Here is a 56,510-nt window from a genome sequence, read left to right on the forward strand (position 1 = left end):
TCCAACATCGCAGTGCGTAGTCGCTCGTTCGGCATCGTCTTCCCGTCAGGACGTCCCGGCAGCCTGACCAACATAGGCGAGACGTCTCCGACACGTCCAGCCATGACCTGATCACGTCCCGTCCTCAAACCCCACTCTCGATGGCGTCGATGCGGCTTGCATCGCCAAACCCGAGAGGAGCACACGATGGACCCCCAGCACTTCACCCACGAGAAGCCGACCTGCATCTGCGGAGCGCAGCTCGGGCCGAGCCACTCGACCCTGTGTCGCAAGTGCGTCGCCCGGATCCGCTGGAACCGCCGGCACCTGGCGCGCGGCGGTCACGGCGGCGCTGACAAGGGCATCCGTACCCGCCGGGCGCGACGCGCTCACCGCCGCGACGGCGGTGACGCATGACGCTCTCGATCTCCGCCGTCGTCCTGCTCGGCGTCTTCGTCTTCTTGCTGTGGCGATATGCCCGGCTGCCGCTGTGGCAGGCAGCCATCTGCGCGGCCTTCGGGTATTACCTCGCCTCGGCGTCGATCGGCCCGGAGATTGGCAACGGGCTGCACGCCTTGGCGCGGTTCGTTGCCGGATTGGACCTCTGACGTGAGCGACCCAGTGACCGCCGGCAGGCGGGACTGGTGGGTGGTCGTCGGCATGACCGTTGCTGCGATCTCCGCCGCGGTGGCCAGCTTCGCCGGCCTACGAGGGCTGGCGCTGGTCGCTGGCTGGCCCGATCGGCTCGCCTGGCTGCTACCGATCACCATCGATGCGTACGCGATGACGTCGGCCCGCGTGTGGCTCGCCGGAACGATCGGCAGCAGCCGGGCGCGTCGCTTCGCCCGCGCCAACGCAGTCGGTGCGATCGCCACGAGCATCGTCGGCAACGCCGGCTATCACCTCATCGCCACCGGACTCGTCGCGATCTCCTGGCCGATCGTCGTCCTCGTCGGTGCCGTACCGGCCGCTGTCCTGGGACTTACCGCGCACCTGCACGCGCTCACTACCGTCGCGACACCCGACCACGAGCCGGCGCCTGCCGCTGCAGACCGTCCCGAGCCTCGGACTGAGGTCCGGACCCGGACCGATGTCGACCTCCTCAACGCGGCCCGCGAGGTCGACGCCCGGCATCGAGCCAAGCACGGCGGACGCCCCATCAGCCGAGACGGTCTGCGCGCGGCACTGCGGATCGCCGGACCCAAGGCAACCGAACTGCGGCGACGCCTCGCCGCCGAGAGCACCAAAGCCAACGACAGCACCGACCGAAAGGAGGCATCGCCCCGCTCATGACCAACAAACCGCACATCCCTCGCCCGACCGTCGACCAGGAGGCCGTCCTCGCTCACCTGCACGCCGCCCGACTCAAGCACACGCCGGTCGCCATTTGGACCGCCGTGGACGACATCCCCGTACTGCTTGCCGAGATCGAGCGCCTCGCCCGACTGCTCAGCCGTACCCGATGGGACTTCGCCGACCTGCTCGCCGCAGCCCGCGCCACCGTCGCTGCCGACCACGACGGGGAACCGGAGCCGTTGACATACCTTGGCGACGCGGTAGCCGAGCACCGCTCATGGATTCCGCCCGACGATGGCGAGCTCGCCTAATGAGGGCCTATGGACGCCGGCACCGCCGATGGAGCCGCCGCCACCCGCAACCGCTCCTGCTTGTGCCTGATGAACCGCTCTTCGCCATCGTGGTAGCCGCGATCGGACGCGCGCTGTTTCGGTTCCGGTCGGAACTCGCCCCGATCACCGTTGGCGTGGCATTGGACGTCGCCGCATCCGTGCTGCACCGCACGCATCCCGGCACCTGGCCGTTAGTTGGCGTCGTCACGACTGCCGCTGCTCTGGCAGCCGGGCTGCGCGGAGTGCCGTGGGGCGCCGTCCGCGCCGAGGAGCGCGCGTATGCCGCGGTCGCCACAATAGTTGCTGGAAGCTGGCTTGCCGCCGCCACGGCAATGGGACCTGGCCACGCACCACTCCACGCCATTCTCATCGTGGCGATGGTCGCGCTGGGGGTGCCCTGGTGGACACACCGACGCCGCAGAGCCCACGTCCGCGTGGACCGCGTCATCCACGCCTGGCCTGACCTCGCCGACAGGATCGGGCTCGACGGCTCGCGGATCATGTCGGCCGTCGTGGACACCTGGGGTTGGCGAGCGCGCATGAAGCTGAGCCCGGGGCAGAGTGTCACCGACGTCGTGGCACGGGTACCCGCCATCGAGTCGGCCCTGGGCACGCGGCCCGGCGCGGTCCGCGTTGAGCAGGACCCCGCACACGCCGGCCGCTTCACGATGCGTGTCCTGGCCGTCGACCCGCACGCCGGCGCGATTCCCTGGCCCGGGCCGACGGTCCGATCGCTGGCCGACCCGATCGATCTGGGCGTCTTCGAAGACGCGACCACCGTCCGGGTGCCGCTGCTGCGGCGACACGCGCTCATCGGCGGCACCACCGACTCAGGCAAGAGCGGCGTGCTGAACGTCGTCCTCGGCAACCTCGCCGCCTGCACCGACGTCGTCCTGTGGGGCATCGACCTCAAGGGCGGCATGGAACTACGGCCGTGGGCACCGTGTCTCGCCCGGCTGGCGACGACCCCGGAGGAGGCGACCCGACTGCTCGCCGACGCCGTTGCCGTGCTCGACGCCCGAGCGCAGGCGTCCGGCCGCGACAACACCCGCGTCTGGGAGCCCACGCCGGACGCGCCAGCGCTGGTCATCGTCATCGACGAGTACGCCGAACTCGCGGACACAGCACCGGCCGCCGTCCCGTACGCCGAATCGGTCGCCCGACGCGGCCGGGCCCTCGCGGTCGACCTGCTCGCCGCGACGCAACGCCCGACGCAGAAGGCCATGGGCGGGGGAGCGCTGCGCTCTCAGATGAGCGTCCGGGTCTGCCTGCGCGTCCGGGAGCGTCGCGACGTCGACCTCATCCTGGACAAGGGCATGCTCGCCGCCGGCTGGCACGCCCACACCCTCGACGCACCGGGCAAGTTCTACGTCCTCGCCGATGGCCACAACCAGCCGCGCAGAGCCCGCGCCTACCTCGTCACCGACGAGAACGTGCGAGAGACGGCCGCCCGATACACCGACCACCGACCGGACCTCGACCCGCTGTCCCGGGCCGCGATCGACCATCAGCCGCGCGCCATCGCATCGCCACCGCCGATGGCAATCGACCCGGAACTGGAGCTCTTGACCGCCCTCGATGAGGCACCCGACGAGGGCCTCACGATCCCGCAACTCATCGAAGCGACCGGCATGCGGCGGACGTGGGTGTACGACCGGCTGCAAGCGCTCGCCGCCGCCGGCCGCGCCCGACAGGTCTCTCGCGGACGCTGGCGCGCCTGAACCGATGTCCGCGCGGACGTCCGTCCGCTCGCGCGGGTCTGCGCATATCAGCGCGCGGACGGACGACGGACGGACGACCGGCGGATCCATGTCACCAACCAGAAAGGAGGCCCAACGATCACCACACAAGACCCCACCGATGAGAGGAGAAATCGCAGCATACGAACGTGCAAGACGTCCGAAATTGAGAACGGGCAGCTCAAGACGTCCCTAGAAGTCCCGATCTCCGATGCCGCCGCCGATGCGCTGTGGCGCATCATCGACCGTGCCCGGAAGACTCGACAGACATGAGGTTCGCCTTTTACGGACGCGTGTCGACCGAGGACCAGCAAGACCCGCAGGCATCGAAAGCCTGGCAGCTCTCCCGCGCTCGCAGTTTGATCGAGCCGGCCGGTGGTGAGATCGTCGCCGAGTTCTTCGACATCGGGCAGTCTCGCTCGCTGCCGTGGAAGCGGCGCCCCGAAGCCCTGCGCCTACTGGACACGATTAAGAGCGCCGGCCGCGACTTCGACGCCGTCGTGATCGGCGAGCCGCAGCGTGCGTTCTACGGCAGCCAGTTCGGCATGACGTTCCCCGTCTTCGTGCACTACGGCGTCGGCCTGTGGGTGCCCGAGATTGGCGGGGCGATCGATCCTGGCTCGGACGCCCACGATCTCGTGATGGCGCTCTACGGCGGCATGAGCAAGGGGGAGCGCAACCGCATCAAGGTCCGCGTCCGGTCGGCGATGAAGGCGCAAACCGAGTTGGAGGGCCGGTTCCTCGGCGGCCGGCCGCCATACGGCTACCGGCTCGCCGACGCTGGCCCGCACCCGAACCCCGGCAAGGCGGCCGAAGGCAGGCGACTCCACCGGCTCGAACCCGACCCCGTCACGGCACCGGTGGTGGAGCGGATCTTCAGCGAGTACGTCGCGGGTAGGGGCATGACGTCGATCGCCCGCGGACTCACCCAGGACGGCATTGCGTGCCCGTCGGCCTACGACCGGGCGCGCAACCCGCACCGACGCACGCAGGTCTGGGAGACGACGGCGGTCCGCGCGATCTTGCAGAACCCGCGCTACACCGGTCGGCAGGTCTGGAACCGGGCGCGCACCGATGAAGTCCTGATCGATGTCGATGACGTCGCGCTCGGCCACGAGAACCGGCACCGCTGGAACGACCCGAGCCAGTGGGTCTGGTCGCGCGCCGAGTCACATACGCCGCTGATCAGTACCGACCTCTACGAGCGCGCCCAGCAGACGGTCAAGAAGCGCGGCACCAACAGCGACGCGGGCAAGGCGCCCCGTCACACCAGCCGGCCGTACCTGTTCCGTGGCCTGATCACCTGCGGCCTGTGCGACCGCAAGATGGTCGGCAACCCCAACCACGGACGCCTCTACTACCGCTGCACCGCAAGCCGCGACTTCGTCCGCCAGCGTCAGATCAGCCATCCGCCCGTGCTCTACCTGCGCGAGGACGCGATCATCCGCCCGGTCGACGAGTTCCTGCGAGACGAACTGACGGGGCCGAATCTGGCCGACAACCTTCGCCGCGTGGCGGAAGCGCAACACCGTGCCGCACTCGCTGCCTACGGCGACGCCGGCGAGGTCGAAAAGCTGCGCCAGACCATTACTGACGCCGACCGGAAGATCAACGGATACCGGGCGACCCTCGACGCAGGCGGCGACCCGGCACTCATCGCTGGGTGGATCGCCGAGACCACCGCGATCAAGAAGGCCGCTCAGGCCCGGCTCGGCCTCACCGAGGCGCCACCGCAGCGGATGACCGCCGACCAGCTCGACGCCATCGCCGAGGCGTTCAGCGACCTTCTCGGCCTACTCCGCGGTGCCGACCCGCGCGACCGGGCTGAGCTGTACAGCCGGCTCAGGCTGAAGATGATCTACCAACCTGGCCCAGAAACACTGATCGCCGAGGTTGTCACCCCGGCGGATCTTCGTGTCTTTGATATGTGTCCGGAGGGGGACTTGAACCCCCACGCCCGATAAAGGGCACTAGCACCTCAAGCTAGCGCGTCTGCCATTCCGCCACCCGGACCTGCACCGTTCAGCCTACCGACGCCGACCCGGCGTTTCCCACCCGGTATCGGCAGCCCGGCGGGCCGCACAGGAGAGAACTGTACACGGCTCCCCGGCGGGCCTGCAGGGAGGGTGGGTGCATGGACAATCCCGACATATAACCGCCTATGCCTGGCGCAAGGAGAGGGTTCCGGGGCAGCATGGCGGGCGTGTCGCAGCCATCCCCTCTCACTCCGGCCCGGCAGCGGGCTCAGGTGCTCGCTGACTCCGGTGATCTGACCGGTGCCATCGCTCTGCTGGAGCGGGCCGTTGAGCTGGGGAGAATCAACCTGGCTGAGGACGATCCGGACGTTCTGCGGACTTCCTACCTGCTCGGGCAGATGCTCCAGAAGGATGATGACCCGAGCGGGGCGCGGCGGGTGCTCGAGGACGCCTACGCGGCGGGGCTGTGGCGGCTGGGTGACTCCGATGCGCTGATGCTGGAGATCTCGCACGACATCGGGGTCGTCGCGGAGGAGCTGGGCAATCGCCACGAGGCGCGTAGGGCGTTCGGGCGGGTCGCTGAGCTGGGGCCCGCGACGTTGGGTGCGGGGCATTGGGCCGTTGCGCGGGCTCGGGCTTATCTCGGGCAAGAACCAGATGCTTTCGTACGGGCGTCAGACCCGCCCCAGCCGCAGCCGGAGCCGTCCCCGGCTGTCCCCGTGAGCGAGCCCCCGACCGCCCCGGTGCCGATCGCGCCCCCGGTCCAGGCGCAGCCATCCCCGGTGACGTTCCCGGCAAGCGCGCCTCCGGCAAGCGCGCCTCCGGCAAGCGCGACTCCGGCAAGCGCGCCTCCGGCAAGCGCGCCTCCGGCAAGCGCGCCTCCGACAAGCGCGACTCCCACCAGCGCACCCCCGGCAAGCGCGCCCCCGATCCGGCCAACAAGCGTGCCGCCGGCCCACGAGCACCCAGAGGAGCCGACCACCCCGATCCCACCGCACCCCACCCCCTACGAGGAGCCGACCACCACCCTGCCCACCATCGGCACCCAGCTTCAGCCGTTCACCCCGGCCGGCCCACCCCACCGGCCGGCCCCGAATCCACCGCAAACCTGGCACGAACAATGGGGCGGAAACCCGCAAACCCCCGCGCCGCAATGGGTGGTGTCTGCCCCGGCGTACGCGCAAGAACCGCCCGCCAAACGCTCGCTGGGCATATTCGCGGCGATCGCCGCGGTGCTCGCGGCCGTGATCGCGGTCTCGGCGCTGGTCTTCGTGCTCGCCAATCGGGCAGGTGACGAATCCGACTCGGATGTGCCAACTCTGGGCGGCAAGCCGCCGACCGGGGTGGCGCTGACCGACCAGGGTTCCCGCATCCGGCTGGCCTGGACCGACCCGGCCGGCGGCAGTGTCTCCTTCCTGGTCGCGATGGCTCACCCGGGGGAGCAGCTGAAACCGGTAAGTACGCTCGGACCAGGCACGACGTCGTTCGAGATCAGTGCGCTGAACCCGAATCTGAACTACTGCTTCGCGGTGGTCGCCGTCTATCGGAACAACAAGTTCGCGACCTCGGAGCAGGCCTGCACCAACCGGCCGGGGTCGGGCAAGTAATGGATCACGCTCGGCGACCGGCGTTGTCCACACCCGTGACTTACGGGTATCGACGCCTCCCTCGATCCCCCTATGATGGCCTCCGTCCTTGCGGAGGGGGTCCGTCAAAGGGAGAGGGTTTGCGGTTGTGACCAGCGCAGACAGCGAAGCGTCACGTCCGAGGTGGCGCAGTCGCGGCTACCTCGTCACGATGGGGACCGTCCTCGCGCTCGCGGGTGGGCTGGGGCTCACCGCGTTCGGGCTCGGCTCGGCCGATCAGGCGGTGGCCAGCTTCGACTCGGCGTCGTGGGTGTTCAGCCGGTCCAAGAGCGAGGTCGCCCGGATCAACGGGGTGACCGCCAAGGTCGACACCCGGGTGAACGTGCCGGACGCGCGCGGGCACCAGCTCGAGATCAGCCAAACCGACCGGTTCGTGATCCTGCGGGACGTGACCACCGGGCGGATCGGGTCGATGGACCTCACCACGCTCAAGCAGTTCTGGAGCGACTCCAGCGCGAGCCCGGGCCTCGGCGTGCGGGTGGCCCTGGAGGACGACTCCGCCTTCGTGGTCGACACCGTGCAGGGCAAGGTGCAGCAGCTCGACCCGCGCACGCTCGGCCCGATCGGGCCGGAGCTGCGGTTCCCGCCGGGCATCACCGGCGGCGTCTTCGACGGCAAGGGGCGGCTGTGGGTTGCCGCGCCGAGCGAGGGCACGGTCACCGCGATCACTCCCGCGCCGCTGTTGTCGGCGGGCTCCTCCGACCAGGCCGGGCCGCGGGTCGTGCACACCGAAGCCGTCGCCGCCGCCAGCCACGACCTCGCGCTCACCACGCTGAACGACGGCGTCGCCGTGCTCGACCGGACGACGAACGCGCTGTCGACGATCCACGGCGACACCAAGGCGACCAGCGTGACGCTGCCACTGGCCGGTCCGGGCACGATGCCGGCGCACACCGACGGGCGCTCGGTGCCGGTCACGGTGACCGACTCGCGGCACGTCTACGTGGTCGGCGACCAGGGCATGCGTACCGACTTCGCGGTCCCCGGCAGCGGCACCGACCTGCAGGCGGCCGTCGCCTGGCAGGGCTTCTTCTACGTCGCCGACTCGGCGAACCAGGCGATCCACGTCTTCGACTCGGCCGGCAAGGCGCAGAAGGACATCCCGTTCGCCAAGCCGGGCGGGCCGCTGGAGCTCGACGTCCGCGAGGGCTACCTGTTCATCAACGCGCCCGGCTCGTCGACGGCCCGGGTGGTCGACGACGCGCATCAGGTGCGCACCGTCGACAAGTACGCCGACGACGTGCTCGGCGGCACCCCGCCGAAGACACCGCCGGAGCAGACGCCGCCCCCGCCGAAGCCGAAGAAGCCGGCGGTGGGCAAGCCGGGCGCGCCGCGCAACGTGCGGGCCGCGGCCGGCAATGCCGAGGCCCGGGTGACCTGGCAGGCGGCGGCCGCCAACGGTGCGGCCATCACGCGCTACGTGGTGCAGGGCGCGGGCAAGACCTTCCAGGTCGGCGCCGACCAGCGATCGGTCACCGTGCCCGGCCTGACAAACGGCGAGACCTACCAGTTCACCGTGTACGCCGTGAACTCCAAGGGCGACGGCCCGGCCCGCACCAGCAACAGTGTGCGGCCGACCGCCGAGGTGCCGGACCCGCCGACCGCGGTCACCGCCGAGGCGAAACCGGACGGCACGGTCGCGGTGACCTGGCCCGCGGCGAACGGGCAGGGGCTGGCGATCCAGCGGTACACGGTGACGGCGATCTCCGAGGGCGGCAGCGCCCCGATCGGCGACGCCACCGGCACCTCGCTGACCATTCCGGCCGGGCAGCTCGAGTACGGTAAGCAGTACGCGTTCACGGTCGTCGCGGTCAACGAGCGGGGCGCCGGGTCGAAGGCGTCGCCGGTCAGCCCGAGCGTCGTGCCGTACACGACGCCGGGCAAGCCGGAGAACGTCGAGGCGGCCACCGTCGGCGACCAGGCCGGCGCGATCAGGGTCGGCTGGCAGGCGCCGGCCGACAACGGGCGGGCGATCACCAAGTACGTGGTGACGGCCGGCGGCAAGTCCACCGACGTCACCGACGGCACCGGGGTGACGCTGACCGGCTTCGACGACGGCGCGACCCTCGCGGTCGAGGTGCGCGCGGTCAACGACGCCGGTCCGGGCAACCCGGGCACCGCCACGGCCAAGACCCTCTCGGCGCCCCGGGTGACGATCACCGGGGTGAACCCGGCCACCACCTCGGCGACCGTGTCGTTCACCGTGGACGCGGGCGGCGGCACGGCCACCTGCTCGGTGGCCGCCTCCGGCGCCGGGTCGAAATCGGGCAACTGCGGCTCGCTGACCGTCGACAAGCTGACCGCGAGTACGGCGTACACCTTCACCGTGACGGCCAAGAACGCGGCCGGCACCGCCACCGCCACGAGCAAGAGCACGACCGATGAACTGTGGGGGACGGCGACCTGCCACGACGGGCAGAACGGTGACACCGCCACCTACTGCGACGCCGACGTCGACGGGCGGAACGGCAACGAGATCTTCAGCATCACCCAGCAGGTGGACAGCAAGCAGGTCGGCTGGGCCAAGCCGGGGACCAAGCTGGCGGCGATCTGCAAGGAGTCCGGCAAAGAGGTGTACGCGTACATCTACAACAGCGACAAGCGGAGCACCTGGTGGGTCCGGGTCAAGTACAAGGGTGAGAACTACATCCCATGGGCGTGGCTGAACCTCGACGACGGTGACAACATCAACGACCTTCCGACCTGCTGAGGACCACGCCCGTGCGCACCGAACCACTACCGCCCCGGCACATCGAGGGCTTCGCCCAGGTCGCGGAGCAGCTCGCCGACCGGATCGGCTCGGTCGTGCTGGGCAAGCCGGAGGTGGTGCGCCTCGCGCTCACCGCGCTGTTCGCGCAGGGGCACGTCCTGCTCGAGGACGTGCCCGGCGTGGGCAAGACGACCCTCGCCCGCGCGCTTGCCGCGTCCATCCAGGGCCAGTGGCGGCGCATCCAGTTCACCCCCGACCTGCTGCCCTCGGACGTGTCCGGGGTGACCATCTTCAACCAGGCGAGCCGCGGCTTCGAGTTCCACCCCGGCCCGGTCTTCGCCAACATCGTGATCGCCGACGAGATCAACCGCGCCTCGCCGAAGACCCAGTCGGCGCTGCTGGAGGTGATGGAGGAGCGGCGGGTCACCGTCGACGGCGTGCCGCACCCGGTGCCGCAGCCGTTCCTGGTGGTGGCCACCCAGAACCCGGTCGAGATGGACGGCACGTACCGGCTGCCCGAGGCGCAGCTCGACCGGTTCCTGGTGAAGCTGTCGGTCGGCTACCCGAGCGAGGAGGTGGAGATCGAGGTGCTGCGCGGGGCCGCGATGCGCTCGCCGGACACGCTCGAGCCGATCACCGACACCGCGACGGTGGGCGAGATGGTGCGGATGGCCATGCACGTGCACATCGCCGACCCCCTCTACGGGTACGCGGTGCGCCTGGCCGCCGCCACCCGCAACCATCCACAGGTACGCGTCGGGGTCAGCCCCCGCGGGGTGATCGCGCTGACCCGGGCGGCCTGCGCGTTCGCCCTGATCCACGGCCGCGGGTACGTTCTGCCGGAAGACCTGAAAGCACTGATCGAGCCGGTCTTCGCGCACCGGGTGCTGCTGTCGGCCGACGCGCAGCTGCGTGGGGTCACGGCGGCCGAGGTGCTCGACGACGCGATCCGGTCGGTCCCGGTGCCGCTGCCGGACGGCCAGCGCGTCCCGGCCGGGGCGTGACCTCGTTCGACGGCGCGCCCGACCGGGCCGCCGCACCACCACCCGGCGCGCGCGACCGGGCTGGCGCACCACCAGCCGGCGCGCGCGACCGAGCCGCCGCGCCACCCGGCACGCCCGCCGACGCTGCCGGACCCGCCGGTTCACCGCCCGGCGACAACGGCGGGCGCGCACGTTCGTCACCCGAGGTGCCCTCGGCTGCGTCGCCGGGTGCACCTGCCGAGCCGCCGCTGCCGGACGGCAGCGCTCCGCCGCCCGGCAGCGGCCCGGCTCCCGTTCGCGCGACTCGACCGGGCGGGGCAGGCCCGCGGATCGACGCCGCGCGGCCGGGGCGTGGCGCGGTCGGGCGTGGCTCAGTCGGGCGTGGCCTGGTCGGGCGTGGACTCGGCGGGATCACCGCCCGTGGGCTGGGGTTGCTGGTCGGCTCGGTGGTGCTGCTCGGTGCCGGGTTCCGGTTCGGGTATCCGGATCTGGCGCTGCTCGGGGCGGTGGCGGCGGTCGCGTTCGGGTGCGGGGTGGTCTTCGCCCTGTGGCGGCCCCGGCTCGGCGTCGATCGGGTGGCCGATCCCGATCGCGTCGCGCGCGGCGAGCCGGCCCGGATGACGCTCACCGTGCACAACACCAGCAGGCTGCGGGCGGCCAACCTGATCGCGACCGACCGCTGCGGCGGGGCGGGCGTCCCGGTTCCGCTGCTGCGCCTGCGGCCGGGGCGGGACACCACCGTGGACTATCCGGTGCCGACCAGCCGCCGCGGCGTCGTGCCGATCGGGCCGTTGCGGGTCACCCGCGGCGATCCGCTTGCGCTGATCACGCTTTCCCGCACGTACGGTGGGACCGCCTCGGTCTGGGTGCACCCGCGCATCCATCTGCTGCGCGCGGTGCCGGCCGGGATCTCCCGCAGTCTCGACGGGCGCATCGACAAGGTGCCGCACGGGACGATCACGTTCGACTCGTTGCGCGAGTACGTGGTCGGCGACGAGCTGCGACGGGTCCATTGGCGCAGCTCGGCCAAGGTGGGCGAGCTGATGGTGCGGGAACAGCTGGACACGTCCGAGCCGACGATCGTGGTGCTGCTCGACGACCGGGCGGTCGCCCACCCGCAGCTGCGAGACGGGGTGGCCGAGTCGTTCGAGGCGGCGTGCGAGGCGGCGGCGTCGATCGTGGCGGCGGCGGTGCGCGAGGACCTGCCGGTCGGCCTGCACCTGGTGACGACGGTGGCGACCGGGCCCTATCTGGACGTGTTGACCGAGGCGACCCTGCGCGAGGGCGACCTCGCGGCGACGCTGCGGCGGTTGCGGGCGCAGCGGCTCGGCGACACGCTCGTCTTTCTCACCGGGCCGGGCGGGCGCGCCGAGCTCGGGGCGGTCAGCGGGTTGCGGGGGCCGTACTCGGTGGTGCTGGCCGGCCTGTTCGGGGACCGCGACGCGGCGCCGATCTCGGCCGGCGACGGCCTCATCGTGATCGAGGCAGAGACCGGCACGGAGTTCGCGGCGGCCTGGGACGGGGTGCGCGGATGGTGACACGGGCGCGCGTGGGGTCCGCGACGGGTAACACGGACGCGATCCGCGGGCGGGTGCGCGGATGGTGACGCAGATGCGCATGGGCTCCGCCGCGGGTAATGCGGACGCGATCCGCGGGCGGGTGCGCGGATGGTGACGGCGGCACCCGAGGTCTCCGGGCCGGCGGCGGCGCCGGACCGGACGGTCACGGCGAAGGGCAGGCCGGCGGCGGGTGCGCGGCGGGCCGGATGGGTGCGGGCGCTCGTCGTCGGCGCCGCGCTGGCCGGGATGATTTCGCTGGCCGGGGTTGTGCTCGGGAGCATCTATGCGGGCTCGCTGCTCGTCCGGCTGGTGATCGGGGCCGCGGCCGGGTCGGTGGGGCTGGGCGTGGCGGCGAGACGGCTGCCCAACTGGATGGTCGCTCCGCTGTCGGCGGTGCTGCTCGCTGCGTACACCATCTTCTGTTTGTGGGTGACGGCCGGGCGTGCGGACGTGGCTGGGCCCTTCCCGCAGATCGCCCGGGATTCGCTGGTGAATGGGATTCCGCGGCTGCTCACGGCGATGATCCCGGTGGAGCCGGGTCCGGACACGGTGGTGGTGCCGGTGATCGCGGCCTGGGTCGCGGGGCTCGCCGGGGCCGAGGTCGCGGTGCGGGCCCGGCGGGTGCTGCTCGGGCTGTCGCCGGTGGTGGCCCTCTACGCGGGCGCGCTGTACGTGGTGGGTCCGAACGCCTCGACCGCGGGGTGGGCGACGCTCGCCTTCGCAGGGCTGGCGATCGCGGCGCTGGCGACCAGCGCGCGCCCGGCCGACACCGCAACCGCGGGGCTGTCACGGCGGATACGTGGCCGGTCGATCGCCGGAGCGGGAGCCGGGCTGGCGGCGGTCCTCGCGTTCGGGGCGGCGCTCGGGCCCTGGGTGGGTGGCCAGGTCAGCACCACGCCGGTCGACCCGCGCCGATACGTGCAGCCGCCGCGGGTGGACAGCCTCGACGAGAGCCCGCTCAACCGGATCTCGGGGTGGGCGCTGAGCCCCCAGCAACGGCTTCTCGAGGTCACGCCGGCGACCGGTCTGGGAACGAGCGGCACGCCGGCGACCGGTCCGGGAACGAGCGGTACGCCGGCGACCGGTCTGGGAACGAGCGGTACGCCGGCGACCGGTCCGGGATCGAGCGGCAGGCCGGCGCCCGGTCCGGGATCGAGCGCAAAGACCGTGCGGCTGCGGCTGGCGGTGCTGCCCGACTACGACGGGATCACCTGGCGGGTGGGTGCGACCTACCGCAACGCCGGGCGGGTGCTTCCGGAGCAGCCGAAACTGGCGGACGCGACGACCACCGAGGTGCGTCAGCAGATCACCGTCGACGGGCTGACCGGCCGGCTGTTGCCGGTCCTACCGACGCCCACCCGGGTCACCGGGGCGCGGGTGGCCTTCGACGCGGCGACCGGAACGCTGATCCGGCCCGAGCAGCTGTCGGCCGGGCTGCGCTACGACGTCGTCTCCCAGGTGCAGACGCCCGATCTCAACCTGCTGCCCACCGCGGACGTGCCCGCCGGCGACCCGGTGGCCCGGTTCCTCGCGGTCGGGCCGGACGTGCCCGACCAGATTCAGCGGCTCGCCGACCAGTTGGCCGAGGGCAACGGCGCGGCCTTCGACCGGGCCACGGCGATCCAGGACTTCCTGGCCGAGCACTATCGCAAGGTCGCCGACGCGCCGAGCGGTCACGCGTACCCCAATTTGACGTTCTTTCTGTTCGGCCCCCGCGACCGGGGCGGCCAGCGCGGCACCTCGGAGCAGTTCGCGGCGTCGTTCGCGGTGCTGGCGCGGCTGACCGGGCTGCCGAGCCGGGTGGTGGTCGGCTTCGACGCGCCGGCCGCCGGCGGGGCGGTCACGGCGGGCGACGCGATCGCCTGGCCGGAGGTGCTGTTCGACGGGCTGGGCTGGGTGGCGTTCGACCCGATGCCGAAGAGCAAGAACCCGCGCCCGGTCGAGGAGGACTTCACCCCGAAGCCGACCAAGCCGCCGACGCCGCCGTCGGAGCCGCCCACCTCGGCCGCGCAACCGTCCTCGTCGGCACCGCCGGCCGGGCACGCCGCGGCGCCCGGTGGCGGTTCCGGCACGGCGGTGGTGGCCGGCGGCGCCTCGGGCTCGGTGCTGATCCTGCTGGGCGCGGTGGCGGTCACGCTGGTCACGATGCGCCGTTCGCTGCGCCGCCGGCGGCTGACCGCGGGCACACCGGACGATCGCATCGTCGGTGCCTGGGCCGAGCTGACCGATGCCTTGCGCTTGGCGGGCCGCCCGATGCCGTCGCACCTTGCGGCTTCCGAGGCGGCCGCGTACGCGAAAACGCCCGCCCCGCCGCGGAAAGCCCGTCTCCGCCGCGCGGCGCCCGAGCACCCGTCCACTTCGGACGAGAGCCCGCCGGGACCGCTGCCGCCGCTGGACGACCTGGTCGCGGGGATCAACGCGGTCGGGTTCGCGCCCGGCGCCGCGGACGAGCCCTTAGCGGACCGGGCCGGGCGGCAGGCCGTCGCCTACGCCACCGCGCTGCGGGACCGCCGCTCGTGGTGGCGCCGGATGTGGTGGAGCCTGCACCCGGGGCCGCTGCGATGGCGCCGCAAGTTCTGAGCTGCTCCGGTGGCGCCGCAAGTCGTGAGCCGCTGCGGTGGCGCCGCAAGTCGTGAGCCGCTGCGGTGGCGCCGCAAGCCGTGAGCCGGGCCGTACGTTCAGGGGCGGACGGACATGCCTAGCGGCGTGGCGTCAACCTATCGCAGGCGGGGTGCCGGGCACCGCGACCAGCAGCAAGCCGGCCGCGACCCGCGAGCGCAGAGCCCGCCCGGACCTTGTTCCGTCCGAGCGGGCCCGCGGTCATCCGGTGATCAGGACCAGCCGGTGCCGACCACCCAGCTCACGTCGTCCGACCAGGCGCCTGCCGCGTCGAACGGGTGCACGCCGCCGTTGCTCGCCGCGTACACGATGTTGTTGTAGTGCCGGAGGTCCCGGGTCGGGTAGTTGTACGACCGGAACGTGTTGCCCTGCCCGTTCTTGCCGGTCTGCGGGCAGAACGTGGCGTCCTGCGCGAACAGCGTGCCGCCGTCGTTCGCGTTCAGGTACAGCTGGAACCCGGAGTGCCGCAGGTAGCTGCCGGCCGTGTCCTTCGACTCGAACGAGACGCAGGAGCTGTTGGCGAGACCGGCCCGTACCACGAAGGTCGCCTGGCCCTTGAGGGCCGAGGTGCTGGACGACGTGACCACCTGGGTGTTCACCGTGGTGCCGGAGTGCGCGATGTACCGGGTCGTGCAGCAGGCCGTGGTGGCCCGCAGCGACACCGACGAGCCGACGGTGACCGCGGGGCCGCTGGTCAGCGAGGTGGTGGCGTAGCCGGCCGCGGTCACGTTGGCCTGCACCGAGTTCTCCGTGGCGTCGGACGGGTAGCCGCTGGTCATGACGCCCTCGTAGAAGGTGCCGGCGGACCCGTTGCTGTTGTCGCCGCCGATGCCCAGGATGATCGCGCCCTCCTTGTGCATCGGGTTGTAGCCGGACGTCGTCGACCGCGCGCCGCTGTAGAAGGTGGACAGCGAGCCGGACTGGGCGTTGCCGCCGCGGATCGCCCACAGGTTCGCGGTGCCCTTCACGACGGCCGTGGTGAACCGGTTGCTGATGCTGGGGTTCGCGGAGTTGAGACCGAGGTTCCGGCCGGAGAACAGGCCGTTCTCCAGGTCCGCCATGATCCACGGGCCGTTCCCGGCGCCGTAGCCCCAGACCTTGCTGTTGCCGAAGTAGATGGCCTCCATGTGGCCGTTGCCGGTGTCCTTGCTGTTGGTCTCGGCGTTGCCGTAGTCGAAACAGCAGTCGGCGTTGTAGTGGGAGCCGTCGAGCACGGCGTACATGCCCTCGGCCGCGTCGCCGGTGGCGATCCCGCTGGTGCTGTTGTTGCGGTAGCCGGTGCCGGGGGAGACGAAGACGCCGTACGCCTTGTGCCCGCCGACCGTCACCGGCGCGGCGTCCGCCCCGGCCAGGTTGTCGTAGCCGTTGACGTCGGGCCCGGTGAAGCCGCCGGGCGGGGCCTGGGTGAGGTTGTTCCCGTGCCCGGACTGGTCGTAGATGATCGTGATGAGGCAGGTGGTGCCGGCGCAGAAGGTGTCCTGGCCGGCGGCGTTGGCCACCCCGCCGGCGCTCAGCGGGGCGATGTTCAGCGTCGCGCCGTCCGAGGCGCGCTTCACCTGGTACAGCGGGCCGGTGTACGCGGCGTACAGCGCGCGGGTGGTGCTGTGCGCGGCGACGCAGGGGGTGCCGCCGGCGGCGTAGATGTCACAGGGCTGGGAGGTGGCGGCCTGCGAGACGCCGGCGTTGACGAGCACGCCGGCGACGATGGCGGCCGCGGTGGCGACGCCGACGGCGGCGCCCCGGACGAGCCGTGATGGTGCCATGGGGGACCTCTTCCGTTGCGGGGATGCGGCGAGGGGGGAGCCTGCAGCGGAAAGCTATGGATCAACACCCGGGCGTGTGAACGTTAACATAGCGGACGCTCCCAGGAGACGCAATGGCAATCTTCGATCGCCTGCGCCGCCTCCTGGGAGCGCTCACAGTCAGATCGTCAGTCCTCGGGGATGACCCGATCGAAGACGTCGCGCGGGGTGTCCGGGTCGGGGCCGTTGCGCACGCCGGTGTCCAGGGCGTCGATCCGGGCCATCTCGCCGTCGGTCAGCTCGAAGTCGAAGACCGCGAAGTTCTCGGCGATCCGGTCCGGGTTGGTCGACTTCGGGATCGCCGAGCGGCCGTGCTGCAGCTGCCAGCGCAGCATGACCTGGGCCGGCGACCTGCCGTGCCCGGCCGCGATCGCGCCGATCACCGGATCCTGAAGGACGCTGCGGCGCTGCTCGCCCCAGCCGGGATAGAACGTGATGCCGCCGATCGGCGACCACGCCTGGGTGAGTATGCCGTGCTCGGCGTCGGCCTTCTGCACGTCCGGCTGGCTGAAGTACGGATGCAGCTCGATCTGGTTCACCGCCGGTACCACCTCGGTGCGGGCGAGCAACTCGTCCAGGTGCGTACGCATGAAGTTGCTGACGCCGATCGCGCCCACCCGGCCGTCCGCCAGCAGCCGCTCCAGCGCCCGGTAGGCGGCGACGGTGCGCTCGAACCGGTCCGGCGCCGGCTGGTGCAGAATCAGCAGGTCGAGCCGGTCGACGCCGAGCTTGCGGGTGGCCTTCTCGAAGGCATGCAGCGTCTGGTCGTAGCCGAAGTCGCTGACCCACACCTTCGTCTCGAGGAAAACCTCCGCCGGGCTCAGGCCGGCGCGCCGGATGCCCTCGCCGACCTGCCGTTCGTTCCCGTACGCGGCGGCGGTGTCCACGTGCCGGTAGCCGACCTTGAGCGCCGTCTCCACGGCGGCCGCGGTCTCCTCCGGGGGACTCTGGAAGACACCGAAGCCGAGGGCGGGCATCCGGAGGCCATTGTTGAGCACAAGTTCTGGGGTCATGCTTCGACCGTAGGCATGCCGCGGCCCCCGTGCGGGGTACCAGCATTACCTCCCGGAGGAGTGCCTCATGAAGATCGAAGGACCGGCCGCCCGGCTGACCATCTTCCTCGGCGAGGACGACACCTGGCACCACAAGCCGCTCTACCACGAGATCGTCAGCCGCGCCCATCACGCCGGGCTGGCCGGCGCCTCGGTGCTGCGCGGCATCGAGGGGTACGGCGCGAGCTCCCGCATCCACACCAGCCGGCTGCTGTCGCTCTCCGAGGACCTGCCGCTCGCGGTGATCATCGTGGACCAGGAGGACCGGATCCGCGCGTTCCTGCCGCAGCTCGACGAGCTGGTCACCGAGGGCCTGGTCATCCTCGACCCGGTCGAGGTGATCCGCTACGTCGGCCGCCCCACCGCGGCCCGCTGAGCTCAGGCGCGCTGCCGGTCGGCCCGCTGCCGGACCAGCTCCTCGACCGCGGTGGGCAAAGTGGTCTCGAAGTCGATCAGCTTCGCCCAGGTCGGGGTGACGACGATGCGGACCATGCCGTCGTAGAGCGAGCGCACCTCGGCCTCCCACTCCACTCGCTGCTCGGGCGTCATCCGGTAGGTGCCGTTCATCCGCAGGAACTCCTCCGGGATGCCGTCGACGTCGTCCAGCTCGGCCCGCCCGCGGATGAGCAGGATCTTCGGCGGGTGCACCTCGGTGTCGATCGTCAGCGCGACCGCCGGGTTGTGCCGCAGCGAGGGCAGCTTCGGGGAGTTCCTGGTGGTGCAGAGGACGATCGCCGAGCCGTTCCAGGTGAACGCGATCGGGATGCTGCGCGGCGTGCCGTCCTTGGCCACGTACGCCAGGCGGGTCAGGTCGCGGGCCAGCAGCTCCCGGCTGATCGGCCGGCTCAGTACCTCGGTGATCTCGTGCTGTTCCATGTTGTCGCTCCCGTGATTCGGTGTCGTCGAGCCGGCCGTCCGGCCGCTCATACGCCTGGGACGGAGCCGGCCGGCGCTTCTCGACATCCGCGCCCGGAGAAATTTCCGCTCATGCCAGACTTCCGGCGATCATGATGGACAGCAGTCGTTGGGTACGGGCCGCTCCGTCCTCGCCGGCGCCGGACTGTGCGATGCCGTGGATCATCCACAACAGGTCACGGTGATCGAGGTCCGGTCGGGCCGCCCCGGCCCGCTTGGCACGGTCGACCAGGTCGCCGCCCACCTGGTGCAGGTCGCGGTGGCTGACCACGAAGACGTCGCCCTGCTTGCCCAGGGCGTTCACCAGGGCCTCGGCCAGGCCGCGCCGGGTGATCATGTGCGCCAGCAGGAGCCGCATCCACTCGGCCAGGGCCTGTCTCGGGTCGGCGCCGGAGCGCAGCTCGTCGCCGGCCGCGCACAGCCGTTCCACCGCGTCGCGGTAGACCGCCTCCTGCAGGGACTCCCGGGTGGGGAAGTGGCGGTACAGGGTGCCCGGGCCGACGCCGGCCCGCTTGGCGATCTCGTCGAGCGAGGCGCCCGCTCCCTGCTCGCTGAAGACCTCCTGAGCCGCGGCGGTCAGGCGCTCCCGGTTGCGTTGCGCGTCGGCGCGCATCACCTCTCCTTTGACTTAACGGAGACTGTCTCCGTATTCTTCGGCCAGACACGGAGACTGTCTCCGGTTCAGTCTATCGGAACGGGGGGCCGCATGGTTCTGGTGGTGATCGTCGCCGTCCAGCTGATGTTCGGCATCGATGCCGCCGAGTACGGCTGGACGACCGCGCCGGCGGTCGCGCCGACAACCGTCGCGGTGCTCCTGCTCGCCGCGTTCGTCCAGGTGGAGCGAAGAGCCGCCAATCCGGTGCTGCCCATGGCGCTCCTGCGGGACCGCGGGCGGGGCACCGGATACCTGGCGGCCGCGCTCGCCTCCGGGGCGATGTTCGGGACGTTCTTCCTCCTGACCCAGTTCCTGCAGGTCGTGCTGCACCTCGGACCGCTTGCGGCCGGACTGGCACTCGTGCCCCTCATGGGGTCGATGCTCGTCACCGTCCGTCTCGTGCCCCGGCTGCTGGCCCGCGCCCGGGCCAGTGCCGTCGTCCTGGCCGGTGCGACCACGTTCCTGTCCGGCGCGGCGTGGCTGACCACACTGGATTCCGGCGCCACCTACCTGAGCGGCGTTCTCGGCCCGCTCGTGCTGCTGGGCGTCGGCGGCGGCCTGACCTTCGTTCCGCTCTCCAGCTCGATTCTCGGTGCCGTGCCGCAGACGCTGGCCGGTTCCGCGTCCGGCGCGTTGCAGGCCGTGCAGTACAGCGGCACCGCCTTCGGCGTCGCGGTCCTGGTCGCCCAGTTCGGCGCGGCCCGGCGCGGCGGAACCGATTTCGGCGCCGCGATCGGCGATGCGATCGTCGGCGCGCTGGTGCTGGAGGCGCTGGTCCTCGTGCTCGCCGCCGTCCGCCTCCGCTGGGACGGGCGTGCCTCCCCCGAGACGGCGGCCCCAACCCGAATCTTGCTGTCCCGGCGGCAGAACTGATTGGGTCGGCGGCATGGCTCTCATCGCGTACGACGAAGCGGACGCCGCGGCGTTCGGGGCGACCCGTCATCTCGGTGACGAGGCCCTCCGGGCGTGGCGGGAGGCGATCGCCCAGCATGTCGACCTGGGCCCGGGCGCACGGCTGCTCGATCTCGGCAGCGGCACCGGCAGCTGGTCGCGGGCGCTCCGGGGGTGGTGGCCGCGGGCCGAGGTGATCGGGGTGGAGCCGTCCGCGGCGATGCGCGAGCGTGCGGGTCAGCCGCCCGCCCTGCCCGGCAGCGCCGAAGCGATCCCGCTGGACGATGCGAGCGTGGACGCGGTGTGGCTGTCGACGGTGGTGCACCACATCCCCGACCTGGCGGCAGCGGCCCGCGAGGTGCGCCGGGTGCTGAGGCCGGGCGGGCCGGTGCTGATTCGATCCGCGTTCGCCGGCCGGCATGCCGCGATCACGCTGTTCCGGTACTTCCCGGAGGCGATCGCGGTCCTCGACCGCTATCCGAGCGTCGCGGACGTCGAGGGCGCGTTCGCGGCCGCGGGGTTCGCCACCGTGGCCTTGGCACCGGTCCCGCAGGTGACCGCGTCGTCCCTGCGGGACGCGGTCGCCGGCCTGCGGCGCGAGGCGCACACCCCGCTGCAGTTGATCGACGATGACGCGTACGCGGCCGGCCTGCGCCGCATGCGCCAGGCTGCCGAATCCGCGACCGGGCCGGTGGTCGACGCCCTCGATCTGCTCGTGCTGCGCTGACCCGTGGTGCCCGCGGCCGGACGTTATTTCGGTGGCCGCCGAACGGTGGTGCTCCTAGGTTCGAACCGTGAGTGAGCGACAGAGTGCCGGCGCGCTGGCCGCCGCCGGGGTGACCGTGCTGTTCTGGGCGTCCGCGTTCGTGGCCATCCGCAGCGCCGGCGCCTTCTACTCGCCGGGTGCGCTCGCCTTCGGGCGGCTTGCCACCGCGGCGGTGCTGCTGGGGGCGTTCGCCCTGGTGCGCCGGGTCGGCTGGCCCGACCGCCGGGCGTGGCCGGGCATCCTCATCTCCGGCCTGCTCTGGTTCGGCGGCTACATGGTCTTCCTCAACTGGGGCGAGCGGCTGGTCGACGCCGGCACCGCCGCCCTGATCGTGAACGTCGGACCGATCCTGATCGCCCTGCTCAGCACCTGGGTGCTGCACGAGGCGGCGCCCCGCTCGCTGTGGCTCGGCATCGCCGTGTCCTTCGCCGGCACGGCGGTCGTCGGGCTGTCCATGTCCGGCGGCGGGCGGTCGTCGCTGGGCGGGGTGCTGCTGTGTGTGCTCGCGGCCATCACGTACGCGATCGGGGTTGTCGCGCAGAAGCCGGCGCTGAGGTACGGCAGCGCCCTGCAGATCACCACCTTCTCGGCGCTGGTCGCTGCGATCGCCCTGCTGCCGTTCGCCGGCCTGCTCGCGCACGAGGCCGCCGAGGCGCCGCTGTCGGCCACCCTGAACATGCTCTACCTGGGCGTCGGCCCGACCGCGATCGCGTTCACCACCTGGGCGTACGCGCTGGCCCGCACCACTGCCGGCAAGCTCGGCGCCACCACGTACCTGGTCCCGGCCCTGGTTGTGCTGATGTCCTGGCTCATTCTCGGCGAGGTGCCCGGCTGGCTCACCCTGGCCGGCGGCGCCCTGTGCCTGGCGGGCGTGGCCGTGTCCCGCCGCAGACGCGTCCCCGCTCCGCAGACTGCCGATCGGCTCATCTCCACGGGATGAAGAAGCCGCCGTGCGGGGCTGAAAGTGTGAGCGGATGACCGGGCACCGTGCCACGCGCTTGCTGGCCGCCGGAGCGGTCGTGCTGAGCGTCCTCGCCGGGTGCAGTGGTGGCGGCCATGGCTCGCCGTCCGGCACGTCCGGCCCGTCGGCGTCCCTCTCGCCGGCGCAGGTCGTCCAGCTCGCGCTCAAGGACGTCGAGCGGTACTGGACCGCCACCTACCCCACGATCAGCGGCGGCAAGCCGTTCCAGCCGATCCAGGGCGGCTACCACCCGTACACGCAGAGCTCCCCGCCACCGGCCTGCGGCGGCGAGGAGGGCGTCTATCAGCCCAACGCGTTCTACTGCCCGGACGGCGACTTCATCGCCTGGGACGCCGAGCAGCTGATCCCGCAGCTGCAGAGCAAGTTCGGCCGGCTGCTCGTCGTGCTGGTCTTCGCCCACGAGTACGGGCACGCCGTGCAGTACCGGCTGGGCATGACCGATCAGCCCACGGTGGTTCTCGAGCAGCAGGCCGACTGCTACGCCGGTGCCTGGCTCGGCGACGCGAAGGCCGGCCACTCCGGCTCGTTCACCGGCATCACCCCGGCGCAGATCGACAGCGCGCTCGCCGGCCTGCTGCAGCTGCGGGACCAGCCGGGCACCTCCAAGGCGAACGAGGGGGCACACGGCAACGCCTTCGACCGGATCCGGGCGCTGCAGGACGGTGTGGAGAACGGCGCCACCAAGTGCGCCGGCTACAACGAGGGGAACCTGCCGATCACCGAGGTTCCGTTCACCGAGGAGCGGGACGCCGAGAGCGGCGGCAACCTGCCGTACGACCAGGCGGTCGACACCCTCGTCAAGGACGCGGAGGCGTACTGGGCCAAGGCGTATCCGCAGCTGACCGGCCGGCAGTGGAAGCCGCTGACGGTGCGGCCGTTCGATTCGGGCTCGGCGCCGGCCTGCCCGGACCCGGACACGATCGCCGACGGCGCCGCGTTCTACTGCCCGACCGGCGACTTCATCGCCTACGACGACCAGCGGCTGCAGGCGCTGTACGAGGCGTTCGGTGACAATGCCGTCGGGCTGGTCATCGGCGACCTGTACGCGCGGGCCGTCCAGCACCGCCGCGGCCAGTCGACGCAGGGCAGCGCCGGTCAGCTCGCGGTCGACTGCCTGAACGGCTCCTGGACGAACGACCTCCTCCACCGTGATCCGCGGACCGAGACCACCAAGCTCTCGCCGGGCGATCTCGACGAGGCCGTCGCCGCGCTGCTGGCCTTCGGCCGGGGCACCAGCGGATCCGGGGCGTCCGGTTTCGATCGCATCGCCGCCTACCGCAACGGCGTGCTCAACGGGTTGTCCGCCTGCAAGTGAGGCCAGGTCAGCCGGGGGTCGCCAGCCATCGTTGCGCGGCGTGGTAACCCTCGAGACTCGACTCACCGACCACGTCGCTCGCCTCGAAGATCTGGACGCCGTCGACCTTGTCGACCGCCCGGTTGCGGTGCAGCTGACGCAGCACCTTCGGGTCGACGCCGGTGAGGTAGAGCCGGCCTCCCGCGTCGGCCAGCCGGGCGGCGTAGTCGGCCAGGACCGCGAAGGCCGTCGAGCCGAGCATGGCCCGTCCCCGCAGCCGCAGGACCACGACCGGCCGCTCGGCGCCCGCCGGATCGGGCAGCCGGATCTGCAGGGTGCGGGCGCCGGCGTAGAACAGGCTGCCGTACACGTCCAGCAGCACGACCTGGCGTGACTCCAGCCGACCCGGCGCGGGCTGCTCGACGAAGGCGCCGTCGTCGCGCGGGATCAGCCGTACCACCCGCAGGTCTCCCGCCTCCCGGTTGAGCTGCATGAGCAGCGACAGGACCACGCCGATCCCGACCGCGGCGGCCACCGGCAGGAACAGCGTGGCCAGGAAGGTCACCACCACCGCGATCCGCGAGATGGCGCCGGTGCGCAGGATCGCCCGTACGTCGGCGGCCCGGAACGACCGGACCCCGGCGACGATGAGCACCGCGGCCAGGGTCGACAGCACCACCGCGCCGACCAGCCTGGAGAAGAGCAGGAGCAGCGCGGCCATCCACAGGCCGGAGAAGATGGCGGCCCAGCGGTCCGCGGCGCCGGACGAGACGTTCAACGCGGTACGGCCGACCGAGCCGCCGACCGGCTGACCGCGGAACACCCCGGCGAGCAGGTTGCCGACTCCCTGGGCCAGGAAGTCGCGGTTCGGGTCGGTTCGGGTCTTGTCCGGGTTGGGCGCCGACTCGCTGACCCCGGCGCCCTGCACCAGGACGACGGCCGCGACCGCGAACGCCCCGGCGAGCAGGCCGGGGGAGAAGTCGGACAGGTGCGGCAGGGCCGGCGCCGGCAGGCCGCTCGGGATGCCGCCGGCGTCGCCGGCCACCGGGATGGATTCGGCGTTGACCACGGCCACGACGACGCTGGGCACGATCAGTGCGACCAGCGTCGAGTACGCCGCGAACCGGGTGTTCGCGAACGCCACCAGCACCGCGATGGCGGACAGCCCGGCCACCAGCGCGCCGCCGTTCACCCGGCCCGGGTGCAGCAGCAGGTCCCACGCCTTGGCCAGGGCGAACGGGCCGCTCGCGGTGGCGCCCGCGAGATCCGGGAGCTGGCCGAGGACGATGTTGACCGCCACCCCGCAGAGGAATCCGATCATGACGGAGTGCGGCACGAACCGGAGGTAGCGGCCGAGCCGGGCCAGCCCGGCCAGCACCATCAGCACCCCGGCCAGCACGGTCATCAGGAACAGCGCCGATGGGCGATCCGCGGCCGGGACACCGGCCAGCGCCGAGCCGGCGGCGACCGCCGCGGCGCTGGTCGCCGAGATGACCATGAGCCGGGTGCCGGCCGTGAGACCGCCGCCGATCGTGCCGAAGACGCCGGCGTAGAGCCCGTACACCGGGTTCACGCCGGCCAGCACGCTCGCCGCCATCCCGTCGGGCACGCCGCTGATCGCGCCCGACAGGCCGACCACCAGGTCCTTGCGGACGGTGTGCCGGTCGGGCGCGACTCCCCGCAGCCAGCCCTTGGCCCGGTCGGCGATCGCCACGCCTCGATTGTCGGCGGGCTCACCGGGCGGGGGATCATGCGCGGCGGATGAGCCGCGCGGACAGTCTACAGAGCATTGCCGTATCTCCACACCGCTGTAGTATTTGCTGGACTCCGGAGGACGGGAGAGCAGCCATGAGCACGGACGAGCGCACCGGCCCGGCGCCGGCCCCGACCGGCCCGCTGAGCAGGATCGACTACTCCGAGCGGATCCCGAACAACGTCGACCTCGCCGGTGACCGGCGGCTGCAGCGGGCCCTGGAAGGCTGGCAGCCGAAGTTCCTGGACTGGTGGAAGCAGCTCGGCCCGGCCCTGCCCACCAAGGACGTCTATCTGCGGACGGCGATCGCGGTCGGCCGCGACGGCTGGGCGCACTTCGCGCACGTGCCGATGGAGCAGTACCGGTGGGGCATCTTCCTGGCCGAGCGCGACCCCGACCGGGTGGTCACCTTCGGCAAGCACAAGGGCGAGCCGGCCTGGCAGGAGGTGCCCGGCGAGCACCGCGCCGCGCTGCTGCGGCTGATCGTCGTGCAGGGCGACACCGAGCCCGCCTCGGTCGAGCAGCAGCGGGTCCTGGGCAACACCGCGCCGAGCATCTACGACCTGCGCAACCTGTTCCAGGTCAACGTCGAGGAGGGCCGGCACCTGTGGGCGATGGTCTACCTGCTGCACGCGTACTTCGGCCGGGAGGGCCGCGAGGAGGCCGAGCAGCTGCTCAAGCGCAACTCCGGCGACCTCGACGCGCCCCGGATCCTCGGCGCCTTCAACGAGGCCACCACCGACTGGCTGCAGTTCTTCATGTTCACCTACTTCACCGACCGGGACGGGAAGTACCAGCTGGGCACGCTGAAGGAGTCGGCGTTCGACCCCCTCGCCCGCACCTGCCAGTTCATGCTCAAGGAAGAGGCGCACCACATGTTCGTCGGCGTCACCGGCGTGCAGCGGACGGTGGAGCGCACCGCGCAGCTGATGGCCGCACACCGGACCAAAGACATCCTTGCGTACGGGGGGATCCCGCTCGACATCATCCAGAAGTACCTGAACTTCCAGTACTCGGTGTCGATGGACCTGTTCGGCTCGGAGCAGTCGACCAACGCCGGCAACTACTACAGCGCCGGGCTCAAGGGCCGCTGGATGGAGACCCGCCGCAAGGACGACCACGTGCTGATCGACGCCACCCGGCAGATGACCTACGTGGACGGCGGCGAGCTGCGCACCCGCACCGTCCCGCTGCTCAGCGCCCTCAACCTCGACCTGCGCGACGAGTACGCCGCGGACTGCGCCGCCGGCGTCAAGCGGTGGAACCAGGTGCTCGAGGCGGCCGGCGTGACCGAGCGGCTGATCCTGCCGCACGAGGGGTTCAACCGGAAGGTCGGCGCCTACGCGGGCCACCACGTGTCGCCGGCCGGTGAGGTGCTCGACGACGAGGCCTGGCACGCGCGGGTGGACGGCTGGCTGCCCGGCGACGCCGATCGGGCCGCGGTCGCCTCGCTGATGGTGCCCGAGTACGAGTACGGCAGGTTCGCCGGCTGGATCGCCCCGCCCCGGACCGGCATCAACGACCAGCCGGTCGAGTTCGACTACGTGCACCTGCTGGAAGAAGGCCTCGTGTAGGGCCTGTCCTGCCGGTCACGAGGGGCTGCGGCGTGGCCCAGGCGGCGCCTGACGGCGTCCGCGAAGCGGCCACATCCAACACCGGGATGCGACCGCTTCGCGGCCGACGCCAGCCACCACCTGGACCTCGCCTCGCTCCCGCGTGACCGGCAGGACAGGCCCTAGGTGCGCGCCGCCGCTGCGGCGTCCATCCGCTCCCACTCGGCCTGCGCCCGGCGGTGCCAGCGGTTGCGCCGGTCGTGGAAGACCGCGGCCGCGGCCGGACCGGGCCAGTCGTGGTCGAGCAGCTCGGCCGGCAGGTCCGGGTCGCGGAACGGGAACCGGCGCCACTCCTGGATCAGCAGCACCTGCCGCACGAACGCCTCCCGGTCGGTCTCCGCGGTCAACGCCTGGAAGCGGTCCACGAACTCCTGATACCGCTTCTCGACGTCGTCCAGGTCCCAGGCGGCCCGGATCACCTTGGCCGGGTCGCCGATCGTGGCCGAGTGACCGATCCAGGCGAACGCCCGGTCGTCGAGCCCGAGCTCGGCGACCACCTCGCGGACCGCGGCCTGTTTCGACGCGTCCGGCACCACCCACACGCCGGGCGCGGGGGAGCCGAGCCCGGCCCAGGTCAGCTTCGTGCGCAGCCGGTGCCGCAGCTGGCGCCGGCTCTCCGGCACGCCCACGGTCAGCACCAGCCACCGCCCGTCCCACCGGTGCGGCTCGCGCATGAACCCGTAGATGCGCTGCGTGCCCTCCTCCAGCAGCCGCGCGCCGTCGGCGGTGAGGGCCCACCGCACCCGGCGACCCTGCCGCTCGGACGTCAGCAGCCCGTCGGCGGCGGTCCGGGCCAGCGCCTGCCGGGCCGACTTGGGCTCGATGCCGAGCGCGCCCAGCGCCTCGACGAGGGTGCCGGTCCAGACCTGGCCGCCGCGCGGGTGCACGAACTCGCCCAGCACGGTCAGCAGCAGGGACGGCGCGGCGGCCTGCTCGGGCAATGGGCCCCTCCCGGAACGAAGACGTTCTACAACTGCTTGACGATACCAATGAGGTACGTCGACTATTGCGGGGTGGGTACGACTGTGGACTTCGCCACCGGCCCGGACCGGTACCGGCACTGGCGTGTCTCCTACGACGGGCCGGTCGCCACCGTGACCCTCGCGGTCGACGAGCAGGGCGGGCTGGTGCCCGGCTACGAGCTGAAGATGAACAGCTACGACCTCGGCGTCGACATCGAGCTGTACGACATCGCGCAGCGGCTGCGGTTCGAGCACCCCGAGGTGCGGGCCGTCGTGGTCACCGGCGGCCTGGAGCGGATGTTCTGCGCGGGCGCCAACATCCGGATGCTGGCCGCATCGTCGCACGCCTGGAAGGTGAACTTCTGCAAGTTCACCAACGAGACCCGCAACGGCATCGAGGACGCGACCGAGCACTCCGGCCAGACGTGGATCGCCGCGCTCAACGGCACGGCGGCCGGCGGCGGCTACGAGATCGCCCTGGCCTGCGACCAGATCGTGCTGGTCGACGACGGCGCGTCCACCGTCTCGCTGCCCGAGGTGCCGCTGCTGGGCGTGCTGCCCGGCACCGGCGGGCTGACCCGGGTGGTCGACAAGCGGCACGTGCGCAAGGACCGCGCCGACCTGTTCGCCACCAAGGCCGAGGGCTTCCGCGGCGCCACCGCCGTCGAGTGGGGCCTGGTCGACGCCACCGTCCCGCGCACCGCCTGGGACCGGGAGATCCGCCGCCGCGCCTCGCTCGCGGCCGAGGCGTCGTCCCGGCCGCGAGCGCGGACCGGCGTGCCATTGACCCCGCTCGAGCGCACTCGCCAAGGCAACACCATCATTTACCCGTACGTGTCGGCCGCGATCGACCGCGACCGGCGACAGGTCGACATCACGATCGAGGCCCCGTCCGCGGCACCGCCGGCCGACCCGGTCGAGCAGGGCCCCGGCTACTGGCCGCTCGCCCTGACCCGCGCGCTCGACGACCTGATCCTGCACCTGCGCACCAACGAGCCCGAGCTGGGCACCTGGGTGATCCGGGCGACCGGCGACCCCGAGGTGGTCCTCGCGTACGACGAGCAACTGCGCGCGCTGCGGGCGGACTGGTTCGTCAACGAGGTCGTCCACTTCTACAAGCGGACCCTCAAGCGGCTCGACGTGACCAGCCGCAGCCTCATCGCCGTCATCGACCCCGGCACCGCCTTCGCCGGCCTGCTGCTCGAGCTCGCCCTGGCCGCCGACCGGCAGTACATGCTCGACGGCGTCTACGAGGACGCCGACCCGGAGGCCGCCCCGGCCACGATCCGGCTCACCCGGTCGAACGACGGCCTGTTCCCGATGGGCAACGGGCTGAGCCGGCTCGCCTCCCGGTTCTGGGGCCACGACGACCGGCTCGCCGCCGCCCTCGGGCACGCCGGCGAGCCGCTCGAGGCGAAGGACGCCGACCAGCTGGGCCTGGTCACCCTCGCGCTCGACGACCTCGACTTCGCCGAGGAGCTGCGGCTGGCGCTGGAGGAACGCGCCTCGCTCTCGCCGGACGCGCTGACCGGGATGGAGGCCAACCACCGGTTCGCCGGCCCGGAGACGGTGGAGACCAAGATCTTCGGGCGGCTCGCCGCGTGGCAGAACTGGATCTTCGTACGGCCGAACGCGTCCGGGCCGGACGGTGCGCTACGCCGCTACGGCACCGGCCGGACCGGCGACTACGACCGGAAGCGGGTGTGACATGGGCGGTGCGCAGTTCAATGCCGGCGGGTGGCTGACCCGCCGGCACGTCGACAACGGCGACGGCGACCGGATCGCCGTCCGGGCCCCGCGGACGCTGACCTACGCCGAGCTGACCGAGGAGGTCGAGATTGCGGCGGCGGCGTTCCGGGCGCTCGGGTTGCGCCGCGACGACCGCATCGTCTTCCTCGCCGGCGACGACCTCCCGATGTTCGCCGGTATCCTCGGCGCGTTCACGGCCGGGTTCGTCGCCGTGCCGATCAACACGATGCTCGGGCCGGCCGAGCTGGGCGAGATCGTGGCCGACTCGGGCGCCGCCGTGCTGGTCGCCGGCGAGGCGTTCCGGGCGCAGGCCGAGCGGGCCGCGGCGGCCGCACCGGAGCTGCGTCATCTCGTCTGCGACGGCCCGGCGCCGCTGGCCGGCGACGGTGTCACCAGCCGGACCTGGGACGAGCTGACCGAGCTCGGGCGGCAGCAACCGGCCGCCCTGCGCGAGCCGGCCGGTACCGGCGAGGACGACTGGGCCCTGTGGCTCTACACGTCGGGCACCACCGGCAAGCCCAAGGGCGCGATGCACCGGCACGCCAACATCCGGCACGTCTGCCGGACGTACGCGAGCAGGGTTTTGGGAATCGGCCCGGACGACTCGTGCTTCTCGGTGGCGAAGCTGTTCTTCGCCTACGGCATCGGCAACTCGATGTTCTTCCCGCTCGCGGTCGGCGCGAGCGTGGTGCTCGAACCCCGGCGGCCCACCCCGGCGCTGGTCGGCGAGGTGCTCGACGCCCGGCGGCCCAGCCTGTTCTTCGCCGTGCCCACCTTCTACGCGGCCCTGCCAACAGCGACCTGCCCAAGGACGCCTTCGACTCGGTGCGACTCGGCGTCTCCGCCGGCGAGCCGCTGCCCGCCGCGCTGCTGCGGCGGTTCACCGACCGGTTCGGCGTCGACATCATCGACGGCATCGGCTCCACCGAGGCGCTGCACATCTTCATGTCCAACCGGCCCGGCGACATCCGGCCCGGCACCACCGGCGTCGCGGTGCCGGGCTACGCCATCGAGCTGCGCGACCTCGACGGCAACCCGGTCGCCGACGGCGAACCCGGCTCGCTGTACGTCCGCGGCGAGTCCATCGCGCTCGGCTACTGGCGCCGCGTCGCCGCGAGCCGCACCGTGTTCGCCGGGGAGTGGCTGAGCACCGGCGACACCTACCTGCGCACGCCGACCGGCCACTACACCTGCCTGGGCCGCAGCAACGACCTGCTCAAGGCGGGCGGCATCTGGGTCTCGCCGGCCGAGGTCGAGGCCCGGCTGCTGGAGCATCCCGCGGTCGCCGAGGCGGCCGTGGTCGGGCTGCCCGACGCCGACGGCATCGACAAGCCGGTCGCCGCGGTCGTGGCCCGCGACGCGGTGACCGAGGACGAGCTGATCCGCTGGTGCCGCGACGGCCTCGCGGCGTTCAAACGGCCGCGGCAGGTCGTCTTCGTCGGCGAGCTGCCGAAGACGGCGACCGGCAAGATGCAGCGGTACCGGGTGCGCGAGCTGGTCGCGGGGCTCGCCTCGTGATCGACGGGATGACGCTGGTCGACGCGCACGTGCACGTCCCGGTGCTGGGCACGGTCAAGCCGGCCTGGCTCGACTGGGCGCGCCGGTTCGGCCCTGCCGGGCTGCTTTCGGACGTCTGGGATGCCGGCGGTGTGCCGCGGCCGGCCCGGCTCGACGAGCTGTTCGCGGCGCAGGGCGTGGACCATGCGGTGCTGTTCTGCGAATACAGCCCCAAGGCGACCGGGATCCAGAGCTTTGACGACCTGCTGCCGATCGTCTCGCACAACCCCGTGCGGTTCCGGCCGATGGGCAACGTGAACCCGCACCTGCATCATCCGATCGCGGACGAGCTGCGCCGCCAGCTCGACCTGGGCGCGGCCGGGCTCAAGCTGCACCCGGTGCACGGCGGTTTCCGCTGCGACGACCCCGCCCTCTACCCGGCGTACCAGGTGCTGGAGGAGCGCCGGGCGCCGCTGGTGGTGCACTGCGGGACCAGCACGTTTCCCGGCTCGGCCAACGAGAACGCCGACCCGCGGTTCCTGCTGCCGGTGATCCGCACCTTCCCCGGGCTGAACGTGATCCTGGCGCACGGCGGCCGCGGCTGGTGGTACGACGCGGTCGCCTTCCTCGCGCTCACCTACGACACCGTCTGGATCGAACTGTCCGGGCTGCCGCCGAAACGCCTGCCCGAGTACTACGCCCGCTTCGACCTCTCCCGGCTGGCCCGCCGCTGGATCTTCGGCACCGACTGGCCGGGCGTGCCGGGCGTCGACGTCAACGCCCGCGCGGTGGCCGGCCTCCTCCCGGCCGATGTCGCCCCGATGGTGCTCGGGGTCACCGCCCGGCGCCTGTACGCGGGCGTAGGTTCGGGGTGAGTGCAGAGATTGGCGAAGCAGAGGAGCCGGAACGTTGAGCACACCACAAGCGGCCGCCGCGGGCACCATCGACGTCGGGGGTGATCTCACCGTCAACCGCCTCGGGTTCGGCGCGATGCGGATCACCGGGGAGTACATCCTGGGCGAGCCCAAGGACCGTGAGGAGGCCAAGCGGGTCCTGCGCCGGGCGGTCGAGCTCGGGGTGAACTTCATCGACACCGCCGACTCGTACGGGCCGGACGTCAGCGAGATCCTGATCGCCGAGGCGCTCCACCCGTACCCGGACGACCTGGTCATCGCCACCAAGGGCGGCCTGCTGCGGCCCGGACCGGGCCCGTGGCCGGCGGACGGCCGGCCCGAGCACCTGCGCGAGGTGCTCGACGGCAGCCTGCGCAAGCTCAGGCTGGAGCAGATCCCGCTCTACCAGTTCCACCGGCCCGACCCGAAGGTGCCGTTCGAGGACTCGATCGGCGCGCTGGTCGAGGCGAAGGAGCAGGGCAAGATCCGGCACATCGGCCTCTCCAACGTGACCGAGGAGCAGCTGCGGGTCGCCCAGCGACTCACACCGATCGTGTCGATCCAGAACCGCTACAACGTGGACGACCGCAACTCCGAGTCGCTGGTCGACCTGTGCGAGCAGGAGCGGATCGTGTTCCTGCCGTGGGCGCCGATCTCCAACCTGGAGGGCAACCCGGCCGTGCAGCAGGCCGCCGAGAAGCGTGGCGTCACGGCGTACCAGATCGTCCTGGCCTGGCTCCTGGCCCGCTCGCCGTCGATCCTGCCGATCCCGGGCACCGGCTCGGTCGCACACCTGGAGGAGAACGTCGCCGCCGCCGAGCTGGAGCTGACCCCGGCCGAGGTCGCCGCGATCAGCGGTCTCGACTGACCGTCGCGCCGCCGACCGGCGATAGAGTCCGAGCATGGCCTCGCTCGAAGATCTTGACGATCTGGTGGCTCGGTACCTGTCGCCGGCGGTCGCGTCGCATCGCGAGAACTCGTCGGTGGAGTTCGTCGTCGACGGCCGGCACTGGATGCGGCGGATGCGCGAGCTGCTCACCTCGCTGCGGCCGGGCGACGCGGCGTACATCTGCGGTCTGCAGCTGGAACCGGACATGGACCTGAGCGGGCGGACCGCGGGGCAGCCCGGCTATGAGCCGCTCGGCGCGCTGCTGACCGGGCTCGCGTGCGACGGGGTGGACGTCCGGGTGATCCTGGCCGGCGCCGTGGTGAGCAGCAGCATCGCGCGCCCGACGATCGGCCCGTTTCATCAGAACGTCACCTCGGCGCACCGGCTGCGACACTGGCGCCGGGACTGCGACCGGCGCAGCGCGCGGCCGCCGCTGCACAACCGGGTGGCGCTCGACTGGTCCGGCTCCGGCATCGGCTCCAACCACCAGAAGGTCACCCTGATCCGGCGCGGCACCGAGATCACCGCCTGCGTCGGCGGCCTCGACTACGCCGCCAACCGCGTCGACGAGACGCCGCACCGCCGGCTGACCGTGAAGGGCGGCCGCTGGGGCTGGCACGACGCCGGCGCGATCATCAAGGGTCCGGCCGCCGCCGACGTCTGGCGGGTGCTGCGGATGCGCTGGACCGGCGTGATCAACCTGCCCCGCAAGCGGTACTTCTGGCCGACCGTCAAGGGCCTGCCGCTGCTCAACCCCGGCGACATGCCCGGCGAGATCCCCTCGCCCCCGCCGCAGACCGCGCAGCCGGCGACCGGCTCGGCCTGCCAGATCCTGCGGTCGGTCGGGCCGTGGTACATCGACTCGCTGCTGCCCTGGGAGCGGCGGCACTACAGCGACGTGGCGCCGGGCGGCGTACAGGAGATCTATCTGACCCTGGTGCAGGCGATCAACGCCGCCCGCCGCTACGTGTACATCGAGGACCAGTACTTCCGCGAGTACCCCGGCGGCGACCACCGCTTCGAGCTGTACCCGCACCTGCGCGCGGCGGCCGCCCGCGGGGTGAAGGTGATCCTGGTCGGCTCCGGCTCCCGCGACCCGGCCGAGTCCTCGCCGCTGATCAACGGCACCGTGAACGCCGACCTCCAGCGGAAGATCATCGACCCGCTGCCGCAGCACCTGCGCCGCAACGTCGGCCTCTGGCGGGTCGAGCACCTCACCGTGCACACCAAGATCGTGATCGTGGACGACCAGTTCGCCGCCGTCGGCTCGGCCAACTTCTTCAGCCGCTCGATGGTCGGCGTGGACACCGAGCTGACCGCGGCGCTGGTCACCCTCGGCGACGAGGTGCGCGATCTGCGGGTACGGCTGTGGGCCGAGCACCTGCGCACCCCGATCGGCGAGGAGCTGCGCAAACACCTGGACGACCTGGACCTGGCGATCGGCATCTTCCGCCCGGAGTGGCTGCCGCCGTCGGCGCCCGCCGGGTCGTGGCGGACGCCCGGGCTCCCGGAGGGCTTCGACCCGCTCGAGTCGGTGCTGACCCTGGTCGGGCCGCCGTAGGGTTTTCCTTACCCGACCCGGCTTCGGAGGTCGGCCATCAGGCGCAGGTGACTGTCGATGCCGTCCGGGGCGGTGTTGTAGAACAGCACGTGGTCGACGCCGGCCTCGCCGAGCCGCTTCAGGTCGTCGGCGATCTCGCCGGGGGAGCCGCCCAGCAGCGGCCGGCCCTCGCCGAGCGCGTTGCCGACGATCGGCACGTTCGCGCGGACGATGACCGGCAACGACGCGGCGTCCCGGCCCAGCTCGGCGGCGGCCGTCCGGAACGTGTCGACGGCGGCGGCCACCTGCTCGTACGAGAAAGCATTGGGGTTGATCCCGTCGGCGATGCGCGCGGCGCGCCGGATGCCGGGCTCACCGTTGGTGCCCACGATGATCGGCACGTGGCTCTGGACCGGTTTGGGGTTCAGCTCGGATGCCTCGATCTCGTAGAACCGCCCGTGGTACTCGACCGGGTCGGGCCCCCAGCAGGCCCGCATCGCGGCCACGTGCTCGTCGAAGCCGGCGCCGCGGCGCTTGAGCGGCACGTTCACGGTGGCGAACTCCTGCGGCATCCAGCCCTGCCCGATCCCGGCGATCACCCGGCCGCCGCTGAGCTGGTCGAGCGTCGCGAACCGCCGGGCGAGCACGACCGGAGCGTGGAACAGCGCGTCGACGATGCTGGTGCCCAGCCGGATCCGCTCGGTGAGGGCGGCGACGAAGGAGAGGGTCTCGAGCGGCTCGTACGTCTCGCGGTAGTCGGCCGGGAGGCGCTGGAGCTCGCCGTCCGGGCCGGGCAGGATCTTGGCGAGCGGGCGCAGGAGGCGCTCGTATGTCCAGAGGGCGGCGTACTCGAGGCGCTCGGCCTCCTGGGCGACCCGCTTGATGTTGGCTACGGACGCAAGCGCCCCCGATGTCGGCAGTGCGACCCCTAGTTCCATACCACTGTGGATATCAGACCGATTTGCCCGATGGCAGCGGGATCGGGCCGTGAGCCTCGTGACACCTCGCCCGCCGGGGGCGAGGCGCCGGGGCGGGCCACCGGGGCGGGCCACCGGGGCGGGCCACCGGGGCGGGCCACCGGGGCGAGGTGAATTGCCTAGCCTCCTAGGAAGCCGTCGCCGCTGTGACGGGACCGGCAACGCTACGATCCTGGGCACTACGTCGACGGGGGGCATGGATGACGGTGCAGGTCAGATCGGACGAGTTGCGGGCGGCGGCGCGGCAACTGCGGGACCGGGCCGCCGAGCAGCTTCGCAAGGCCGCGCTGCAGATCCAGGTGCCCGAGAAGCGGTACGGCGTCGAGCAGGCCTTCGACACGTACACGACGGCCGCCGCGTATCGCGCGTACGCCTCGGCGATGGAGCAGGAGCTCCGCATCCTGGAGGAGGCCGCCCGCCAACTGGCCGACGCCCTCGAGCAGACCGCGAACGACTACGACGCCTCGGACCGGCGGTCGGCTCGGCGGGTCGCGGGGCAGCCGTGAGCGACGACAACATCGAGCGGCTGCGGCACGAGCAGAAGAACATCCACGCCGCGTACGGGATGTGGGGCACCGACGAGCTGGCCGCCGGCTGTGCCGCGGGCGCGGCGGTCGGCGGCTTCGGCGGCGACTCCGGCACGGTCCACGACATCGCGGCGAACGTCGGCAAGACGCACGAGATCGCGATGCAGGCGTGGCATGCCGTCCAGGACGTCCTGCGGATGAACGTCGGCGAGAGCTGGGTCGGTGACACGCACGTCGCGGCCGCCCAGGCGGTGACCGCGCTGTTCACCGACATCCACCACCTGACCGCGCCGATGGAGCAGATGCCCGACCACCTCCGGCGCTACGCCGAGTGCCTGGAGCGGGCGAGACCGGCCGACGCCGAGTGCATCGACCAGCTGAACGACGTCGCCGGCCAGGCCGGGAAGATGACGGCCTGGGGCTTCCTGCCGGACCTGTCCGAGTACGACAGCCGGCGGATGGCCGAGCTGCACGCCGTCGCCATGCAGGCGATCGACGGGCGGGTCGGCACGCACGAGGGCGTGCGGGACGCCGGGCGGCAGCTCGCCTCGCTCCTCGGCGACCAGGCGGCCGGCCTGCGCGCCCGGCGGCTGCGGGGCTCGCCGATGAGCGCGCTCGACGACGTGGTGCTGGCCGAGGCGGGCAACAGCGTTGCCACCGCCGACAACGGCATCCTCACCCCGGCCGAGGAGGATCGTGCGGCCGCGGCGCTGAGCGGGCTCGGCGACGCCGACCGGCAGGCGATGATGAGCCTGCTGGCCGGCGCGGCCTCGCCGGAGCAGCGCGCGTACCTGCTGAAGGCGCTGGCCGCCGGGTACTCGCTCGACGACGTGACCAGGTTCGACTCGATGATCGCAGCGCACGGCGACGACCCGGCCTGGCTGGCCCAGCACCTGAACCCGCTGGCCATGGACTCCTCCGGCCGGGGCGTCTGGTACAACCACCAGCCGAACAACTTCGAGGGCCAGGACTGGACGCAGGGCCCGCACCCGACCTGCGTGGCCTCGTCGACGGTGGCCGCCCGCGCGGCGGTCGACCCGCTGTACGCGCTGGAGCTGACCACCGGCGGCCACCCCGGCGACCCGGCCTTCGACAACGGCGACGCGTTCGCGAAACGGCTGCTCGCCGAGCAGACCTCGGTGTACGACAACGGCCGCGACTGGATGGACAAGCTGCCGCTGGTGGGCATCGACGGGATGAGCGACGACCAGTCGACCACGATCGCGAACGAGCAGATCGGCGCGCACACCGGCGCGTCGTACGCGAACGTCGACATGGCCGACGCGGACGCCCGGTCCGGCACGATTCCGCAGATCGAGAAGGCGGTCGACGACGGCTACCCGGTGCCGATCTCGACGCGAGGCGGCGGCGAGGGCCACCAGATGATGATCATCGGGCATGCCGGCGACCAGCTCGAGATCTACAACCCGTGGGGTTACACCTACTGGGTCAGCGAGGATTCGTTCGGCCGTGGGGACATCGCCGAGGGCACCCCAGGCCTGCCCGGCACGCCGGTGTCGGTGCGCCTGCCGCAGGGGGTGAAGTGATGCACATCCGTACGGATGACGAGGCGATCGGCTTCGACGTGGCGGCGCTGCTGGCCGGGGGCCGGTTCACCGAGGCGCTGGTGCCGGCCGCGCTGCAGGCGGACCGGGCCGGCGTGATCCCGCGCTCGCTCACCTTCCTGGCCGAGATCGTGCGCCGGGGCGGGGTCGCGTACGCGGCGGAGCTGGCCGAGCCGCTGCCCACGCCCGAGCAGACCGAGCTGGTGCGGCCCTGGCTGCAGCAGCTCGGGGGACTTCCGCAGGCCGGCGGTGTTGCGCCGGTCGGGGGTCTTCCGCAGGTCGATGAGCGGCTTGCCCGGTGGCTGGACGGGGTGGCCACGATCATCGAGGCGCGCCGGCTCACGTCACGGTGATCGTCCAGGTCACGCTGCGCGAGGCTGCCTGGGATGCCGGGCTGCTGCAGCCCTGGAAGCAGTTGGACAGGGTGACCTTCGCCGTGCCGGTGGCGGTCGCGTCGTACGTGAAGAAGGTTGTGCCCTGCCCGCCGCCGAGCAGCGGATCGCGCACCCGGTCGAGCAGCGCCTTGTGCCGGGTGCGTTTGCCCTGGTCGCCGAGCAGACCGTCCGGGGCGACCTGCGCGGTCCAGAAGTCGCCGACCGAGGCGCCGCGGTCGGGCACCGCGAGGGAGAACCGGTCGCCCTTGCCGACCGTGACGCTGGTCTGCGACTCGCTGTACACCGTGCCGTAGACCCGATGCCGGTAGACCACGACACCGCCCCAGGTCAGCGCGCCGAGCACCACGACGATGACAACAAGCCACACGGCGACCTTCGCGAATCTGCCCACGTCCAGGAACAATATCGATCACCTGCCAGCCACGGATCGAGCGACAGGCCCGCGCCGGTCTGGTTGAGTGGGGACATGAGCAATCACGTGTACCGGCTGACCGAGGTCGTGGGAAGCAGCTCCACCAGCGTCGACGACGCGATCCGCACCGCCGTTCGCAAGGCGGCCCAAACCGTACGCAATATCGAATGGTTCGAAGCGCAGGAGGTCCGCGGCCAGGTGGTCGACGGGAACGTCGCGTACTTCCAGGTCCGCGTGAAGATCGGATTCCGCGTCGAGGACTGATCGGCCTCGACGACCCGGGTTCGGTGAGCGTCCGCCGTCGCCGCTTCGCCCTACGCTCGCCTCATGATCCGAGCAGTGATCGTTGACTTCGACGACACCCTGTGCCTGACCGAGGAGGCCTCCTTCGCCCTCGAAAACGAAGTGCTGATCCAGATGGGCCGCGAGCCTATGCCGCGCGCGCTGCACCTCGCGACCTGGGGCTTGCCCTTGCCGGAGGCCATGCCGTACCGCTCGCCGGGCCTGGACTTGGATCAGTTCGCCGCCCTGTTCCCGGCCATGAACCAGCGTTACCTGGCCGACGGCAAACTGGACGTGATCCCGCCCGAGAACCTGGCGGCCCTGGACCACCTGCTCCACGAGGGCCGCACCATCATGCTGCTGACCTCCCGAGCCGAGGCGGAGATACGCCACCTCCTGGCGCCCGGCCATGCCCTGGCCGCCCGGGTGACCGGCGCCTACCACCGCAACAACACCCGCTTCACCAAGCCCGACCCGCGCGTCTTCGACGAACTCCTGACGGAAACCGGCCTAAACCCGTCCCAGTGCGTCTATATCGGCGACTCACCGGGCGACGCCGTGGCAGCGGGCGGCGCCGGCATCCACTTCATCGCCTGCTTGCAGAGCGGTGTCCGCCGCCTGGACGAATTCGACCCACGCTATGTCACCGCCGCGGTGGACTCCTTCCCACAAATACCCCCGGTGATCGCCGCACTATAACCTTTGCCGCGTCCCTGATCCGGCCCGTGACAGACCCGCAAAACAGCGCGAAAAATGGAGCGGGGAATAGAGCGTAAAATAGCACCGCACGGCCTCGAATCCGGCAACGAACGACCCAGGACGTAATTGGCGATCCCGTCGAAGAATTGCCACGTAAGCCCGGCGCCGCCTGCGGATCCTGGCCGCCGCCCGGGCGTCCGGGTCGAGAGGGCCGCGCGCCCGGGCCAGGCACTCGCCTCTGCGCGGGGTGCGGTGTCTGCGCTGGGGTCGCGGCCCCCTCCTGCGCGGGGTGCGGTGTCTGCGCTGGGGTCGCGGCCCCCTCCTGCGCGGGGTGCGGTGTCTGGGCTGGGCTTGCGGCTTGCTCCTGCGCGGGGTGCGGTGTCTGCGCTGGGCTTGCGGCTCGCTTGTGCGCGGTGTGCGGCGTCTGCACCTGCGCGGGGCTCGCCACGCGTCCGCTTGCGAGGTGCTGTGGCTGGCGCGTCGAGGTGACCGGTGCGGGACTCGGTGGCGGCTGCTTCGTCGGGGCTGGTGGCTGGACGTCTGGGTGGGCTCGCTCGGCCATGCTCTGCGCTGCTGCGGCGGCGGCTGCACGCTCGCGGCGCGCCCGCCACAGTTTGATTGCGTGCCGCTGCTGGAGGCCCCAATCGCGGTGTCGGGCATGCTCCTGGCGAAACCGCTCAGCCTCCGGAGAATAGCGGCGCGACTTGGTGCGATCGCGCATTTCGGCGACTTGAGTCCTGGAGAATAGCCCTAGCTGTCCCACCCCAAAATTGTCCCACCGAAAATGAGCCAGCGGTAAGCCCGGGCCGCCTCTGGATCATGCCAACCTTCGCCTCGGAAATCGGCTTCCGGCCCGAGTCAACGATTCTCGCTGCCGCAAAGAAATGTCCGGAAGAGATGATTTCTCGCCCACCGTGACGGGCGGCAGGAAGGGCGAGCGGGCAGGTGTCGGGCCATGGGTAGCGGGGTCGGGGTCGACGGCACAGAGCGACGGGCGGCGGAAGGGCGAGCGGGCAGGCAGCGGGGTCGGGGCCGACGGCACAGAGCGACGGGCGGCGGAAGGGCGAGCGGGCAGGCAGCGGGGTCGGGGCCGACGGCACAGAGCGACGGGCGGCGGAAGGGCGAGCGGGCAGGCAGCTGGGTCGGGGCCAACGGCATAGGGCGACGGGCGGCAGGAAGGGCGAGCGGGCAGGTGTCGGGCCATGGGTAGCGGGGTTGGGGCGACGGGCGAGCGGCCAGGTAGCGGGGCTGGGCCGACGGCATGGGAGGGCCAGCGCGTCGATATTGCGTTGTGCCCCGAGACGGCCCTTGGGATTCTGATCACGGCCCCGGCGGCTTCAGAAGTACGCGCTTCCGCAGCGGATGCATTGGCGATCCAACCACGCTGATCCGCTGCCTTCTCAGCGACCGATCCTTCACATCGGATCCGCTCCGGGGCCACCCGAAGCAATAGCAACCTGAGGTGAACCATGTCCAAGACCAACAGCTACGAGGTGATCGTTCACAGCGGTTTCCGCGGCCTGCGCTACTCCGACGGCCGCTTCGACCAGGTGCTCGAGCCGGGTCGGTACGAGCTGCCCAAGCGGCGCTTCCCCGGCCGCCGGCAGCCGCGCGTCGCCATCGTCCCGATCGACGTCCGGGAGCGGGAGCTCAACATCAAGGGTCAGGAGATCCTCACGGCCGACAAGGTGGCCGTGCGGGTCAACATTGTCACGCACTTCCGCGTGGTCGACCCGAAGGCCGCGGTCGAGCGGGTCGCCGACTACGGCGACCGCATCTACAGCGACGTGCAGCTGGCCGCTCGGCGTTCGCTGGCGTCGATGACGCTCGAGGCCATTCTGACCAACCGCAACCAGCTCAGCGAGGATATCCTGCGCGACGTCGAGACGGTGTCGGCCGGCTACGGCGTGCAGATCATCCGGGCCGACGTGAAGGACCTGGTGTTCCCGGGCAACCTTCAGGAGATCATGAACCGGGTGCTGACCGCGCAGCGGGTCGCCGAGGCGCAGATGGTGGAGGCCCGCACCCGGGCCGAGCGGGAGACGCTGGAGGCGACCTCGAAGGCCGAGTCGACGCGCCGCGCCGCCGAGGCCGACGCCGAGGCGAAGCGGATCCGCGCCGACGCCGAGGTGGACGCGCTGCGCCGGCTGGCCGCGGCCGCCGAGGCGTACGCGCAGCACCCGGCCCTGCTGCGGCTGCGCGAGCTGGAGACGCTGGGCGCGCTCGGCACGAACGCCGCGGCCCGTCTCTACATCGGCTTCGAGAAGCACGCCGACCGGGTCACCGCGGAGTAAGGGCAACGAGCAGCCCGGGACCTATCTCGCCAGGCAGGCGACGGAGAAGAGAGCGGCTATCACCCCGTACCAATGGAGGGTGTGCAGCCGCTCGCGCAGAAGCGACCGGTTCAGCAGGACCGTGACGGCGGGGTACAACGACGCCACCACCGTCGCCGGGGTGAGGGCCGACGCGGCCGCCGCGATGTAGGCCGCGTCGGCCAGGGCGTCGGTGGTGCCCACCGCCACGATCGGGGCTCGTAGCAGGGTGCGGTCGCAGCGGCCGAGGGCCAGGGCCAGGACCAGCGCGCCCAGGCCCTCGGCGATCCGGGCCGAGGCCAGCGCCCAGAACTCGTCCGCCGCGCCGGCCTCGTGCAGCAGGACGAAGTAGACACCGAGGCCGAGCGCGGCGCCCAGCCCGCACAGGTTCGCCGATCGCGTGGCCCCGCGGGCGGTGACCGGGCCGGGGACCGGCCAGCTGGCCATCGTCACGCCCACCAGGCCGGTCGCTATGCCCAGGCCGGCGACCACGGTCAGCCGGTCGCCGTGCAGCAGTCCCCAGCCGACCGGCACGAGCGCGGCGACCGCGGCGATCGGGGCCACGACCGCCGGTGAGCCGTCCCGCATCGCGCGGTAGAGCAGGCCCATCGACGGCAGCCCGACCACTCCGGCCGCCACGCCCAGCCAGAGCCGCGCGTCCCAGGGCGGCGGTACGCCCCGGAGCGCAGCCACCACCAGGGCCAGCAACATCGCCGCGATTTGCGAGCCGATCAGGACGGTCAGCACCGGCCGGCGGCGGGCCAGCGCCCCCGCGAGGAAGTCGGACGCTCCCCAGGCGGCGGCCGCCCCCGCCGCGATCGTGATCACCCAAGCCATGCTCGTCAGCCGTCGGGGCCGGATGCGCAGGAACTCATGGGGCCGATCATGCCGAGCGCATAGCCGCAGGTCAGTCGCCCGCAGGTGGCTCCTCTTCCGGGGTTGACCCGATCGAGTCTTCCGGGGTTGACCCGATCGAGCGGGTCAGCCTGCTATGCGTGCGCTCCAAGCCGTGTTCATCGTGAAGGTCAGCTGAACCTGCTGCCGGAGGGCGGCAGATTGCCGTACGAATACGAGTTGGACGGCCGACTGCCAGGCGCCGTTCAGCCTGACGCTTCCGCTGACCAGGCCGGCTCAGGCGGCCGCGACCGGCTCCTGGCGCAGCATCGTGTCGATGGCGGCGGCCGGGAGCGGGCGGGCGAAGTGGAAGCCCTGCACGTTGCGGTAGCCGAGCTCGAACAGGCGCTCCGCCTGCTCGGCCGTCTCCACGCCCTCGGCGACCGTGCGCAGGCCCATGGTGCTGGCGATGCCGGTCAGCGCCGTGACGATCGCCTCCTGCTGGGGCGTGCCGCCGAGGCCGTCGACGAACGACTTGTCGACCTTGATGATGTCGACCGGGCAGGTGCGCAGCAGGCCGAGCGACGAATGCCCGGTGCCGAAGTCGTCCAGCGCGATGCTGACCCCCAGGTCGGCCAGCGCCTGGACGGTGGCCAGGGCGCGGCCGCCACCGAAGACGGCGGTCTCGGTGATCTCGATGGTGAGCTGCCCGGCCGGGACGCCGTTGCGGGCGAGCGCGTCGGCGACCACGTCCGGCAGCGCCGGGTCGAGCAGCTGGCGGGCGGACACGTTGACCGCGATCGACCGCAGCGCGTCCGGGCCGTACTCGTGCCGCCAGGCCGCCGCCTGGGCGCACACCGTGTCGATGATCCAGGCGCCGAGCTCGACGATCAGGCCGGTGTCCTCGGCGACCGGGATGAAGTCGGCGGGGGAGATCATCCGGCCGTCCGCCGGGGTCCAACGGACCAGGGATTCGACGCCGGCGAGCCGGCCGTGGGGCAGTTCGACGATCGGCTGGTAGAGCAGCTGGAACTCGCCTGCGGCCAGCCCTCGGCGCAGCTGGGCGGCGATCGTCGCGTGCTGTGTCAGCTGCTGTTCGAGCGAGGCGTCGTAGCGGACCAGCCCGCCGCCGCTGACGGTCATCGCCGCCCGCAGCGCGATCTCGGCCTGCCGGTACCGGTCGCCGTCGCCGTCCGCGATACCGATCGCCACGTCGACCAGCACCTCGCGGCCGCCGGCCTGCAGCGGCTCGGCGTTGGCGGCCAGCAGCCGGTCGAGGAACCCCGGCCCGGCGAGCACGCCGAACTCGTCGCCGCCCAGCCGGGCCACGATCGCGTCGTCGCCGGCGATCCGGGTCAGGCGCTCGGCGTACGCGATGAGCAGCGCGTCCCCGGTCTCGGGTCCCAAGGCGTCGTTGAGGGCGCGGAAGTCCATGAGATCCAGCAGGACGACCGGCCGCCCGTCGCCGCTCGCGGTCGCGAAGAAGCGGCGGTTGACCAGGCCGGTGAGGTCGTCGTGCATGGCGTGGTGCGCGACCGTGGTCAGCAGGGTGGTGTTCTCGGCCAGCGCGATCGCCTGGCGGGCGACCACCAGCAGCAGCAACAGTGCGGTGCCGGCCACCTGGACGACGCTCAGGTGCCCGGTGCGCAGGTAGACGGTGGCCAGCAGCACGCTGGTCAGGCCGGTCGCGACCAGCGGGATCACGGTGCCCCGCCGGTAGCCCGCCGGGATCACCGCCGTGGGCGCCTTGCGGTCGGCGCTGCCCCGGCGCTGCGCATGGGCGGCGAGCGTGCCGAACAGGCCGACGAACGGCAGCACCGCGGCGCTGCCGTTGAGGTACGGCCACGGGCGCAGCACCGACATCAGGATGGTGGACAGCGGCCCGGACAGCCCGATCGGCGCCAGACACCAGAGGCTCGCCCGCGGGACCGGGCTGGCGTGCGCCGCCATGATCTTCACGATCACCACCACGCCGGCGACCGCGATCGCCATCATCGCGATGTTCAGCCACCACGCGGAGGCGCTGACCCCGAACCGGTTGACGAACCAGCCGACGTACTGCGACGCGGCGATGCCCGCCGTGACGGTGACCACCGCGACGTCGAGGACGGCCGTGGTCAGTTGCCGCCAGTTGCTGCCGCTGCCGGGCAGCCGCAGCAGGCCCGAGATCGCGAGCATCGTGCCGATCACGTACAGCAGCAGGGTCCTCGCCCCGATCGGCGGCATGCCGGTGTATGCGGTGGTGCCGACGTCGATGGTCTGGCTGAGCGTGGCCAGGAAGACCGTGCCCATGCCGAGCGCCATCCGGCGCCAGAACCGGCGCAGGGCGCCGTCGGTGAACCCGGCCGCGCTGCGGAAGGCCACGAACGCGAGGCCCGGTCCGAGCGTGCCGGGGATCCAGACCAGCAGCTTCGAGAAGCCGAAGCGGGTGCCGAGGGCGATCAGCAGGACGTCCGCGATCGCCAGCAGCAGGGCGATCGGCGTGAACCAGGCGCGCCAGCGTGCCATCTGCCGCCTCCCCTCGTCATCGCGGTCGCGTCACCCGGGGCAATCGGCAGGCGGAGGGCGAACTTGAATGGTCGGACCCGACGCGGGTGTGCCCCCCGCCACCTGGGTGTCTGCTGTGACATTCGGCCCTGAAGTGGCCCCGGTGACCCGCCCGGCCTACCGTCGAGGTGACGAACCTTAGGGGAACCTTTGCCGAAAGTCGTGGGTGCCGGTCGGCGGCGCAGCCCGGTCTGGGCGCGCTGGCTGATCGGCGTGGGCGCGCTGCTGCTGGTGGTCAGCGGCGGCGCCATCATCGCGACCCGGGTGCTGATCAACTCCGCGACCAACGCGATCCAGCAGCAGAGCCTGCTCGGCGAGGCGCAGGACGCCGACCAGCGGGCGCATGCCCAGATCACCGGCGCGAAGAACATCCTGCTGGTCGGCCTGGACACCCGGCCGAGCTGGGCGAAGACCGGCGAGCTGAGCCGGTCCGACTCGATCATCCTGCTGCACGTCCCGGCCGACCGGTCCGGGGCGTACATGATCTCCCTGCCCCGCGACAGCTACGTGCGGATCCCGGCCTACGACAACGGCGCGCAGCGCTACGCGGGCGGGAAAAACAAGATCAACTCCGCGTTCGCGTACGGGAGTCGGGGGCTGACCGGGGCGGCAGCCGAGTCGCACGGCTTCGAGCTGCTCGCCCTGACGGTGAAGAACCTGACCGGCATCACCCCGGACGCCGCCGCGATCATCGACTTCTCCGGGTTCACCAAGGTCCTGCAGGTGCTCGGCAAGGTCTGCATGTACGTCGACGAGAACGTCACCTCGATTCACATCGGGCACACCGCCGACGGCAAGCCGGCCGTACCGTACAAGACCGACTCGGCCGGCGCGAACCCGCGCAAGGTCCCCGGCGTCACCCCGAACTTCTACCCCAAGGGCAATCACTGCTTCACGCCGACCGAGGCGCTCGACTACGCCCGGCAGCGTGACCTGCTGGCCAACCACGACTCCGACTACGGCCGGCAGCGCCACCAGCAGCAGCTGCTCAAGGCGATCCTGAAGCAGACCGTGCACGAGGGCCTGACCTCGCCGACCAAGCTGCCCGGCCTGCTCACCGCGATCGGCAAGACGATGACCGTGGACTCCGGCGGCATCTCGCTGGAGGACTGGGCGTTCGCGATGAAGGGCATCGACCCCGACCAGATCACCACGCTGAAGACCAACGGCGGCAAGTTCAACAGCCGCAGCGTCCCCGGCATCGGCGACGTCGAGATCCTCGACGCGACGAGCATGGCCATGCTCCGCGCGGCGAAGGACGACGACCTGGCCGCCTTCGTCGCCGCGCACCCCACCTGGGTCGCCTCCAGCTGAGCCGCTTTCGGCCGGCGCTGGTCAGCGCATGTCACGTGCGGCCTCGCCGGATCCTGGCCATCGCCGGCCCGCCGGGCATCAATCCGCGGTGTTGCGCCAGCGCTGCCAGAACGCGGTCAGGTCGGTGGTCGTGACGGCCTGGAAAGCCGACCGCAACTGCGCCGGCTCGGCGATCGCGAAGCGGTACCGGGCCAGGTAGTCGCGCAGCGCGGTGCGCATCGCGTCCGGGCCGATCAGCGACTCCAGTTCATGGAACATGCAGGCTCCGTCGCCGTAGACGCCGGGCGGGTAGAAGTCGGGGTGGATGGCGTAGTAGTCCATGCCGGCGTCCACGCGCATTCCCGGGTCGAACCAGAACGGGGCGTTCGCGCAGTACGCGGGCGTGCCCAGCAGCTTTTCGCTGGTGTATTGGGCGAGCGCCTCATCCATCCACGGGTGGCGATACTCGTCGTTGCCGACCAGGGCGTACCACCATTGATGCGCGGTCTCGTGCACGGCCGGCAGGTCGGCGGGCTCGGTCAGGACGAAATTGGGGTACTCCATGCCCTGGAAACCGTCGAAGCCGCCGATCACGGTGTCCATTTCCGGGTACGGGTAGGCGCCGTACTGCGCGGCGCCGTACTCCAGGGTGCGCTGGACGTCGGCCTGGACCGTGCGGGCGGTGTCGGCGGTGACCTCGCCGGTGAACCAGGTGCGCAGGCGGACCCCCGTCGACGTCTGCCCGGTCACGCTGCCGAACGGGCCGGCCGCCCAGGCGAAATCGCGTACCAGGGGCGCGGCGATGCGGGTGGTCAGCCGGTCGCCGTGCCGTGACTCGGTGAGCACGGTGCCGGTGGCGGGCACCGCGACCGCGGCCGGATGGTCCAAGGTGACCAGGAAATTCGAGGTGGGCGTCTGGAAACTCTCGCCGTTGCTGACATACGGCGGAAGGTCGTCGCCGATCGCCGGAACGGGCAGCGCGTTGCCGAGGAACGCGTAGGGGCCGACGCGGCCGAAACGGTCGGCTCGTTCCGGGACCCGAATGGTGAGCGAAAAGGCCAGGGTCGTCGTTCGTCCCGGCGGCAAAGACCGGTTCAGGTGTACGGGAACTGCGGTGCACCCGACCGCGGGCGTACCGGGAACGCCGCCCTCGAAAGCGGAAACGGTGACGTCCCGGGTCGCGGCGCAGCCGTCCACGCCGTTGCCCCACAGCCGCAGCCAGATCCGGTCCATCGTGGCCGGGGTCGGGTTGCGCAGCACGATCCGCTCGCGACCGTCCCAGCGGGCGCCGGTCGAGTCGCTGGAGAGGCTCACGTCGTAGGCGAGCGGCTGGACGGCGTCGGGCGGCGCCTGATCGGGGCTGGGCGATCCGGGCGCGGGAGTCAGCAGGAGCAATGCGCTGAGCGCGTGCAGAACGGTCATGGCGGCCAAAATCGTCGCCGGGTATCGACGGGCGCGATCCTTTCGGGCAGGGTCGAAGGATGCTGCGGCTGCTGTTCGACCCCGCCGACCGGGGGCAGGTGGTGTTCGGCCTGGCCTGGCACGCCGAGACGATCGGCAGCCTGCAGGCGCTGCGGCAGCCGGGCCGCGGGCCGTTTCTCGACCGGTGGCGGCAGACCGCGCGGCCCCGGGCGCGCGGGCCGGCCGGGCCGCTGCTCGAGGCGGTTCCCGCCGACGGTTACGTTCCCGACCTGTTCACCCCCGAGGTGTACAGCGCATATCCGACCGATCGCCTGGTGGCCGAACTGCGCAAGGCGCGGGAGCCGCACGGGACGGAGTTGCTTGCGTTCGGTGCCGCTCTGGTCGCGTACCAGATCGCCTGTATCTCCCCGGCCATGCCGACGATCGGCGCGATGCTTCGCGCCGAGCTGGCCCATCGCGCGTTCCTGACTTTCACCGGCGGGGTGGACGCGGCGCTCGCGACGCTCGGGCCGGACTTCAGCTGGACGCCGCCGGTGCTGACCGTGCGCTCCCCGGTCGACGGCGAGGTGCGGCTGGGCGGGCGCGGGTTGCGGCTGGTGCCGTCGGTGTTCTGGACCAGGCCGGGGGTGAGCCTCACCGGTTATCGGCGGCCGACCGTCACCTATCCGATCCATCCCGCGCCCGCCTCGCCGCCGGAGCCGCGCGACGATCCGCTGTCCGCGCTGATCGGCGCCACCCGGGCCGAGGTGTTCCGGGCGCTGGTCGCCGGCCGCGGCACCACGCAGCTCGCCCGCGACCTGCGGATCAGCGCGGCCACCGCGTCGGAACACGTGAGCGCGCTGCGCGAGGCCGGGCTGGCCGCCACCCGCCGGACCGGCCGAACCGTCCGGCACAGCCTCACCCCGCTCGGGATGCAGCTGCTCGGCGTGACGGCAGCGGCCCGCAAACATTGAGGCCGCGCGGGTACGGTGGCGACATGAGTCGAACCGAGACCGCCGTCCTGGCCGGCGGGTGCTTCTGGGGCATGCAGCAACTCATCCGCCGCCGTCCGGGCGTGCTCGGCACGCGGGTCGGCTACACCGGAGGCGACGTCGAGAACGCCACCTACTACCACCACGGAACGCACGCCGAGGCCATCGAGATCACGTTCGACCCCGCGGTCACCTCGTACCGGGAGATCCTGGAGTTCTTCTTCCAGATCCACGACCCGACCACGCTGAACCGGCAGGGCAACGACGTCGGGCTCAGCTACCGGTCGGCGATCTTCTATACCAGCGACGAGCAGAAGCGGGTCGCCGAGGACACCATCGCCGACGTGGAGGCCTCCGGCCTCTGGCCCGGCAAGGTGGTGACCGCGGTCGAGCCGGCCGGCCCGTTCTGGGAGGCCGAGCCCGAGCACCAGGACTACCTGGAACGCATCCCGGACGGCTACACCTGCCACTTCCCGCGGCCGGGCTGGGTGCTGCCCCGCCGCAACGCCACCCCGGCGTAGCGGCGCCGGGTGCGGTTGCTGGCCGACCGGCCGGAGCGGCTGGCGACGATCCCGTACCGGGCCGCCGGGCCGGGCGGCGCGACCCGGAGTGTGCAGCTTGCGGTGGAGCGGCTGCGGGTCGACGCGCTGCCGGCCGGGTGTGCGGCCGTGGTCGCGGCCGGTGACCTGCAAGGGGTCGCGCCCTCGCCGCTCGGCGGGGAGCCGGTCCTGCTGGGCCTTGCGCTCGCCGACTACCTGGGCGTTTGGGCGGACGGTGGGCTGCTGCCGCCGGCCGAGCGGGTCGGGGTGCTGCTCACCGGGGACCTGTACTCGGCGCCGGGAGCCGACCGGCGGGGCGCGTCGGGGCCGGTGCTCGACGTGTGGCTGGCGTTCGCGGCGGCCGGATGCCGTCCGGTGGCCGGGATCGCGGGCAACCACGACGAGGTGACCGCGGGGGAGGTCGCCGAGCTCGGCGCGGGCGTGGCGCTGCTCGACGGTGACCGGCGGGAGTTCGGTGGCTGCACCGTGGCGGGCGTCTCGGGGATCGTCGGCGACCCGGCGCGCGTGCTGCGGCGTACCGAAAAGGACTTCCTCCGCCTCCTCGCGAAGGTCGCCACGCCGCCGCCGGACGTGCTGCTGCTGCACGAGGGGCCGGTGGGCGACCGGCCGGGCCAGCTGGGCCGGGAGTCGATACGCGGGCTGCTCGAGCGGCGGGCGCCGGCGCTGACGCTCTGCGGGCACGTGCACTGGGACGAGCCGGTGGCGCCGCTCGGCGACGGGCACGTCGTGAACGTGGACGCCCGGGTCGTCGTGTTCACGGCCTGAGTATCGGTGCACGTCGTTGGTAAACTGCCGGCCATGCCGGACGTTTCCGACACCGCGGAGTTCCTGGATCCCGACGCGTCCCGCGCGTACCTGCGGTCCTGGAAACAGGACGTCGAGGCCACGGCGGCCCGGGCCCAGGCCATGGCCGAGCAGCTGCAGCGGCTGCGCACCACGGCCACCGACGACAACGGCCTGGCCGAGGTCACCATCGACTCGTCCGGCGTGCTGCTGGACCTGAAGCTCACCGACCGGATCCACCGGTACGGGCCGGACGCCGTGGCGCGGGCGGTGATGAGCGCGCTGCGCGAGGCCCGGCAGACGGCCGCGCGGCGGGCACACGACATCGCGGTGGAGACCATGGGGGCGGATTCGCTGTCCGCGCGGACCACCGCCGAGCGGATGCGGCAGCAGCTCGAACGGCCGGACTCGGCGCCGGAGGCACCGGGGGACAGGGGGTAGGACGTGTCGGACGCCTTCCAGGTCGACTCGTCGCAGCTGTATCGGCACGCGTCCAATGTGCTGGCGGTGCGCGACCAGCTCACCGCGATCAAGGACGCCAGCCACGCGATCTCTCAGGACCACTCCGCGTACGGGATGCTCTGCGGGTGGATCTCGGGGATTCTCGAGTCACGGCACGCCGGCCAGGACGCGCTCTACGTGTACGTGGAGGAGAACCTGCGGCTGATGGCCGACGCGGTCCGGGCCACCGGCCGGGACTACGACGCCACCGACACCTCGGCGCAGGAGCGGATCAAGGCGTCCGGCGGGATCGGCTGATGTCGTACTCGTCGCTGGTCGCCACGACGACCACCACCCGTACCGCGTGGACCGGCTCCTCGCTGGCCGACGGCTTCCAAGGTCTCTACCAGACGGTGCAGGGCGGCAGCTGGGTCGACGGCGTGCTGGCCGGCGGCTCGCTCGTCGCCGACGCCGCGTCCACCGTGATCGACCCGTTCAGCGCGCTGCTGGCGAACGGGCTGGGCTGGGTGATGGAGCACTTCGAGCCGCTGCGCGAGATGCTCGACAAGCTGACCGGCATCCCGGACAGGGTGGCGGCGCACGCCCAGACCTGGGGCAACATGGCCGGTGCGCTGCAGGCGATGGCCGAGGACCTGCGGGCGGGCCTCGATGCCGACCTGCCCGACTGGGGCGGGACGGCGGCCGGCTCGTACCGCACGATGATGGACAACAACGTGGACGGGCTCGGCGGGCTGAGCGTGCTGGCCGCCACCATGTCGTCGGCGACCCAGGCCGCCGGCAACCTGGTCCAGTTCACCCGGGACATCGTCCGCGACCTGATCTGCGACCTGGTGGCCCGGGTGATCGTCTGGGCCGCCGAGGCGCTCGCCATCGTCACCATCCCGATCGTGACCGCCCAGATCATCTCCGCCGTGGCCAAATGGTGCGGACGGATCTTCGGGTACACCGGAGCTTTGGTCAGTAGCCTGGAGAACCTGACCACTCTGCTCGAAGGCTGAGGCGACGTGACTATCCGACTCGGATACCAGATTCCCAACTTCACCTATCCCGGCGTCGCCGAACAGGATCTTTTCGCCACCGTCGCGGCGCAGGCCCGCGAGGCCGAGACGGCCGGGTTCGACACCGTGCTGGTGATGGACCACTTCTACCAGTTGCCCGGCATCGGTACGCCGGACATGGCGATGCTCGAGGCGTACACGACGCTCGGCGCGCTCGCCTCGGCCACCTCGACGATCCAGCTGTCCGCGCTGGTCACCGGCAACACGTACCGGAACCCGGCGTTGACCGCGAAGGCGGTGACCACGCTCGACGTGGTCTCCCGGGGCCGGGCGATCCTCGGGATCGGGGCCGGCTGGTTCGAGCGCGAGCACCACGACTACGGCTTCGAGTTCGGGTCGTTCGCCGAGCGTTTCGAGAAACTGGAAGAGGCGCTGACCATCATCGCGCCGATGCTGCGCGGCGAGCCGGCCAGCCTCGAGGGCAAGTGGTACACGGCGCGCGGCGCGATGAACAACCCGCGGGTCCGCGAGAAGATCCCGATCATGCTGGGCGGCAGCGGCGAGAAGAAGACCTTCCGGCTGGCCGCCCGGTTCGCCGACCACATGAACGTCATCTGCGACGTCGCCGACCTGCCGCACAAGCTCGGCGTGCTGCGGCAGCGCTGCGAGGAGGCCGGACGTGACCCGGCGACGCTGCCGACCAGCTACCTCACCATGGGCCTGGTGGGCGAGGACGAGCGGGAGGTCAAGGAGATGGCCGCGCGGGTGCCCGAGGACCGGCGCGCCCGGGTCTTCCTCGGCAGCGTCGACCAGGTCGCCGAGCAGATCCACGAACGGGTGATCGGCGCGGGCATCGACGGGATCACCATCAACCTCATCGCCAACGGGCACCGGCCCGGCATGGTGAGCCAGGTCGGCGCCGCCCTCAAGCCGGTCGTCGGGATCAGCGGGTAGCCCGCGACCGGCATGACGACGCGGATAGCGATGTGGTCCGGCCCGCGTAACATCTCGACCGCGTTAATGCGCAGCTTCGAGGCCCGGCCGGACACCGTGGTGGTCGACGAGCCGCTGTACGCGCACTACCTGGCCGTCACCGGGATCGACCACCCGGGCCGGGAGCACATCATGGCGAGCCAGCCGACCCGCTGGCAGGACGTGGCCGAGGAGCTGACCGGGCCGCTGGCCGGCGACCCGGCCGTGCACTACCAGAAGCACATGACCCACCACCTGCTGCCGGAGATCGGGCGGGACTGGCTGGGCGGGCTGACCCACGCGTACCTGATCCGCGATCCCGCGCACGTCGTGGCGTCCTACGCCCGGGTGCGCGGGGAGCCGACGCTCGACGACCTCGGTTACCCCCAGCAGGTGGAGATCTTCCGCGCGTACGGCGGGCCGGTCGTCGACGCGGCGGACGTGCTCCGCGATCCGGCCGGCACGCTGGATCGGCTCTGCGCGGCGCTCGGCATCGGCTTCGACCCCGCGATGCTCTCGTGGGCGCCGGGTCCGAGGGCGACCGACGGCGTGTGGGCGCCGTTCTGGTACGCCGCGGTCCGCGCGTCCACCGGGTTCGCGGCGTACGACCCGCGGCCGGCCGACGTCCCCGAGCGCCTGCGCCCGCTGGTCGAGGCCGCCCAGCCGTACTACGACGAGCTAGCCCGCCAACGGCTCTAGCGGGAGCCGAACCCCGTGGGCGGCGGCGTACTGCTGGTACAGGGTGGCGAGGCGGGCGGTGAGGGGGCCGACGGTGCCATTGGCGATCGTGCGTCCGTCGATCACGGTGACGGCGGCGATCTCGCCCATCGTGCCGGTGCAGAAGACCTCGTCCGCGTTGTACATCTCGGTCAGCGACACGTCCCGCACCACCGCCGCGAGGCCGGCGCCCGCCGCCAGGTCGAGGACGGTCTGCCGGGTGATGCCCTCCGGGCAGGCGGCCGTGGTCGGCGTGACCAGCCCGCCGCCGGCCACCGCGAACAGGTGGGTGGCGTTGGTCTCGGCGACGAACCCGCGCTGGTCGAGCATCAGCGCGTCGTCGGCGCCGGCCGCGGTCGCCTCGATCTTCGCGAGGATCGAGTTCAGCAGGTTCGCGTGGTGAATCTTCGGGTCGAGCACGTCGGGGCCCGGGCGGCGCACGCTCGCGGTGGCCAGGCGCAGGCCACCGGTGTCGTAGACCGGCGGCTTGTGCTCGGCGAGGACGACCAGGGTCGAGCCCGCGGTGTTGAGCCGCGGGTCCATGCCGCTGGTCACCTTCACGCCGCGGGTCAGGGTCAGCCGCACGTGCACACCGTCGTACATCCGATTGGCCCGCAGGGTCGCGGTGACCGCGGCAATGATCTCGTCGTCCTCGGGGATGTGCGCGAAGTTCAGCGCGGTCGCCGACCGGCGCAGCCGCGCGAGGTGTTCGCGCAGCCCGAAGATCGCGCCACGGTAGAGCCGCAGCCCCTCCCAGACGGCGTCCCCGCCCTGCACCACCGAGTCGAACGGCGACAGTCCGGGCTGATCACGGTGGAGCAGCTGCCCGTTGACCCAGTACCTGAGGTCGGCGTTCCGCTCGTCGTACTTCTGCAGCATCGCCCCGATCATGCCACGCCGCCGATGGCCCGCTTCGGGTAGAACGGTGGGATGGACGTCGTGGTGTGGGTCACCGAGGGCACCTGGGAGGCCGCGGTGGATGCGGCCCGCGAGCTGTCCGGCGCCGAGTTCGCCCTGCTGCATGTGATCGACGTGAATACCGTGCAGGCGGTCGCCGGGGCTCGGGCCGGGCTGCTCGGCCGGGGGCTCAGCTACGACGTGGGCGGCACCGCCGAGCGGGTGCTCGCCGACGGGCAGTCCGAGCTGCTGGCGGCGGCCCGGGAGCGGCTCGGCCGGCCCGCGCGGCTGGTCGCCCGGCAGGGGCGCATCGAGCGGGAGGTCATCGCGGCGTGCGCCGAGGCCGGTCTGCTGGTGCTGGCCCGCGACGGCGACCACACCCGGCTCGGGCCGCACAGCATCGGCCACCATGCGCGGTTCGTCATCGACCACGCGCCCTGCCGCGTCCTGCTGGTCTGGCCGGACGAGCCGCCGGACCTCTCCACCGTGCCGCCGCCACCCCCGCACTGAGACTCAGGTGCCGGCGGTGAAGCGGGCCGCGCCCGACAGGCCGTCCGCCCGCAGCGACTGCAGGCCGACCTCGAGCTCGAACCGCATCGCCTCCTGCTCGGGGCGGCCGTTCTGCTCGTACGCCGAGCGGCGGTCGTTGCGCAGGCAGGTCTGCGGGAACGCGGCGATCTGCCGGGCCAGCGCCTCCGCGGCCGCCCGTGCCGTGCCGGGCTCGACGACGCGGTTGGCCAGGCCGAACTCCAGTGCCTCGGCGGCCGGGACCGGCCGGCCGGTGAGGATCAGGTCCAGCGCCCGGCTCATGCCGATCAGGCGGGGCAGCCGGACCGTCCCGCCGTCGATCAGCGGGACGCCCCAGCGTCGGCAGAACACCCCGAAGATCGCGTCGGCGGCGGCCACCCGCAGGTCGCACCAGGCGGCCAGCTCCAGACCGCCGGCGACCGCGTAGCCCTCGACCGCGGCGATCACCGGCTTGCCCGGGCGCAGCCGGGTCGGCCCCATCGGGCCGTCGCCGACCGGGGAGACAGTATTGCCGCGCGAGGTGCCGACGGCCTTCAGATCCGCGCCCGCGCAGAAGTGCCCGCCGGCGCCGTACAGCACCGCGGCGTCCGCCCCGGGGTCGGCGTCGAAGGCCCGGAACGCGGCCGCCAGCTCGGCCGCCATCGGACCGTCGACCGCGTTGCGGCGCTCCGGCCTGTTCATGATCACTGTGGTCACGCGGTCGGCGGTTTCGACAAAGATCGATTCGTACAAGACCTCTCCCGGATTAAGATGCGTCGATGTCAGGGACACGAACGCGAAGGCTTGCCATGGCCGTCGTCGCGGGGGTCGGTGCCACGCTGACCATCTTCGCCGCGCCGGCCGCAGCCGCCGGGACTCCGTACCTCAAGGGTGGACAGACCGTGCCGGTCTACTCCTACCAGAACGCCGTCCGGGAGAGCGTCTGGGTGCAGACGCCGCTCGACAACGACGGCGACGGCGTACCCGACCGGGTCGCCGTCGACATCGTCCGGCCGCGCGAGGCGGCCGAGCACCACCTGCGGGTGCCGGTCGTCCTCGAGGGCTCGCCGTACTACGCCTGCTGCGGGCGGGGCAACGAGGGCGAGCTCAAGGAGTACGACGCGAACGGCGTCATCACCAAGCAACCGCTCTTCTACGACAACTACTTCGTGCCCCGCGGGTACGCCTTCGTCTCCGCCGACCTCGCCGGGACCAACCGGTCCACCGGCTGCGAGGACGTCGGCGGCCGCGAGGAGGTGCTGGGCGCCAAGGCCGTGATCGACTGGCTGAACGGGCGGGCCACGGCCACGTACGCGGACGGCACCCCCGCCGTCGCGACCGGCTGGACCAACGGCCGCACCGGCATGATCGGCAAGTCCTGGGACGGCTCGGTCGCCAACGGGGTGGCCGCGACCGGCGTCGCGGGCCTGGAGACCATCGTGCCGATCTCGGCCATCTCCAGCTGGTACGACTACCAGCGCTTCAACGGGGTGCTGCGCGCCACCGACTACCCCGAGTACCTGAGCACCGTGGTCAGCGGCCGCCCTTCGGAGACCTGCGCGGCCGCGGTGAAAGCGCTTGATCAGGGCAGCGACGACGCGACCGGGAACTACAACGCGTTCTGGGCCGAGCGGAACTTCCGGCCGGACGCGAGCCGGGTGCACGCCAGCGTCTTCGTCGTGCACGGCATCAACGACACCAACGTGACCACCACCCAGTTCGCACAATGGTGGGAGCGGCTCGGCGTACCCAAGAAGATCTGGCTCTCCCAGATGAGCCACGTGGACCCGTTCGACATCCGGCGCGCCGATTGGGTGGACACCCTGCACCGGTGGTTCGACCGCTGGCTGCAGGGCCTGCACAACGGGATCGACCGGGAGCCGCCGGCGACCCTCGAGACCGCGCCCGGCACCTGGGTGAACGAGCCGGCCTGGCCGGCTCCGGCTGCGCGGCCGGTCAGGGTCGCGCTGGGTGACGGCGACGGGACGACCGGAACGCTGGGTGGTGGGTCCGGCCGCGGCTTCCGTACGTGGACGGACGCCCCCGACCTCACCGAGGCCGCCGCGACCGCCACCCCCGGCGCCGCGGTCCCCGGCCGGGTCGCCTTCCTGTCCGCGCCGCTCGCCACCGGCGTGCGGATCAGCGGCACGCCGTCGGCGACGCTGCGGGTGCAGGTCGACAAGCCGACCACCGAGCTGACCGCGCGGCTGGTCGACTACGGCACCGCGGCCCGGGTCAACTATCTCGGCGACGGCGAGGGCATCACCACGCTGGACACCCAGTCCT

General features: G+C 71.9%; 52 protein-coding genes, 1 tRNA gene and 3 pseudogenes (1 of these 56 running past the window's edge). 42 read left to right on the forward strand and 14 right to left on the reverse strand.

The annotated features are described in order from the left end of the window. The first annotated feature begins 186 nt into the window (after positions 1-186). From ODJ79_RS28605 to ODJ79_RS28630, 6 genes are all read left to right on the forward strand, one after another. Positions 187-396: a hypothetical protein gene (locus tag ODJ79_RS28605; protein WP_263026699.1), complete on the forward strand. Its 210-nt coding sequence runs from the start codon at positions 187-189 to the stop codon at positions 394-396. After that, positions 393-587 carry a hypothetical protein gene (locus tag ODJ79_RS28610; RefSeq protein WP_263026700.1) on the forward strand — a complete coding sequence of 65 codons (195 nt, stop codon included), beginning with the start codon at positions 393-395 and terminating at the stop codon, positions 585-587. The genes ODJ79_RS28605 and ODJ79_RS28610 overlap by 4 nt, the downstream gene beginning before the upstream one ends. Before the next feature lie 40 nt (positions 588-627). After that, positions 628-1,272, forward strand: a complete 645-nt coding sequence (locus ODJ79_RS28615; protein WP_263026701.1) for a DUF2637 domain-containing protein — start codon at positions 628-630, stop codon at positions 1,270-1,272. Continuing rightward, the gene (locus ODJ79_RS28620; RefSeq protein WP_263026702.1) at positions 1,269-1,586 is read left to right on the forward strand and encodes a hypothetical protein; all 318 of its coding nucleotides are present in this window, start codon (positions 1,269-1,271) and stop codon (positions 1,584-1,586) included. The genes ODJ79_RS28615 and ODJ79_RS28620 overlap by 4 nt, the downstream gene beginning before the upstream one ends. 155 nt (positions 1,587-1,741) lie before the next feature. After that, positions 1,742-3,328, forward strand: coding sequence for an FtsK/SpoIIIE domain-containing protein (locus ODJ79_RS28625; protein WP_263026703.1), 1,587 nt, complete (start codon positions 1,742-1,744; stop codon positions 3,326-3,328). Positions 3,329-3,615: 287 nt separating this feature from the next. After that, positions 3,616-5,310: a recombinase family protein gene (locus tag ODJ79_RS28630; protein WP_263026704.1), complete on the forward strand. Its 1,695-nt coding sequence runs from the start codon at positions 3,616-3,618 to the stop codon at positions 5,308-5,310. On the opposite strand, the gene ODJ79_RS28635 is transcribed toward ODJ79_RS28630, so the two are convergent. After that, positions 5,275-5,359 (reverse strand) — tRNA-Leu (locus ODJ79_RS28635). The genes ODJ79_RS28630 and ODJ79_RS28635 overlap by 36 nt on opposite strands. Before the next feature lie 181 nt (positions 5,360-5,540). Between ODJ79_RS28635 and ODJ79_RS47220 the strand changes: the two are divergent. From ODJ79_RS47220 to ODJ79_RS28660, 7 genes and pseudogenes are all read left to right on the forward strand, one after another. Continuing rightward, positions 5,541-5,768 (forward strand): annotated as a pseudogene (locus ODJ79_RS47220) (tetratricopeptide repeat protein); the annotation flags it as partial. A gap of 361 nt (positions 5,769-6,129) precedes the next feature. After that, positions 6,130-6,207: pseudogene (locus ODJ79_RS47225) on the forward strand (pentapeptide repeat-containing protein); the annotation flags it as partial. A gap of 59 nt (positions 6,208-6,266) precedes the next feature. After that, positions 6,267-6,929 (forward strand): fibronectin type III domain-containing protein, encoded by a 663-nt coding sequence (locus tag ODJ79_RS28640; RefSeq protein ID WP_263026705.1) that lies wholly within the window; start codon positions 6,267-6,269, stop codon positions 6,927-6,929. Positions 6,930-7,119: 190 nt separating this feature from the next. Next, positions 7,120-9,678, forward strand: coding sequence for a fibronectin type III domain-containing protein (locus tag ODJ79_RS28645; protein WP_263026706.1), 2,559 nt, complete (start codon positions 7,120-7,122; stop codon positions 9,676-9,678). Between the two features lie 11 nt (positions 9,679-9,689). Beyond that, positions 9,690-10,682 carry an AAA family ATPase gene (locus tag ODJ79_RS28650; protein WP_263026707.1) on the forward strand — a complete coding sequence of 331 codons (993 nt, stop codon included), beginning with the start codon at positions 9,690-9,692 and terminating at the stop codon, positions 10,680-10,682. A gap of 389 nt (positions 10,683-11,071) precedes the next feature. Continuing rightward, a complete protein-coding gene (locus ODJ79_RS28655) occupies positions 11,072-12,199 on the forward strand; it encodes a DUF58 domain-containing protein (RefSeq protein ID WP_263026815.1) in 1,128 nt (375 codons plus the stop codon). Positions 12,200-12,328: 129 nt separating this feature from the next. Beyond that, positions 12,329-14,800: a DUF3488 and transglutaminase-like domain-containing protein gene (locus ODJ79_RS28660; protein ID WP_263026708.1), complete on the forward strand. Its 2,472-nt coding sequence runs from the start codon at positions 12,329-12,331 to the stop codon at positions 14,798-14,800. Between the two features lie 251 nt (positions 14,801-15,051). On the opposite strand, the gene ODJ79_RS28665 is transcribed toward ODJ79_RS28660, so the two are convergent. After that, the gene (locus ODJ79_RS28665) at positions 15,052-16,602 is read right to left on the reverse strand and encodes an alpha-L-arabinofuranosidase B (RefSeq protein WP_263026709.1); all 1,551 of its coding nucleotides are present in this window, start codon (positions 16,600-16,602) and stop codon (positions 15,052-15,054) included. A 167-nt stretch (positions 16,603-16,769) separates the two neighbouring features. After that, on the reverse strand, positions 16,770-17,654 hold the full coding sequence (locus tag ODJ79_RS28670) for an aldo/keto reductase (protein WP_263026710.1): 885 nt from the start codon (positions 17,652-17,654) through the stop codon (positions 16,770-16,772). 67 nt (positions 17,655-17,721) lie between these two features. Here ODJ79_RS28670 and ODJ79_RS28675 point away from each other — a divergent pair, with 67 nt between their 5' ends. Next, positions 17,722-18,069: a DUF190 domain-containing protein gene (locus tag ODJ79_RS28675; RefSeq protein WP_263026711.1), complete on the forward strand. Its 348-nt coding sequence runs from the start codon at positions 17,722-17,724 to the stop codon at positions 18,067-18,069. A 2-nt stretch (positions 18,070-18,071) separates the two neighbouring features. Here ODJ79_RS28675 and ODJ79_RS28680 read toward each other — a convergent pair whose 3' ends face one another. Both ODJ79_RS28680 and ODJ79_RS28685 read right to left on the reverse strand, forming a co-directional pair. Further along, positions 18,072-18,569: a pyridoxamine 5'-phosphate oxidase family protein gene (locus ODJ79_RS28680; protein ID WP_263026712.1), complete on the reverse strand. Its 498-nt coding sequence runs from the start codon at positions 18,567-18,569 to the stop codon at positions 18,072-18,074. Between the two features lie 109 nt (positions 18,570-18,678). Beyond that, positions 18,679-19,221 carry a TetR/AcrR family transcriptional regulator gene (locus tag ODJ79_RS28685; protein ID WP_263026713.1) on the reverse strand — a complete coding sequence of 181 codons (543 nt, stop codon included), beginning with the start codon at positions 19,219-19,221 and terminating at the stop codon, positions 18,679-18,681. Positions 19,222-19,314: 93 nt separating this feature from the next. Between ODJ79_RS28685 and ODJ79_RS28690 the strand changes: the two genes are divergently transcribed. The 4 genes from ODJ79_RS28690 (at position 19,315) to ODJ79_RS28705 (ending at position 23,217) form a co-directional block, all read left to right on the forward strand. Then, positions 19,315-20,136, forward strand: a complete 822-nt coding sequence (locus ODJ79_RS28690) for an MFS transporter (protein ID WP_263026714.1) — start codon at positions 19,315-19,317, stop codon at positions 20,134-20,136. 13 nt (positions 20,137-20,149) lie between these two features. Continuing rightward, positions 20,150-20,881 carry a class I SAM-dependent methyltransferase gene (locus ODJ79_RS28695; protein ID WP_263026715.1) on the forward strand — a complete coding sequence of 244 codons (732 nt, stop codon included), beginning with the start codon at positions 20,150-20,152 and terminating at the stop codon, positions 20,879-20,881. Between the two features lie 67 nt (positions 20,882-20,948). Then, positions 20,949-21,860, forward strand: a complete 912-nt coding sequence (locus tag ODJ79_RS28700; RefSeq protein WP_263026716.1) for a DMT family transporter — start codon at positions 20,949-20,951, stop codon at positions 21,858-21,860. A gap of 34 nt (positions 21,861-21,894) precedes the next feature. After that, positions 21,895-23,217 carry a neutral zinc metallopeptidase gene (locus ODJ79_RS28705; protein ID WP_263026717.1) on the forward strand — a complete coding sequence of 441 codons (1,323 nt, stop codon included), beginning with the start codon at positions 21,895-21,897 and terminating at the stop codon, positions 23,215-23,217. A 7-nt stretch (positions 23,218-23,224) separates the two neighbouring features. On the opposite strand, the gene ODJ79_RS28710 is transcribed toward ODJ79_RS28705, so the two are convergent. Beyond that, a complete protein-coding gene (locus ODJ79_RS28710) occupies positions 23,225-24,910 on the reverse strand; it encodes a SulP family inorganic anion transporter (protein WP_263026718.1) in 1,686 nt (561 codons plus the stop codon). Positions 24,911-25,044: 134 nt separating this feature from the next. Here ODJ79_RS28710 and boxB point away from each other — a divergent pair, with 134 nt between their 5' ends. Next, entirely contained in the window at positions 25,045-26,523 is a 1,479-nt protein-coding gene (gene boxB / locus ODJ79_RS28715; RefSeq protein WP_263026719.1) for a benzoyl-CoA 2,3-epoxidase subunit BoxB, read from the forward strand. A 161-nt stretch (positions 26,524-26,684) separates the two neighbouring features. Here the strand turns inward: boxB and ODJ79_RS28720 are convergent, their stop codons facing one another. Next, complete coding sequence (locus ODJ79_RS28720) at positions 26,685-27,503, reverse strand: PaaX family transcriptional regulator C-terminal domain-containing protein (RefSeq protein WP_263026720.1); 819 nt, start codon at positions 27,501-27,503, stop codon at positions 26,685-26,687. A gap of 72 nt (positions 27,504-27,575) precedes the next feature. Between ODJ79_RS28720 and boxC the strand changes: the two genes are divergently transcribed. The 6 genes and pseudogenes from boxC (at position 27,576) to ODJ79_RS28750 (ending at position 34,113) form a co-directional block, all read left to right on the forward strand. Beyond that, positions 27,576-29,231 (forward strand): 2,3-epoxybenzoyl-CoA dihydrolase, encoded by a 1,656-nt coding sequence (gene boxC, locus ODJ79_RS28725; protein ID WP_263026721.1) that lies wholly within the window; start codon positions 27,576-27,578, stop codon positions 29,229-29,231. Between the two features lies 1 nt (position 29,232). Continuing rightward, positions 29,233-30,314 (forward strand): annotated as a pseudogene (locus ODJ79_RS28730) (AMP-binding protein); the annotation flags it as partial. Between the two features lie 84 nt (positions 30,315-30,398). After that, on the forward strand, positions 30,399-30,791 hold the full coding sequence (locus ODJ79_RS47230; protein ID WP_411267379.1) for an AMP-binding enzyme: 393 nt from the start codon (positions 30,399-30,401) through the stop codon (positions 30,789-30,791). Further along, complete coding sequence (locus ODJ79_RS28740; RefSeq protein WP_263026722.1) at positions 30,788-31,645, forward strand: amidohydrolase family protein; 858 nt, start codon at positions 30,788-30,790, stop codon at positions 31,643-31,645. The genes ODJ79_RS47230 and ODJ79_RS28740 overlap by 4 nt, the downstream gene beginning before the upstream one ends. Positions 31,646-31,679: 34 nt before the next feature. Beyond that, on the forward strand, positions 31,680-32,531 hold the full coding sequence (locus ODJ79_RS28745; RefSeq protein ID WP_263026723.1) for an aldo/keto reductase: 852 nt from the start codon (positions 31,680-31,682) through the stop codon (positions 32,529-32,531). A gap of 34 nt (positions 32,532-32,565) precedes the next feature. Further along, positions 32,566-34,113, forward strand: a complete 1,548-nt coding sequence (locus ODJ79_RS28750; protein ID WP_263026724.1) for a phospholipase D-like domain-containing protein — start codon at positions 32,566-32,568, stop codon at positions 34,111-34,113. A gap of 8 nt (positions 34,114-34,121) precedes the next feature. On the opposite strand, the gene ODJ79_RS28755 is transcribed toward ODJ79_RS28750, so the two are convergent. Next, complete coding sequence (locus tag ODJ79_RS28755) at positions 34,122-35,030, reverse strand: TIGR03619 family F420-dependent LLM class oxidoreductase (protein WP_263026725.1); 909 nt, start codon at positions 35,028-35,030, stop codon at positions 34,122-34,124. 239 nt (positions 35,031-35,269) lie between these two features. Here ODJ79_RS28755 and ODJ79_RS28760 point away from each other — a divergent pair, with 239 nt between their 5' ends. Genes ODJ79_RS28760 through ODJ79_RS28770 form a run of 3 tightly spaced genes read left to right on the forward strand, consistent with a single transcriptional unit; the run spans position 35,270 to position 37,514 of the window. After that, complete coding sequence (locus ODJ79_RS28760) at positions 35,270-35,575, forward strand: type VII secretion target (RefSeq protein WP_263026726.1); 306 nt, start codon at positions 35,270-35,272, stop codon at positions 35,573-35,575. After that, complete coding sequence (locus ODJ79_RS28765) at positions 35,572-37,143, forward strand: hypothetical protein (RefSeq protein WP_263026727.1); 1,572 nt, start codon at positions 35,572-35,574, stop codon at positions 37,141-37,143. Before ODJ79_RS28760 ends, ODJ79_RS28765 begins: the two co-directional genes overlap by 4 nt. Continuing rightward, on the forward strand, positions 37,143-37,514 hold the full coding sequence (locus ODJ79_RS28770; RefSeq protein ID WP_263026728.1) for a hypothetical protein: 372 nt from the start codon (positions 37,143-37,145) through the stop codon (positions 37,512-37,514). The genes ODJ79_RS28765 and ODJ79_RS28770 overlap by 1 nt, the downstream gene beginning before the upstream one ends. Here the strand turns inward: ODJ79_RS28770 and ODJ79_RS28775 are convergent. Continuing rightward, positions 37,501-37,947: a hypothetical protein gene (locus ODJ79_RS28775; RefSeq protein WP_263026729.1), complete on the reverse strand. Its 447-nt coding sequence runs from the start codon at positions 37,945-37,947 to the stop codon at positions 37,501-37,503. The two genes, ODJ79_RS28770 and ODJ79_RS28775, sit on opposite strands and share 14 nt — an antisense overlap. 75 nt (positions 37,948-38,022) lie before the next feature. On the opposite strand from ODJ79_RS28775, the gene ODJ79_RS28780 reads away from it, so the two are divergent. From ODJ79_RS28780 to ODJ79_RS28790, 3 genes are all read left to right on the forward strand, one after another. Continuing rightward, a complete protein-coding gene (locus ODJ79_RS28780; protein ID WP_263026730.1) occupies positions 38,023-38,232 on the forward strand; it encodes a dodecin in 210 nt (69 codons plus the stop codon). A gap of 63 nt (positions 38,233-38,295) precedes the next feature. Continuing rightward, positions 38,296-38,949 carry an HAD family hydrolase gene (locus ODJ79_RS28785; protein ID WP_263026731.1) on the forward strand — a complete coding sequence of 218 codons (654 nt, stop codon included), beginning with the start codon at positions 38,296-38,298 and terminating at the stop codon, positions 38,947-38,949. A gap of 1,469 nt (positions 38,950-40,418) precedes the next feature. After that, positions 40,419-41,243: a slipin family protein gene (locus tag ODJ79_RS28790; protein ID WP_263026732.1), complete on the forward strand. Its 825-nt coding sequence runs from the start codon at positions 40,419-40,421 to the stop codon at positions 41,241-41,243. Between the two features lie 21 nt (positions 41,244-41,264). On the opposite strand, the gene ODJ79_RS28795 is transcribed toward ODJ79_RS28790, so the two are convergent. Together ODJ79_RS28795 and ODJ79_RS28800 are read right to left on the reverse strand one after the other, a co-directional pair. Continuing rightward, positions 41,265-42,098, reverse strand: coding sequence for an EamA family transporter (locus tag ODJ79_RS28795; protein ID WP_263026733.1), 834 nt, complete (start codon positions 42,096-42,098; stop codon positions 41,265-41,267). Between the two features lie 294 nt (positions 42,099-42,392). After that, a complete protein-coding gene (locus tag ODJ79_RS28800; RefSeq protein WP_263026734.1) occupies positions 42,393-44,603 on the reverse strand; it encodes a putative bifunctional diguanylate cyclase/phosphodiesterase in 2,211 nt (736 codons plus the stop codon). A 189-nt stretch (positions 44,604-44,792) separates the two neighbouring features. Here ODJ79_RS28800 and ODJ79_RS28805 point away from each other — a divergent pair, with 189 nt between their 5' ends. Beyond that, positions 44,793-45,956: an LCP family protein gene (locus ODJ79_RS28805; RefSeq protein WP_263026735.1), complete on the forward strand. Its 1,164-nt coding sequence runs from the start codon at positions 44,793-44,795 to the stop codon at positions 45,954-45,956. 78 nt (positions 45,957-46,034) lie between these two features. Here the strand turns inward: ODJ79_RS28805 and ODJ79_RS28810 are convergent, their stop codons facing one another. Further along, the gene (locus ODJ79_RS28810; RefSeq protein ID WP_263026736.1) at positions 46,035-47,357 is read right to left on the reverse strand and encodes a M1 family metallopeptidase; all 1,323 of its coding nucleotides are present in this window, start codon (positions 47,355-47,357) and stop codon (positions 46,035-46,037) included. Positions 47,358-47,416: 59 nt separating this feature from the next. Here ODJ79_RS28810 and ODJ79_RS28815 point away from each other — a divergent pair, with 59 nt between their 5' ends. The 8 genes from ODJ79_RS28815 to ODJ79_RS28850 are packed head-to-tail and all read left to right on the forward strand — an operon-like array spanning position 47,417 to position 52,802. Further along, on the forward strand, positions 47,417-48,310 hold the full coding sequence (locus tag ODJ79_RS28815) for an ArsR/SmtB family transcription factor (protein ID WP_263026737.1): 894 nt from the start codon (positions 47,417-47,419) through the stop codon (positions 48,308-48,310). 23 nt (positions 48,311-48,333) lie between these two features. Beyond that, positions 48,334-48,849 (forward strand): peptide-methionine (S)-S-oxide reductase MsrA, encoded by a 516-nt coding sequence (gene msrA, locus ODJ79_RS28820; RefSeq protein ID WP_263026738.1) that lies wholly within the window; start codon positions 48,334-48,336, stop codon positions 48,847-48,849. A gap of 9 nt (positions 48,850-48,858) precedes the next feature. After that, positions 48,859-49,653 carry a metallophosphoesterase gene (locus tag ODJ79_RS28825; RefSeq protein WP_263026739.1) on the forward strand — a complete coding sequence of 265 codons (795 nt, stop codon included), beginning with the start codon at positions 48,859-48,861 and terminating at the stop codon, positions 49,651-49,653. A gap of 33 nt (positions 49,654-49,686) precedes the next feature. Further along, the gene (locus ODJ79_RS28830) at positions 49,687-50,112 is read left to right on the forward strand and encodes a YbaB/EbfC family nucleoid-associated protein (RefSeq protein WP_263026740.1); all 426 of its coding nucleotides are present in this window, start codon (positions 49,687-49,689) and stop codon (positions 50,110-50,112) included. Positions 50,113-50,115: 3 nt separating this feature from the next. Then, a complete protein-coding gene (locus ODJ79_RS28835) occupies positions 50,116-50,430 on the forward strand; it encodes a hypothetical protein (RefSeq protein WP_263026741.1) in 315 nt (104 codons plus the stop codon). Further along, complete coding sequence (locus ODJ79_RS28840; protein ID WP_263026742.1) at positions 50,430-51,131, forward strand: WXG100 family type VII secretion target; 702 nt, start codon at positions 50,430-50,432, stop codon at positions 51,129-51,131. Before ODJ79_RS28835 ends, ODJ79_RS28840 begins: the two co-directional genes overlap by 1 nt. Before the next feature lie 6 nt (positions 51,132-51,137). Then, complete coding sequence (locus tag ODJ79_RS28845; RefSeq protein WP_263026743.1) at positions 51,138-52,085, forward strand: LLM class F420-dependent oxidoreductase; 948 nt, start codon at positions 51,138-51,140, stop codon at positions 52,083-52,085. 30 nt (positions 52,086-52,115) lie between these two features. Continuing rightward, positions 52,116-52,802 (forward strand): HAD family hydrolase, encoded by a 687-nt coding sequence (locus tag ODJ79_RS28850; RefSeq protein ID WP_263026817.1) that lies wholly within the window; start codon positions 52,116-52,118, stop codon positions 52,800-52,802. Here ODJ79_RS28850 and ODJ79_RS28855 read toward each other — a convergent pair. Beyond that, positions 52,782-53,699 carry an aminotransferase class IV gene (locus ODJ79_RS28855; RefSeq protein ID WP_263026744.1) on the reverse strand — a complete coding sequence of 306 codons (918 nt, stop codon included), beginning with the start codon at positions 53,697-53,699 and terminating at the stop codon, positions 52,782-52,784. The genes ODJ79_RS28850 and ODJ79_RS28855 overlap by 21 nt on opposite strands. Before the next feature lie 51 nt (positions 53,700-53,750). Here ODJ79_RS28855 and ODJ79_RS28860 point away from each other — a divergent pair, with 51 nt between their 5' ends. Continuing rightward, the gene (locus tag ODJ79_RS28860; protein WP_263026745.1) at positions 53,751-54,227 is read left to right on the forward strand and encodes a universal stress protein; all 477 of its coding nucleotides are present in this window, start codon (positions 53,751-53,753) and stop codon (positions 54,225-54,227) included. 3 nt (positions 54,228-54,230) lie between these two features. Here the strand turns inward: ODJ79_RS28860 and ODJ79_RS28865 are convergent, their stop codons facing one another. Next, positions 54,231-54,965: a crotonase/enoyl-CoA hydratase family protein gene (locus tag ODJ79_RS28865; RefSeq protein ID WP_263026818.1), complete on the reverse strand. Its 735-nt coding sequence runs from the start codon at positions 54,963-54,965 to the stop codon at positions 54,231-54,233. Between the two features lie 68 nt (positions 54,966-55,033). Between ODJ79_RS28865 and ODJ79_RS28870 the strand changes: the two genes are divergently transcribed. Beyond that, positions 55,034-56,510: the 5' portion of a Xaa-Pro dipeptidyl-peptidase gene (locus ODJ79_RS28870; protein ID WP_263026746.1), read on the forward strand. It continues 419 nt past the right edge of the window; only the first 1,477 of its 1,896 coding nucleotides appear in the window; the start codon lies at positions 55,034-55,036; its stop codon lies off the right edge, out of view.

Source organism: Actinoplanes sp. KI2 (assembly GCF_025630775.1).
GTDB lineage: Bacteria > Actinomycetota > Actinomycetes > Mycobacteriales > Micromonosporaceae > Actinoplanes.

What these genes read in the sequence shown, in the direction of transcription:
- ODJ79_RS28685 (WP_263026713.1), bottom strand. Translation starts at nt 19,221, where the DNA reads ATGCGCGCCGACGCGCAACGCAACCGGGAGCGCCTGACCGCCGCGGCT.
- ODJ79_RS28795 (WP_263026733.1), bottom strand. Translation starts at nt 42,098, where the DNA reads ATGGCTTGGGTGATCACGATCGCGGCGGGGGCGGCCGCCGCCTGGGGA.
- ODJ79_RS28605 (WP_263026699.1), top strand. Translation starts at nt 187, where the DNA reads ATGGACCCCCAGCACTTCACCCACGAGAAGCCGACCTGCATCTGCGGA.
- ODJ79_RS28760 (WP_263026726.1), top strand. Translation starts at nt 35,270, where the DNA reads ATGACGGTGCAGGTCAGATCGGACGAGTTGCGGGCGGCGGCGCGGCAA.
- ODJ79_RS28780 (WP_263026730.1), top strand. Translation starts at nt 38,023, where the DNA reads ATGAGCAATCACGTGTACCGGCTGACCGAGGTCGTGGGAAGCAGCTCC.
- ODJ79_RS28680 (WP_263026712.1), bottom strand. Translation starts at nt 18,569, where the DNA reads ATGGAACAGCACGAGATCACCGAGGTACTGAGCCGGCCGATCAGCCGG.
- ODJ79_RS28675 (WP_263026711.1), top strand. Translation starts at nt 17,722, where the DNA reads ATGAAGATCGAAGGACCGGCCGCCCGGCTGACCATCTTCCTCGGCGAG.
- ODJ79_RS28815 (WP_263026737.1), top strand. Translation starts at nt 47,417, where the DNA reads ATGCTGCGGCTGCTGTTCGACCCCGCCGACCGGGGGCAGGTGGTGTTC.
- ODJ79_RS28770 (WP_263026728.1), top strand. Translation starts at nt 37,143, where the DNA reads ATGCACATCCGTACGGATGACGAGGCGATCGGCTTCGACGTGGCGGCG.
- ODJ79_RS28755 (WP_263026725.1), bottom strand. Translation starts at nt 35,030, where the DNA reads ATGGAACTAGGGGTCGCACTGCCGACATCGGGGGCGCTTGCGTCCGTA.
- ODJ79_RS28630 (WP_263026704.1), top strand. Translation starts at nt 3,616, where the DNA reads ATGAGGTTCGCCTTTTACGGACGCGTGTCGACCGAGGACCAGCAAGAC.
- ODJ79_RS28665 (WP_263026709.1), bottom strand. Translation starts at nt 16,602, where the DNA reads ATGGCACCATCACGGCTCGTCCGGGGCGCCGCCGTCGGCGTCGCCACC.
- ODJ79_RS28800 (WP_263026734.1), bottom strand. Translation starts at nt 44,603, where the DNA reads ATGGCACGCTGGCGCGCCTGGTTCACGCCGATCGCCCTGCTGCTGGCG.
- ODJ79_RS28850 (WP_263026817.1), top strand. Translation starts at nt 52,116, where the DNA reads ATGTGGTCCGGCCCGCGTAACATCTCGACCGCGTTAATGCGCAGCTTC.
- ODJ79_RS28790 (WP_263026732.1), top strand. Translation starts at nt 40,419, where the DNA reads ATGTCCAAGACCAACAGCTACGAGGTGATCGTTCACAGCGGTTTCCGC.
- ODJ79_RS28645 (WP_263026706.1), top strand. Translation starts at nt 7,120, where the DNA reads ATGGGGACCGTCCTCGCGCTCGCGGGTGGGCTGGGGCTCACCGCGTTC.
- ODJ79_RS28840 (WP_263026742.1), top strand. Translation starts at nt 50,430, where the DNA reads ATGTCGTACTCGTCGCTGGTCGCCACGACGACCACCACCCGTACCGCG.
- ODJ79_RS28860 (WP_263026745.1), top strand. Translation starts at nt 53,751, where the DNA reads ATGGACGTCGTGGTGTGGGTCACCGAGGGCACCTGGGAGGCCGCGGTG.
- ODJ79_RS28750 (WP_263026724.1), top strand. Translation starts at nt 32,566, where the DNA reads ATGGCCTCGCTCGAAGATCTTGACGATCTGGTGGCTCGGTACCTGTCG.
- ODJ79_RS28660 (WP_263026708.1), top strand. Translation starts at nt 12,329, where the DNA reads ATGGTGACGGCGGCACCCGAGGTCTCCGGGCCGGCGGCGGCGCCGGAC.
- ODJ79_RS28670 (WP_263026710.1), bottom strand. Translation starts at nt 17,654, where the DNA reads ATGACCCCAGAACTTGTGCTCAACAATGGCCTCCGGATGCCCGCCCTC.
- ODJ79_RS28705 (WP_263026717.1), top strand. Translation starts at nt 21,895, where the DNA reads ATGACCGGGCACCGTGCCACGCGCTTGCTGGCCGCCGGAGCGGTCGTG.
- ODJ79_RS28785 (WP_263026731.1), top strand. Translation starts at nt 38,296, where the DNA reads ATGATCCGAGCAGTGATCGTTGACTTCGACGACACCCTGTGCCTGACC.
- ODJ79_RS28610 (WP_263026700.1), top strand. Translation starts at nt 393, where the DNA reads ATGACGCTCTCGATCTCCGCCGTCGTCCTGCTCGGCGTCTTCGTCTTC.
- ODJ79_RS28695 (WP_263026715.1), top strand. Translation starts at nt 20,150, where the DNA reads ATGGCTCTCATCGCGTACGACGAAGCGGACGCCGCGGCGTTCGGGGCG.
- ODJ79_RS28810 (WP_263026736.1), bottom strand. Translation starts at nt 47,357, where the DNA reads ATGACCGTTCTGCACGCGCTCAGCGCATTGCTCCTGCTGACTCCCGCG.
- ODJ79_RS28620 (WP_263026702.1), top strand. Translation starts at nt 1,269, where the DNA reads ATGACCAACAAACCGCACATCCCTCGCCCGACCGTCGACCAGGAGGCC.
- ODJ79_RS28690 (WP_263026714.1), top strand. Translation starts at nt 19,315, where the DNA reads ATGGTTCTGGTGGTGATCGTCGCCGTCCAGCTGATGTTCGGCATCGAT.
- ODJ79_RS28855 (WP_263026744.1), bottom strand. Translation starts at nt 53,699, where the DNA reads ATGCTGCAGAAGTACGACGAGCGGAACGCCGACCTCAGGTACTGGGTC.
- ODJ79_RS28830 (WP_263026740.1), top strand. Translation starts at nt 49,687, where the DNA reads ATGCCGGACGTTTCCGACACCGCGGAGTTCCTGGATCCCGACGCGTCC.
- msrA (WP_263026738.1), top strand. Translation starts at nt 48,334, where the DNA reads ATGAGTCGAACCGAGACCGCCGTCCTGGCCGGCGGGTGCTTCTGGGGC.
- boxB (WP_263026719.1), top strand. Translation starts at nt 25,045, where the DNA reads ATGAGCACGGACGAGCGCACCGGCCCGGCGCCGGCCCCGACCGGCCCG.